This is a genomic window from Kitasatospora sp. NPDC056731 (genome assembly GCF_040687675.1).
Taxonomy (GTDB): Bacteria; Actinomycetota; Actinomycetes; order Streptomycetales; family Streptomycetaceae; genus Kitasatospora.
Genome location: NZ_JBFBNR010000024.1, coordinates 1 through 57,671, shown reverse-complemented (window position 1 = coordinate 57,671; position 57,671 = coordinate 1). Strand labels below are relative to the sequence as shown.

Below are 57,671 nucleotides of genomic sequence, written 5' to 3'. Positions count from 1 at the left end.
GCACTGGCCGGTCCACCCCCGGGACGTCCCGGACGGCGAGGCCGATCCGCTCTGGGGTCGGCTCGGGCGCTACTTCGCCCTGCGGACCAGGGCGTTGGACGACCAGCTGCTGTGGTCCGCCCACCTGGGCGTCCGCCAGGTGGTCCTGCTCGGCGCCGGCCTGGACACCCGGGCCTTCCGGCTCGACTGGCCCGCCGACCTCGCCGTCTTCGAGGTCGACCGGCCCGAGGTCCTCGCGTTCAAGCAGCGCGTCCTCGACCGGCTCGACGCCCGGCCGGCGGCGCGCCGCGTGCCGGTGGCCGCCGACCTGCGCGGCGACTGGGCCGACGCCCTCACCGCGGCCGGCTTCCAGTCCGCCGAGCCGACCGCCTGGCTCGCCGAGGGCCTGCTGCCCTACCTGCCCGCCGCCGCCGAACAGCGGCTCGCGGCCGCCGTCGACCGACTCGGCGCCGCCGGCAGCACCTTGGCGTACGAGGCCAGGCTCGGACCGGAGTCCGCGGCGGTCCGCGACAACCCCGTCTACACGACCGCCCGCGAGCGGCTCGGCGTCGACCTGCTCGCCCTGTTCGACGCCGGGCCGCGCCCCGACACCACCGCCGATCTCACCGCGCGCGGCTGGTCCACCACCGTCCACACCCCGTTCGACTTCACCCGCCACTACGGCCGCGGCCCCCGGCCCGAACCCCACGACGCCTTCGCCGCCAATCGCTGGGTCTTCGCCACCCGGTGACGCCCCCGCTCCGGGCCGCCCGGCCGGCGTGCGCGGTTCTGCGCACAGTCCGCCGCCCCACGGGCCCGGCGTGATCCAACGGACACGCCCTAGACTTCGGCCATGCTCAAAGCCGACCGTACCGCCCGGATCCTCGCCCACATCACCGAGGCGGGCAGCGCCGATGTGCACGAGCTGGCCGGTCTCCTCCAGGTGTCACCGGCCACCGTCCGCCGGGACCTCCAGGAACTGCACGAGCAGGGCCTGCTGCACCGCACCCGTGGCGGGGCGGTCACCGGTGCCGTCAACCTCGAACTGCCGCTGCGCCACAAGCACGGGACGCGGCAGGCCGAGAAGCGGCGGATAGCGCTGGCGGCCGACCGGCTGGTGCCGGACGGCGCCGTGGTGGGCCTGACGGGCGGCACGACGACGAGCGAGCTGGCCCGGGTGCTGGCCGAGCGCGGCGGGATCACCATCGTGACCAACGCGGTCAACATCGCGGCGGACCTCATCGTCCGGCCGGACGTCCGCCTGGTGGTGGTCGGCGGCCTGGCCCGGACCACGAGTTACGAGCTGGTGGGGCCGGCCGCCGACCGGATGCTCGCCCAGTACCACCTGGACCTCGCGTTCATCGGGGTGGACGGCCTGACGGCGCAGGAGGGCTGCACCACGCACGACGAGATGGAGGCCCAGACCGACCGGGCGTTCCTGCACGCCAGCGCGCGTTCGGTGGTCCTGGCGGACAGCACCAAGATCGGCCGGGTGACCTTCGCCAAGATCTGCCCGCTCGCCGAGGTGCACGACCTCGTCACCGACGACGAGGCGACCGCGGCGCAGGAGAAGGCGATCGCCGCCTGCGGGGTCCGGGTCGCGCGCGTCTGACCTGTTCACGCGGGGTGCCCGGCCGGGGAGAACCGGCCGGGCTCTCTGCTGCACCGTCAGTTGTCATGCAACGGTCCGATAACGACATCCGGGCGACACCTCGACCCCGCCGGTCCGCCTCGTGAATACTGCCCGACGCCACGCTCTTTCGAATCTGCTCAGAACCAGCGCTCTTCAAGCAACTAGGATCAAGCGGCGTACGAAGGCGGTAACTGCGGTGAACACACGTGTACGTGCCCTCTGGGCGGTCTGTGCCGTCGGCGCGCTCGCCCTCACGGCGTGCGGCGGCAGCAGTGGCGGGTCCTCCCCGAACGGCCCCGTGACGCTCAAACTCGTCGCCGCCGACTACGGCGAGAAGGAGTCCAACAGCTCCAAGGCCTACTGGAACGGCGTCGCCACCGCGTTCACCGCGGCCAACCCCGGCATCAAGGTCGACGTCCAGGTGATGAACTGGAACGACATCGACAAGCAGGTCAAGACGATGATCCAGAGCGGCAACGTCCCCGACGTCCTGCAGACCGGGGGCTACGCCGACAAGGTCGCCGACGACCTCCTCTACAAGGCCGAGGACGTCCTGTCCGCCGGCACCCGGGCCGACCTCATCCCGAGCTTCGCCGACGCCGGCCGGGTCGACGGCGTGCAGTACGGCATCCCGTTCGTCTCCTCCGCCCGCGCCCTCTTCTACAACAAGGCCGTCTTCCAGCAGGCCGGCATCACCCAGCCGCCCACCACCTGGGACGAGGTGCGCAAGGACGCCGAACTGATCAAGGCCAAGGCGCCCGGGGTCACCCCCTACGCGCTGCCGCTCGGCCCGGAGGAGGCCCAGGGCGAGAGCATGATCTGGGAGCTCGGCAACGGCGGCGGCCCCACCGCCAAGGACGGCACGTACGCCATCGACAGCCAGGCCAACATCGACACCTTCCGCTGGCTCAAGGCCAACCTCGTCGACACCGGCCTGACCTACGCCAACCCGGCCACCACCGACCGCAAGACCGCCTTCGCCGACTTCGCCGCGGGCAAGGCCGCCATGGCCAACGGCCACCCCTCGCTGATCCAGATGTCCAAGGACGGCAAGGTCGACTACGGCGTCGCGCCCGTCCCCGGCAGGACGGGCCCGCTCGCCTCCACCCTCGGCGTCGCGGACTGGACGATGGCCTTCAAGAAGAACGGCCACCGCGACCAGATCAGGAAGTTCCTCGACTTCGCGTACTCCAAGGACAACACGCTCGCCTTCGACGAGACCTACAACCTGCTGCCGGTCACCCAGGGCACCCTGCGCGAGATGACCGCCAGCGGCAAGCACAAGGACCTCGAACCGTTCTTCGCCCTCCTGCCGAACGCCGCCTTCTACCCGCTCGGCAACACCACCTGGGACGCGGTCTCGGCCGAGCTCAAGAAGAGCATCGGCACCGCCGTCGCCGGCGACCCGGCCAAGGTGCTCGGCGACCTGCAGAAGAAGGCCCGGGACGCCGTCGCGAACAAGTAGGGCACGCCCTGGCCCGCGCCCCGTCCGAAAGGCACCGCCGTGTCCCTCGACTCCCCCACCCCCCAGGCCTCCGGGCCCGGCCGGCCCGCCCGGACGGGCTCCGGCCCCGGCCGGCTCGGACCGCTGCCGTGGATCGCCCCGGCCGTCCTGCTGATCCTGGCCGTCGTCCTGTGGCCCGTCTACGAGATGGTCCGCACCTCGTTCCTGCGCATCAGCACCAGCGGATTCGTCCGCGGCTCCGCCGGGCTGGACAAGTACCGCAAGCTCTTCGGCGAGGCCGACCTCGGCCGGGTGCTGCTCTCGACGGTGGTCTGGACGGTGGCCGTCGTCGGCCTGACGATGGCGCTCTCGCTCGGCCTGGCCCAGCTGTTCAACCAGCGCTTCCCCGGGCGCAGGTTCGCCCGTTGGGCCCTGATCGCCCCCTGGGCCGCGTCCGTCCTGATGACCGCCATCGGCTTCCGGTGGATGCTCGACCGGACGGCCGGCGTGCTCAACACCGCGCTGACCGACCTCGGCCTGGTCGACGGCCCCCGGGACTGGCTCGGCGACCCGTCGACCGCCTGGCCCTGGATGGTCCTCGTCGCCGTCTTCGTCTCGCTGCCGTTCACCACCTACACCCTGCTCGCCGGCCTGCAGACCGTCCCCGGCGAGCTGTACGAGGCGGCCCGGGTGGACGGCGCCTCCCCGTGGCAGGCCTACCGGAGGATCACCCTGCCGCTGCTGCGCCCGGCCTTCCTGGTCGGCCTCGTGATCAACCTGATCAACGTCTTCAACTCCTTCCCCGTCATCTGGGGCATGACCCAGGGCGGCCCGGGCAGCGCCACGGCCACCAGCACGGTGTTCATGTACCAGCTGAAGAACACCGACATCGGCGAGTCCGCGGCCATGTCGGTGGTCAACTTCGCCCTGGTGGTGCTGATGGTGCTGGTCTTCCTCAAGGTCGGCCGCTGGAACGGGGAGGAGCGTTGACGGTTCGCCCACTCGCGCGCCGGCCACGCCCGCCCGCGCGCCGGATCCGGCCGCAGACCGAGCCGCGGATCCGGGCTCGGATACGGCCGCGCACCCTGGTCATGGCGGCGGCCGCCTGGCTGCTGGCGGCGGTCTTCCTGCTCCCGTACCTGGAGATGGCCGTCACCGCGCTGCGCCCCGCCGACGAGCTGCGCGACGCGGGCTACCTGCCGCGCCACCCCGCCTGGTCCAACTTCGTCGACGTCTGGCGCGAGTCGACGCTCGGCGCCAACCTCAAGGTCACCCTGCTGGTCGCCGGCGGCTCCACCGTGCTGGCGCTGCTGGTCGCGCTGCCCGCCGCGTACTGCACCGCGCGGTTCAGGTACCGGGGCCGCAGGCTCTTCCTGCTGCTCGTCCTGGTCACCCAGATGTTCCAGCCGACCTCGCTGCTGGTGGGCCTCTACCGCGAGTTCTACCAGCTGGACATGCTCAACTCGGTCTGGACGCTGATCCTCTGCAACGCCGCCTTCAACCTGGCCTTCGCCGTCTGGATCCTCACCGCCTACATCGGCTCGATCCCGGTCGAGTTGGAGGAGGCCGCGCTGCTCGACGGCCTCGGCCGGCTCGGGGCGCTGCGCCGGGTGGTGCTGCCGCTGGCCATGCCCGGCGTGGTCACCGCGGTGATCTTCACCTTCATCTCGGCCTGGAACGAGTTCGTGATGGGCCTGACCCTGTCGACGGCCCCGGAGAGCCAGCCGCTGACCGTCGGCATCAACGGCTTCATCGGCAACTACACCGTGGAGTGGAACTACCTGTTCGCCGGATCGGTGGTCGCGATCGTGCCGGTCGTGGTGCTGTTCGCCGTCATCGAGCGCCACGTCGTCTCCGGGCTGACCGCCGGATCGGTGAAGTAGCCCCGGCCGCCCGGAGTGTCGAGAACGGCCACCCTGCCATTGACATGGACCGGACACAACTGTGAATGTTGCTTGTATTCCCCCATGTTCAAGCAGCTTCGCGCAGTAAGTGAACATCTCTTGCTCATCCGACGGGAGAACACACCGTGCGCTTGGTACGACCTCGCCTCCGCCGGGCCGCCCTCACCGTGGCCCTCACCAGCATCGCCGCCGTGGCCGGGCCCGCCCTGCCGGCCCGCGCCGCCACCCCCGGCTCCGCCGTCCTCGACGGCAGCCACCAGAGCACCACCTGGCAGAGCCCCACGTACGCCAAGGGCACCCTCGGCGGCGCCGCCTCCTGCCCGTCCGCCGCCCAGGACCCGGACGGCACGGTCTGCGGCCGCTTCGACCTGACCGTCGACGCACCCGCCGGCTACTGGGACGACAACCCCGAGGGCGGCGTCCCGCTCTCGATCCAGTGGCAGAACCCCACCGACGACTTCGACCTCTACATCTACGACGCCAACGGCAAGGAGGTCGCCGAGAGCGCGGGCACCGCCAACCCCGAGGCGACCGTCATCCCGAAGGCCTCGGGCACCTACCACGTCCTGGTCGTCCCCTACGACGTGCACGGCGGCTCCTTCACCGGCCGCGCCTACCTGCCGCAGAGCGCCGACGCGGGAAACCTCACCTCCTTCTCCGGCGGCCAGGGCAGCTACGACATCGCCGCCGGCACCCTCAAGGCCAAGGTCGACTTCCTCGCCGACGACCAGCTGCGGCTGCGCGCCGCCCCGGACGGCGTGCTCACCGACCCGGCCGGCAGCACCATCATCCGCAAGCAGCCCGAACTCCAGCGCGGCACCTCGTCGTTCGACGCCGGCGACTACTACGGCATCCGCTCCAAGGACCAGGTGCTGCGGGTCTACAAGCACCCCCTGAGGTTCGGCCTGTACAAGGCCGACAACCGCACCGCCGTCTGGCAGGAGGACGCCCCGCTGCGCTGGTCCACCAGCGGGCTGCGGCAGAGCCTGGTCCGCGGCGCCGACGAGCAGTTCTTCGGCGGCGGCGAGCAGAACGGCTCCTTCTCCCACCGGGACAAGACCGTCCACGTCGCCAACAGCACCAACTGGAACGAGGGCGGCTACAACAACTCGCAGCCGTTCTACATCTCCACCGCCGGCTACGGCGTCTTCCGCAACACCTTCGCCCCGGGCAGCTACGACTTCGGCTCGCCCGTGCGCACCGGACAGCAGGAACGGCGCCTGGACGCCTACTACTTCACCGGCGACGTCAAGTCGGTGATCGGCAAGTACACCGCCCTGGTCGGCAAGCCCTTCATGCCGCCCGTCTACGGCCTGGAGCCCGGCGACTCCGACTGCTACCTGCACAACGCCAACCGAGGCGAACGCCACACCACCGACGCGCTCAAGGTCGCCGACGGCTACGTGCAGAACCAGATGCCGCTCGGCTGGATGCTCGTCAACGACGGCTACGGCTGCGGCTACGAGAACCTCGCCCAGACCGGCGAGGGCCTGCGCAAGAACCACGCCCAGCTCGGACTCTGGACCCAGAACGGCCTGCCCGACCAGGCCGCCGAGGTCAAGGCCGGCGCCCTGGTGCGCAAGCTCGACGTCGCCTGGGTCGGCAACGGCTACGACTTCGCGCTGAACGCCTGCGACCAGGCCAAGGCCGGCATCGAGGACGGCAGCGACGCCCGCGGCTTCGTCTGGCTGCCCGTCTCCTGGGCCGGCGCCCAGCGCTGCGGCGTCCTGTGGAGCGGCGACCAGAGCCTGTCCTGGGACTACATCCGCTGGCAGATCCCCACCTACGCCGGCGCCACCATGTCCGGCATCGCCTACAACACCGGCGACGTCGGCTCCATCTACCGGCGCGACCCGAAGATGTACACCCGCGACCTCCAGTGGAAGTCCTTCCTCCCGGCCATCATGACCATGGACGGCTGGGCCAAGGACATGGCCGGCAAGGAGCAGCGCGACCAGCAGCCCTGGCTGGACGGCGAGCCGTACACCTCGATCAACCGCAAGTACCTCCAACTGAAGGAGCGGCTGCTGCCGTACATGTACACGCTGTCGGCGGAGGCCACCAGGACGGGCATCGGCGCGGTGCGCCCGCTCGCCCTGGAGTACCCGGACGACCCGGCGGCCCTCGGCCCGAACGCCAAGTACGAGTTCCTGGCCGGGCCGGACTTCCTCGTCGCACCGGTCTACTCCGACACCTCGGTGCGCGACGGCATCTACCTGCCCAAGGGCACCTGGACCGACTACTGGACCGGGCGCACCTACCAGGGCCCCACCACGATCAACGGCTACTCCGCGCCGCTCGACACCCTGCCGCTGTTCGTCAAGGGCGGCTCGATCGTGCCGATGTGGCCCGAGGGCACGCTGTCCTGGGAGAACCGGGACCGCACCCGGCTCGACTACGACCTCTACCCGCAGGGCGACTCCTCCTACACCCTGTACGAGGACGACGGCGTCACCCGCGGCTTCGCCGCCGGCGCCTCGGCCACCCAGCGGGTGGACGTCCGCGCCCACGGGCCGGTCACCGTCGTCAAGGTCGGTGCCAGCGTGGGGAGTTACACCGGCAAGCCGGCCGAGCGGGGGTACCGCTTCACCGTGCACGGCAAGCCCGCCCCGCGCCTGGTCGTCACGCAGGGCGGACCGCTGCCCCGGCTGGACTCGGCGGCGGCGCTCGACTCGGCCGCCTCGGGCTGGTACTACGACGCCGCGACCGGGGTCACCCAGATCAGGACGCCCGCCGTCTCCACCGACCACGGCTTCTCCGTCGAACTGATCCACGGCGGCCGCTGACCGGCCGGACGCCGCAGGGCCCCCTCGCGAACCGCTGCGAGGGGGCCCTGCGGCGCTCCGGGGCCGCCGTGTCCGGGGCATTCCCCGGCCCGCCCCCGTCCCGTAGCGTGGCGGGGGTGAACGCGAACCCGTCCACCCCCGCCCGGTACGACGCCGTGATCGTCGGCGGCGGCCACAACGGGCTGGTGGCCGCCGCCTACCTCGCCCGGGCCGGACGCCGGGTCCTGCTGCTCGAACGGCTGCCCCTGGTCGGCGGGGCCGCCGTCTCCGCCCGGGCGTTCCCGGGCGTGGACGCCCGGCTGTCGCGCTACTCCTACCTGGTCAGCCTGCTGCCGCGGAAGATCGTCCAGGACCTGGGCCTGCGGCTCGACCTGCGGCGCCGCCGGATCGCCTCGTACACCCCCACCGTCCGGGACGGGAAGCCCACCGGCCTGCTGGTGGACGCCGCCGACCCCGGCCGGACCGGGGAGGCGTTCCGGGCCCTCACCGGAACCGACCGGGAGTGGGAGGCCTGGCAGCGCTTCTACGGCATGACCGGGCAGGTCGCCCGACGGGTCTTCCCGACCCTCACCGAACCGCTGCCCGCACGCGCCGAACTGCGCCGGCGGATCGCCGACGACGCCGCCTGGACCACCCTGTTCGAACGGCCGCTGGGCGAGACGATCGAACGGACCTTCAGCGACGACCTGGTCCGCGGGATCGCCCTGACGGACGCGCTGATCGGCACCTTCACCCACGCCCACGACCCCTCGCTCCGGCAGAACCGCTGCTTCCTCTACCACGTGATCGGCAACGGGACGGGCGACTGGGATGTCCCGGTCGGCGGCATGGGCGCGGTGACGGACGCGCTGGCCGAGGCGGCCCTGGCCGCCGGCGCGGAGCTCCGCACCGGGTGCGAGGTCACCGCCATCGCCACCGACGGCCACGGCGACGCCGAGGTGACGTACCGCCACCAAGGCGGCGAGGCCACCGCGGCGGGCCGCCGGGTGCTGGTCAACGCCGCCCCGGCCACCCTGGCCCGCCTCCTCGGCGAGGAGCCCGGGCCCGCGCCCGAGGGCGCCCAGCTGAAGGTCAACCTGGTGCTGCGCCGGCTGCCGCGGCTCCGGGACACCGGCGCGGACCCCCGGGAGGCCTTCGCGGGCACCTTCCACATCGCCGAGGGCTACCGGCAGTTGGAGACCGCCTATGCCGAGGCGGCGGCCGGCCGGATGCCCTCCGCGCCCCCGTCGGAGATCTACTGCCACACCCTCACCGACCCCACCATCCTGGGCCCCGAAGCCGTCCGCCAGGGCCTCCAGACGCTGACCCTGTTCGGCCTGCACATGCCCGCCCGGCTGTTCACCGACCCGGCCGCCAAGGAGCGCGCCCTGGCGGCCAGCCTGGCCCAACTGGACGAGGTGCTGGCCGAACCGATCGCCGACTGCCTCGCGCCGGACGCCACCGGCCGGCCCTGCGTGGAAGCCAAGACCCCGCTCGACCTGGAACGGGAGATCGGCCTGCCCGGCGGCCACATCTTCCACCGGGACCTCTCCTTCCCGTTCGCGACCGGGCCGGTGGACGGACCCGCCGCCCGCTGGGGCGTGGCGACGGCCCACCCGAACGTCCTGCTGTGCGGCGCGGGCGCCGTCCGCGGCGGCGGAGTCAGCGGCATCCCCGGCCACAACGCCGCCCGGGCCGCCCTCGAATCCCTGTCCGACTAGCGCCGGTCAGCGCCGGTCGGCTTCGGCCTCGGCGGTGGTCTTCAGGTCGTGCAGCCACCCGTCGAGGCCCTGGCGCAGGATCGCGGTCGCGGTGGGGACGTCCGCGTCGACCTGGGGCCCGGTGTGGGTCTCCTCGGTGCTCACCCGGACGCCGCCCTTGACCCGGGTGAAGTTCCACACGTGGACGCCGTCGATGTGCAGCCCTTCGGCGTCGGCGGGGCCGGTCCAGCGGAGGCAGGACTCCCGCTTGAGCTGCTGGACAGTCGAGGTGATGTCCAGGCTGGTGGCGGTGGTCGCGGGGTTGGGCGGGAGCGGGGTCGTCCACCGGAACGCCGAACCCGGGCGCAGACGGCCGTGGTCGAGGCGCTCCGCGCTCGCGACGGGGCCCTGCCAGGACGGCCAGCGCTCCACGTCGGTCTGCAGCTTCCAGATGGTGTGCAGCGGCGCGTGGATCACCGTCTCGGCCCGGTAGCGGACTTGGGCCCGGGGGTCGACGCCCTCGCCGCGGCAGGTCAGGGAGGTACCGGGGCGCGAGGTGGCGGCCCCGGCGGGCGCGGCCGCGGCGCCGAGGAGGCTGACGACGAGCGGGACGGCGAACAGGGCGGCGCGGACGCCGGTGCTGCGGGTGCCGGACATGGAATTCCCCTTGGTCGAGTGTCAGTTGGTGGGCTGGCGTTGCCTGTCGAGCTGCGAACGCGGCTGCGGCGACCCCGCATGCGGTAGATGCTTGCGCGTTCGTTAGAAGTTATAACGCGAATCCGCGTGAGAGGTCAACAGCTTTCGTGACACCCTCTAACCAGAGGCTCGAACGGCGAGCGGCGGAGCGCCCCCAAACTCTCCTTATGGGACGGAACGTGTCGGACCCGGGACCCTACGTGACCTTCGCCCCCACCCCGGTCGGCGCGACACCGGGCCACCGGGCCATAAGTCCTGCTTGGCGAGGGGCCTATGAACCGTCGTTGGACGCGGCGGCGCGATCGGCTCGATGTTGGCCGCATGACGTCTCCCGCCGCGTCCGACGCGGCCGCCGTGAACCAGAGCAGCACCCCGCAAGAGATCGCCGTGGTGGGCGCAGGCGCCGCCGGCACCCTCACGGCGCTGCGCCTGCTCCACCACGCGGCCGCCGGGAGACCCGCACCGGCCCGGATCTGGCTCATCGACCCCGGGCCCGCGGGCCCGGGGCTGGCGTTCGGCACCGACGCGCCGCACCACCTGCTGAACGTCCGGGCCGGCCAGATGAGCGCCCACCGGGACGACCCCGGCCACTTCGTGCGCTGGCTCGGCGACCGCGGCGGCGAGCACGACTTCGTCCCCCGGCGCCTCTTCGGCCGCTACCTCGCCGAGAGCCTGGCGGCGGCGGCCGACCACCCCGCCGCCCCCGACCTGGTCCGGGTGCCCGACCGCGTCGTCGCCCTCACCCACCGGCCGCAGACGACCACCCCGCCGCTGCGCCTGTGGCTGCACGACGGGCCGCCGCTCGACGTCGACGCGGCGGTGCTGGCCCTGGGCAACTTCGCACCCGGCCAGGCCTGGGCACCGCCGGCGCTGCGCGACTCCGGGCGGTTCCTGGCCGACCCCTGGGCGCCCGGCGCCCTGGCCGCCGTCCCCGAGGACCGCGACGTCCTGCTCGTCGGCACCGGCCTGACCATGGTCGACATGGCACTCAGCCTGCAACGCCCCGGACGCGTCGTCCACGCCCTGTCCCGGCATGGCCTGGTCCCCCGACCGCACGCCGCCGCCCCGCTCACCGCGCCCGCCGCCCCGGTCGCCCCGGCCACCCCGGTCGCCCCGGTCGCCCCGCAGCTCGACGCCCGTGCGGGGCTGCCCGCGCTGCGCCGGGCGGTGCTGTGCCAGATCGCCCGCTGCCGCCGCGTCCACGGCGACTGGCGGGCCGGGGTCGACAGCCTCCGCCCCCTCACCAGCGCCCTGTGGCAGCAGCTCCCACCCGCCGACCAGGCCCGGCTGCTGGCCCGGGACCTCCGGCTCTGGGAGACCCACCGCCACCGGATCCCGCCGGTCAGCGCCAAGGCCCTGCGCGCCGCCGTCGACGCGGGTCTTGTCAGCATCGGCCGGGGCACCGTGGCCGACGCCAAGACCACCTCGGACGGCCCCGACGGGGGCGGCGAGGTCGGGGAGGTCGGGGAGGTCATCGACGTACGGCTGGACGACGGCCGCGCGCTGCGGGTGGGGGCGGTGCTGAACTGCACCGGCTCCGAGGCCGAACTCACCCGGGTCGACGACCCGCTGATCACCGACCTGCTCACCACCGGCCTCGGCTCCCCCGCCCCCGTCGGCGGCGGCTTCGACACCGCCGCCGACGGCCGGCTCCTCCCCACCGGCGGCCGGGCGCCGGCACCGCTGTGGACGCTGGGGTCGCTGCGGCGCGGCAACCTGCTGGAGACGACCGCCATCCCGGAGATCCGCTGCCAGGCCGACGACCTCGCCCTGCTGCTGGGCCGCAGCGCGGTGGGGACGCCGAGCGGGCCGGGAGCACCGAACGGAGCGGTACCGGCCCGCTGAGCGGGCACACACGTCAGCGACCCGCGGCGCGACCGGACGCGCCGCGGGCCGCGGTCATACCCGGCCGGGCCCGGTCAGGCCTGGCCGGTCGTCGAGAGCGCCACCACCTTCGTCACCGAGCCGTCGTCCCCGACGACGTCGCGCAGGTGCCGGAAGCCCAGCCGTCGGGACATCGCCAGGCTCGGGGCGTTCTCCGCGCCCACCATGCCGTAGACCTCCTTGAGCCCCAACTCGTCGGCGGCGTACCGGATCAGGCCGCGGACCACCTCGGTGCCCAGGCCCCGGCCCCAGAACTCCGGGGCGAGGGCGGTGACCAGCTCGTGGCCGTCGACGTTCCCGGTCTTCTTCACCTCGGCGTGGCCCGCGTACCTCCCGTCCAGCCACAGGCCCCACACGTCGAAGAGCTGCTGCGGGTACACGTCGGTCAGGATCGCGCGGAACAGCGTGCGGATCTGCGGCTCGGGCACCAGGTCCTGGCCCATCCAGCTGCACACGTCAGCGTTGCGGAGGAGGGAGACGAAGGCGTCCTCGTCCTCGGCCCGGTAGGGGATGAACTCCAGGTGTTCGGTGCGCAGCGAAGGGGTCACGGTCAGCTCCTCGGGGTTGTCGTGGGACGGAAGTACTGCGGCCGGTCAGGATCCGGCGTTCTCCATGCGCTCGCGCAGGCTCCGCGGCCGCATGTCGGTCCACACCTCGTCGACGTAGGCGGTGCACTCCGCCTCGGTGCCCTCCTGGCCGACGGGCTGCCAGCCGGCGGGCACGTCGAGGTCGACCGGCCAGAGGGAGTACTGCTCCTCGTCGTTGCGCAGCACCTGGTAGCGGGTGTTCTCGTCCATGTCGTGCTCCTTCGTCGTTGTCGGGTTTCCGGCGGTGGTCATGCAGCGGTGGTCATGCAGCGGTGGTCTTTTCAGCGGCGGGTGGGCGGCCGTCACCGTCCTCCCCGGGCGTGCCGGGCGATGTGCCGCAGCGCCACGGCGAACTCCTCGGCCACCCGGCGCACGGTCGCCGTGTCGTGGAGGGCGGGGCGGTGGTGCCAGGTGAAGGCGAGGCGCCCGTGCTGCGCCGCGCCCACCACCTCCACCGGGTGCGAGCCGCCGTCGCGGGGGTCGTGGTCCTGCCCGAAGGAGCCGTGCTCGGCGCGGACCAGGCCGTCGCCGGCGGCCTCGGGCCGCGCGTCCCACTGGCCGAGGTAGTTGAAGACCACCTGGCCGTGCGCGCCGGCGGCGAGGCGCTCGCGGACCTCGGGCGGGCCGAAGGTGCGCAGGGCGCCGAAGCCCAGCCCGTTGCCCGGCACGGCGCGCAGCTGGCGGCGGATCGCCTTCACCAGGGCGCGCCAGTCGCGGTCCGGGCCGAGGTCCTCGGGGTCGGGGACGTGGAAGGTGACCGGGTGCATGGTGGTGAACCAACCGACCGTGCGGGACAGGTCCACGCCCTCCACGACGTCCTCCCGGCCGTGCCCCTCCAGGTCCAGCCGGATCCGCTCGTGGCCGGTCCAGCGGGCCAGTGCCAGGGCGAGGGCGGTCAGCAGCACGTCGTTGACGCGGGTGCGGTAGGCCGCCGGGGCCGCGCGCAGCAGTGCCTCGGTGTCCTCCTCGTCCAGTTCGACGGTGACCGTCGCGGTCTCGGCCGCATCGGGCTCGACGGCACCGGTCTCGGCCGGGCAGGGCTCGGCGGGTCGGCCGGGCAGCGCCTCGGCGGCGCTCACCGCCTCGTCCCAGTAGGGCAGTTCGTGATCCAGGCCGCCGTCGGCGACATGGGCCGCGAGCCGGAGCGCCCAGTCCCGGTAGGAGGTGCCGCGCTCCCCCAGCGTGATCGGCGTGCCCAGGGCGGCCTGCCGGTAGGCGCTCTCCAGGTCGTCGCGCAGCAGGCGCCAGGAGACGGCGTCGACGACCAGGTGGTGGGCGACCAGCAGCAGGAGCGCCGGGCGGTCCGGGGCGCCGGTGAACAGGGCCGCCCGCAGCAGCGGGCCCCGGGCCAGGTCGAAGCCGCCGTGCAGTTCGTCGGCCGCCTTGGCCATGGCCGCGTCGGCGGCCTCGGCGCTCTGCCCGGCCAGGTCGTACCGGACGAGGACGTCCTCGGCGGGGGCGGGCGGCGGGTTGAACTGGTGCCAGCCCGTCTCGTCGTGGGTGAAGCGCAGGCGCAGGGCGTCGTGGTGTTCGAGCAGGGCGTCCAGCGCGGCCCGCAGTGCCTGCGGGTCGGGGTCGGCGCCGAGTTCGAGCAGGGTCGACTGGTTGAAGTGGTGGTGGGCGGCGCGCGGGGTGGTCAGGAACCACTCCTGGATGGGGGTGAGCGGCACGTCCCCGGTGACCGGGCCGTCGTCCTCGCGGTCGGGGGCGGTGCGCACCACGGTGGCCAGTTCGGCCACCGTCTGGTGGGTGAACAGCTCCCGGGTGGCGAGGTAGAGGCCGTCCCGGCGCAGCCTGGACACCACCTGCATGCTGAGGATGGAGTCGCCGCCGAGCAGGAAGAAGTTGTCGTCGGCGCCGACCTCCTCGATGCCCAGGACGTCGGCCCAGATCCGGGCGATCCGGCGTTCGGTGTCGGTGCCCGGCTCCCGGCGCGGACCGGCCGCGGCCTGCGCGGGCCCGGGTTCGGGCAGGGCCCGGCGGTCGAGCTTGCCGTTCGGGGTGAGCGGCAGCCGTTCCAGCGGTACGAACACCGACGGGACGAGGTGCGGCGGCAGCAACCCGGCCAGGTGGGCGCGCAGTTCGGCGGCGGGCAGGCCCGCAGTGGCCCCGCCCTCGCCGTCGTCCTCCGGTGCGGCACCGCCCGGTGCGGCCCCGACCGCCGGGACGACGTAGGCGACCAGCCGGCCGGCCCCGGAGCCCGCGCCGCTCCCGGGGGCGTCGGCGCGTACGGTGACGACGGCGTCGCGCACCAGGGGGCTGCGGCGCAGCGCGCTCTCGATCTCGCCCGGTTCGATCCGGAAGCCGCGCAGCTTGATCTGGTCGTCGACGCGGCCGGCGAAGCGCAGTTCGCCGTCGGCGTCCCGGTGGGCGAGGTCGCCGGTGCGGTACATCCGCTCGCCCGGCGCGCCGAACGGGTCGGCGAGGAACCGCCCGGCCGTCAGTCCCGGGCGGCCGAGGTAGCCGCGGGCGAGGCCGGGGCCGGCCAGCCAGAGCTCTCCGGTCACGCCGGGCGGCACCGGCCGCAGGGCGGCGTCCAGGACGTAGCTGCGGGCGGCGCCGCCGGGGCGGCCGATCGCGGGTGCGCCGGTGCCGGGCGACAGCGGGCCCGTCCAGGTGGCGACCACGGTGGCCTCGGTGGGGCCGTAGGCGTTGATCATCCGGCGGCCGGGGGCCCAGGTGTCGACCAGGTCGGCCGGGCAGGCCTCCGCCCCGACGACCAGGGTGCGCAGGGCGGGCAGCGCCGCGGCCGTCTCCGGGTCCACGGTGGCCAGGGCCGCCGGGGGGATCAGGGCGTGGGTGATGCGCCGTTCGGCCAGGACCTCGGCCAGCCGCTCGCCGACGAGCGGCCCCTCCTCCCCCGTGACCAGGGTGGCCCCGCTGAGCAGGGAGACGCACAGCTCCAGGACGGAGGCGTCGAAGCTGGGCGAGGCGAACTGGAGCACCCTGGCCCCGGGGCCGGCGGTGTACTGCTCGGCGGCGGCCGCCGCGAAGGCGGCGAGTCCGGCGTGGGTCACCAGGACGCCCTTGGGCGTGCCGGTCGATCCGGAGGTGTAGATGACGTAGGCCGGGTGTCCGGGGGTGAGCGGGGTGGCGCGGTCGGCGTCGGTCGGCGCGGTGTCGCGGTCGGTGTCGGTGTCGCGGTCGGTGGCGCGGTCCGCGTCCGTGGGCGGGGTCTGCGGCCCGTCGGCGGACCACACCTCGGCCGGGTCGTCGAGCACCAGGTGGGCGCCCGCGTCGCGCACCATGAACTCCCGCCTGGGCGCCGGGTAGTCCGGGTCCACCGGGAGGAAGGCGCCGCCGGCCTTGGCCACGGCCAGCTGGGCCACCACCGCCGCCGCCGAGCGGGGCAGGGCGAGGGCGACCAGCCGCTCCGGCCCCACGCCGCGCCGGATGAGCCGGTGGGCCAGCCGGTTGGCCGCCCGCTCCACCTCGGCGTAGCTCAGCTCGCGGCCGCCGTCGAGCAGCGCCACCGCGTCGGGGTTGCGGGCGGCCTGGCGCTCGAAGAGTTCGGCCAGGGTCGCCTCGGGGACGGGGCGGAAGGTGCCGCGCGCCCGGTCGAGTTCGGCGGCCAGCTGGTCGCCACCGGCCAGCGGCAGCGCGCCGATGGCGCGATCCGGGTCCTCGGCGACGGCGGTCAGCAGGGTGGCGAGCTGGCCGGCCATCCGCTCGGCCGTGGCCGGGTCGAACAGGTCGGTGTTGTAGGTGATCAGGCCGTGCAGCGCGCCGGAGTCGGCCTCCGCGAACTCCAGCGCGAGGTCGAAGGCCGCCTGCGTGGTGTCGGTCTCGACGTCGGTCACGTGCAGGCCCGGGAGGTCGAGGTCGGCGGCCGGGGTGTTCTGGAGGACGACCAGGGCCTGGAAGAGCGGGCTGCGGCTGGTGTCGCGCACCGGCTGCACCTCGTCGACCACGCGCTCGAACGGCACGTCCTGGTGGGCGAAGGCGTCCCGGACGGTCTGCCGGACCTCTCCGAGGAAGTCGCCGAAGCGCTGCCCGGGCTCCACCCGCGAGCGCAGCACCAGGGTGTTGACGAAGAATCCGACGAGGCGCTGGGTCTCCGCCTGCTCGCGGCCGGAGGTGACGGTGCCGACGGCGATGTCCTGGTCGCCGCCGAGCCGGGCGAGGTAGGCCTGCGCGGCGGCGACCAGGGTGGTGAACAGGGTGGCGCCGCGCTCCCGGCCGACCCGGGCCAGTCGGCGGGCCGTGTCGGCGGGCAGTTCCAGGCGGGCGGTGGCCCCGCTGGTGGTGCGCACGGCGGGCCGGGGCCGGTCGGTGGGCAGGCGCAGCGTCGGGACGTCGGCCAACTGCTCCTTCCAGTAGGAGAGTTGGTCGGCACCGGCGGCGCCGACCGTGCGCTGCCAGTGCGCGTAGTCGGCGTACTGCACCGGCAGCGGCGCCAACCGGCTCTCCCCGGAGCCGAGTTCGGCGCGGTAGAGGTGGGCCAGATCGGTGAGCAGGACGGCGGTCGACCAGCCGTCGGTGACGATGTGGTGCAGGGTCAGGGCCAGCACGTGGTCGCCCTCTCCCAGCCGCACCAGGGCGGTGCGCAGCAGCGGTCCGCGGCGCAGGTCGAAGGGGCGGGCCCGCTCGGCGGCGAGCAGGCCGCGCAGGGCCGCCGCCCGCGGCTGCGCCGGCAGGCCGGACAGGTCGTGCAGCGGCAGCGGCACGTCCTGCGGCGGGTGGACGAGCTGGACGCCGTGGCCGTCGACGCTGTCGAAGGTGGTGCGCAGCGACTCGTGCCGGGCCGCGAGGGCGCACAGGGCCGCGCCGAGGGCGTCGGTGTCCAGGGCGCCGCGCAGGCGCAGCGCGAGCGCGGTGACGTACTCGGCGCCGCCGGGTGCGAACTCCTCCAGGAACCAAAGGCGTTGCTGGGCGTACGACATCGGCGCGGCGCCGTCGCGGGCGACCGGGAGGACGGGCGGGCGCCCCTCACCGCCCGGGCGGCCCTGCTCCTCGGTGAGCAGGCGGGCCAGGCCGGCCGGGGTGGGGTGGTCGAAGACGGCGCGGGGGGTGAGGTCGGCGCCGAAGGCCTCGGCCAGGCGGGCGGCGAGCCGGATGCTGAGGATGGAGTCGCCGCCCAGCTCGAAGAAGCCGTCCTCCACGCCGGGCGGCCGGATGCCCAGGACGTCGCCGAAGACCTCGGCGGTGCGGCGTTCGGCCTCGGTGCGCGGCTCGACCCGCGCGCGGCGTCCGCTCCCGTGCTCCTCGTCCGGCGCCGGGAGGGCCGCCCGGTCGACCTTGCCGTTGCGGCTCAGCGGGAGGGCGGCGAGCGGAACGAAGGCGGCGGGGACGAGGTAGTCGGGCAGTGCGCGGGCGGCGAAGGCCCGCAGGTCCCCGGGTTCGACGCCCGCCGGGCCGACCACGTAGGCCACCAGGCGCCGGGCGCCGGGCCGGTCCTCGCGGGTGACCACGGCGACGTCGGTGACCTGGGGGTGGCGGGCGAGTGCGGCCTCCACCTCGCCGGGTTCGACCCGGAAGCCGCGGATCTTCACCTGGTCGTCCGCGCGGCCCAGGAATTCGACGGTGCCGTCCGGGCGCCGCCTGGCCAGGTCGCCGGTGCGGTACATCCGGGCGCCGGGCGGGCCGGAGGGGTCGGCGAGGAAGCGGGCCGCGGTGTCGCCGGGCCGGCCCAGATAGCCGCGGGCCACGCCCTCGCCGGCCACGTACAGTTCGCCCGCGCAGCCCGGCGGGACGGGCCGCAGGCGCCGGTCGAGGACGTGGACGCGGCGGTCGTCCAGGGGGTGGCCGATCGGCAGGGTGTCGGGCACCGCCGCCGCCTCCGCGACGGCGTGGGCGGTGGCGAAGGTCGTGGTCTCGGTGGGCCCGTAGCCGTCCACCACGGTCAGCCCGGGGCAGGCCGCCAGGACGCGGCGCACCGCGGCGGCGGGCACCACGTCCCCGCCGGTCCACAGCGTGCGCAGGCCCGCGAAGCAGTCCGGCGCGTCCTGGGCGAGCAGCCGGAAGAGCCCGGCGGTGAGCCACAGCGCCGTCGGCCCGTCCGGTCCGGCGAGCCGCCGCAGCAGGGCGGCGTCCACCGGCCCGTCGGGGACGACGAGTACGCAGCCGCCGCCCAGCAGCGGCGCCCAGACCTCGAAGGTGGCGGCGTCGAAGGCGACCGGCGAGTGCAGCAGCACCCGGGCGCAGCGGCCGTCGGCGAAGCGGCTGTCGGTGGCGAGCGAGGCCACGTCGCGGTGCCGTACCGCCACCGCCTTGGGCACCCCGGTGGAGCCCGAGGTGAACATCACGTACGCCAGCCGGTCGGGGTCGGCGGGCAGCAGGGTCACTGCCACCGGCCCGGCCGCGCCGGTGCGCACGGCGGCTACCTGCTCGGCGGTGAGCCGCAGGGCGGCGCCGACCTGGTCGAGCAGGGCGCGGCGGCGCTCCTCGGGGGCCCGGAGGTCGACGGGCAGGTAGGCGCCGCCCGCCTTGAGGACGGCCAGCTGGGCGGCGACGAGTTCGGCGGAGCGGTCCATCAGCAGCGCCACCCGGCCTTCGGGGGCCAGGCCGTCGGCCAGCAGCCGGGCCGCCAGGCGGTCGGACCAGTCGTCGAGCTGGCGGTAGGTCAGTTCGCGGTCGCCGTCGCGCACGGCGGGCGCGCCGGGGGTGCGCCGGACCTGCTCGGCGAAGACCTGGAGCGGGCTGCGCGGCGCCGCCGGGCGGGCGGTGCCGTGCCAGGAGGCCAGCTGCTCCCGGTCGGCGGGGGTGAGCTGGTCCAGCTCGGCGAGGTCGCCGTCGAGGCCGTCGGCGAGGGCGGTGAGCAGCAGGACCAGCCGGTCGGCCGCGCCGTGGGCCGTCCGGTGGTCGAAGAGCGCGGGGTCGTAGGCCAGGTCGAAGCCGAGCCGCTCGGCCAGGTGGGCGCGCAGGCACCAGGGGAAGGTGGTGGCGTCGTCGGCGCGCACCTCGACCACCCGCACCCCGGTCCGGTCGGCGGCCGACTCGTCGACGGGGTAGTTCTCGAAGACCGCCATGCTGTCGAACAGCGGCTCCCCGGCGGGCAGGTCGCTCAGGGCCTGGACGCGCGGCAGGGCCAGGTGGTCGAAGCGGCGGCCGTCGCTCTGGCGTTCCTGGAGCTCCCGCAGCCAGGGCAGCACGCCGCCCGAGGGGATCGGGACCCTGGTCGGCACGGTGTTGATGAACAGGCCGATCATCGACTCGACGCCGGGCAGTTCGGCCGGGCGCCCGGACACGGTGGTGCCGAAGACCACGTCGTCGCCGCCGCTGTAGCGGGCCAGCAGCAGCGCCCAGGCGCCCTCCACCACGGTGTTGACGGTCAGTCCGGCAGCGGCGGCGTTCTCGCGCAGCCGGCGGGAGAGCGGCTCGTCCAGTTCGCGGTGGGCGGCGGCGCTGGAGCGGGCGCGGTGGGCCCGGGTCGGCGGGCGGTCGTACGGCAGCGGGGTCCGGCCGGTGAACCCGGCCAGCAGGCCGCGCCAGTGGGCCTCGGCCGCCTCCTCGTCCTGGTCGTGCAGCCAGCCCAGGAAGTCCGCGAACGGCCGTCGGACCGGCCGGGGCGCCTGCGGGCCGCCGGTCAGCGCGGCGTACTCCTCGCACACCTCGGTGAGCAGCTGCCCGGTGCTCCAGCCGTCCAGGATCAGGTGGTGGGTGGACCACAGCAGCAGGACCTCGTCGCCGGGCAGCGCGGCCAGGGTCAGCCGGGTGAGCGGCGCGGTGGCGAGGTCCATCCCGGCGGCGCGCTCCTCGGCGAGCAGCCGCTCCGTCCGGTCGGCGCGCTGCCCGGGCGTCAGGTCGCGCCAGTCGAGGTGGCGGACGGGCAGTGCGGCGTGCCGGGCGACCACCTGGACGGGGTGCGGCAGGCCGCGCCAGTGAACGCTGGAACGCAGGGCCGGGGTGCGGTCGGCGACCTGCTGCCAGGCCTCGGCGAAGGCCCGCGGGTCGGCGACGCCGGCCAGGCGCACCGCGATCCGGTCGACATAGGCGCCGTCGGCGTCGACGAGCCCGTGGAAGAGCATGCCGGACTGCAGCGGCGTCAGCGGCAGCACGTCGTCGGTCTCGCGCCCGTCGCCGACGAGCCGGTCCAGCCGGTCCTGGTCGAGGCCGGCGAGCGGGAAGTCCGACGGGGTGCGGCCGCCGGCGTCCGGGCGGGCGCAGTGCGCGGCCAGCCCGTGCAGCGCGGCGCCCATCTCCTCGGCGAGCCCGCGGACGGTCGCCTCGTCGTAGACGGCGGCGGGGTAGGTCCACGCCAGTTCGAGGCGGCCGTCCTGGACCGCGCCGGTGATGTCCAGCAGGTAGGGGCGGGGCTCGTCGGGGTCGGTGTCGCGACCGGCCGGGGGCAGCGCGCCGCGGACCAGGCCGTCGGCGCCGCCGCGGGTGTCCCACCGGCCGTGGTAGTTGAAGCCGATCTGCGGCGCCGCCGCGCCGGTCAGCGGGCCGCCGGGCCGCAGGTGGCACAGCGCGCCGTGGCTGAGTCCGCGCAGCGGGACGGCGCGCAGCTGCTCCTTGACCGAGCGCAGGGTGTCGTGCCACCCGGCGTCGGGGTCGACGCGCAGGGCGAGCGGGAACTCGGCGGTGAACCAGCCCACCGTCCGGGAGAGGTCCAGGTCCTCGAAGAGGTCCTCGCGGCCGTGCCCCTCCACTCCGACCAGCACGGTGTCCCGGCCGCACCAGCGGGCCAGGGTGCGGCCCAGGGCGCTGAGCAGGACGTCGTTGACCTGGGTGCGGTAGACCTCGGGGACGCGGCGCAGCAGCGCCTCGGTGGTCCGCTCGTCCAGCGTCACCTGGACGGTGGCGGCGGTGGCGTGGGTGTTGGGGGCGGGCGTGTTGGAGACGGGGGTGTTGGGGGCGGGGCGGCCGGCGGGCAGGTCGGCCGGGGCCGCGCCGGTGCGCGTCCAGTGGCCGAGGTCGCCGTCCAGGGCGCCGGCGCGGGTGTGCCGCTCCAGCCGGGTGGCCCAGCGGCCGTAGGACGTGCCGGTCGGCGGCAGGGCGACGGGGGCTCCGGCGCGGGCCGTGCGGTACGCCGCTTCGAGGTCGGCCAGCAGGATGCGCCAGGAGACGCCGTCCACGGCCAGGTGGTGGACGGTGAGGACGAGTTGGCCCGGCTGCCGGGGGCCGGGGTCGAAGAACAGGGCGCGCAGCACGCGGCCCTCGACGGGGTCGAGGGAGCGCTGGGCCTCGTCGGTGGCGCGCTGGACCTGCGCCTCCACGTCATGGCCGGTGAGGTCCGGGTGGCTGACGTCGTGCCGGGTGAAGACGCCGTCCACCCCCTGGGGAAGCACCTCCTGGCGCCAGCCGGCCTCGGTGCGGTGGAAGCGGGTGCGCAGGGCCGCGTGGTGCTCCACCAGGGCCAGCACCGCCCGGCGCAGGGCCGCCGGATCGGTGCCGGGGGCCAGTTCCAGGCGCTGGGTCATGGTGAAGCGCAGGGCGTCGCCGGGGCGGCGGCCGTCGAGGTACCAGTGCTGGATCGGGGTGAGCGGCGCCTCATCGGGCTCGGCTTCACCGCTTTCCTGGTGATCCGTCAGATCTCGTGCACACAGGGCGAGTTCGGCGATGTTCTGGTGACGGAAGACGTCCTTGGTGGTGAGGGCGAGCCCGGCGGCGCGGGCGCGGGAGACGATCTGGATGCTGAGGATGGAGTCGCCGCCGAGTGCGAAGAAGTTGTCCCGGGTGCCGACGCGCTCCGCGCCCAGCACCTCGGCCCAGATCGCGGCGAGCCGTTCCTCGGCACCGGGCCGCGGCGCGACGTACGGGGTGGTGCGGTCGGGCTGGGCGGGCGGCGCGGGCAGCGCGCGCCGGTCGGTCTTGCCGCCGGCCGTCCGGGGTATTCGGGCCAGCGGGACGAACGCGGCGGGCACCAGGTGGTCGGGCAGCGTCCGCCGCAGCCAGGTCCGCAGTTCCTCGGCGGTCGGCACGCGGCGGCCGGCGGGCACCGGGTAGCCGACGAGCACCGTACGGCCGGCGTGCTCGCGTGCGGCGACCGCGCAGTCGGCGACGTCCGGGTGGGCGAGCAGGGCGGCCTCCACCTCCCCGGGCTCGATCCGGAACCCGCGGACCTTGACCTGTTCGTCGGCCCGGCCCCGGAACTCCAGTTGCCCGTTCGCGTCCCAGCGGGCCAGGTCGCCGGTGCGGTACATCCGGGCCCCGGGCGGGCCGTAGGGGTCGGCGAGGAAGCGGGCGGCCGTCAGTCCGGGCCGGTTCAGGTAGCCACGGGCGACCTGGTCCCCCGCCAGGTACAGCTCCCCCGGCATGCCGGGCGGCACCGGCCGCAGGGCGCCGTCGAGCAGGTAGGCGCCCAGGTTGCGGCCGGGGCGGCCGATGACGGGGCGCTCGGGGTGGTCCGCGCACCGGGCGTAGGCGGCGTCGACGGTGCACTCGGTGGGCCCGTACATGTTGTAGGCGGTGACGCCGAGGTCCGCGTGCGCCGCGCACAGCTCCCGCCAGGTGGCGGCGGGGACGGCCTCGCCGCCGACCAGCAGCAGGCGCGGGTGGTGCGGGCCGGGGGCGAGCAGTCCGGCGGCGGTGAGTTCGCGCAGGAAGGAGGGGGTGACGTTGACCAGGTCCAGGCGGCGGTCGACGACCTGGGCGCAGAACGCCTGCGGGTCCAGCCGGACGTCCTCGTCGATGAGGTGGAGCTCCTGGCCCAGTGCGAGCAGCAGCGGGCCCTCCCAGCTGGTGTCGAAGGAGAAGGAGGCGCTGAGCGCGGCCCGCAGCCGCGTCCCGTCGGCGGTGTGCGGGGCGACCAGGCCTTCCTGGTGGTCGCGGCAGAGGTTGACCAGCTGGCGGTGTTCGACGACGACGCCCTTGGGGCGGCCGGTCGAGCCGGAGGTGTGGACGAGGTAGGCGGCGTGCTGCGGCAGCAGGGGGGCGGTCCGCTCGGCGTCGGTCAGGTCGTGGGCGGGCAGCGCCGCCCACGGCACCTCGCGCAGGGTCTGCCCGGTCAGCACCACCCGGGGCCGGGTGTCGTCGAGGAGGAGGGCGGCCCGCTCCTCGGGCAGGTCAGGGTCGACGAAGAGCAGGGCGGCGCCCGCCTTGAGCACCGCGAACAGCGCGACCAGCAGGTCCGAGGTGCGCGGCAGCCGGACCGCGACCACCTGTTCCGGGCCGGCGCCGAGGGCGGCGAGGTGGCGGGCGAGCCGGTTGGCCCGCGCGTTGAGGGCGGCGAAGTCGAGCGTGGCGTCCCGGGCGACCAGGGCGGTGGCGTCCGGGGTGCGGGCGGCCTGCGCCTCGAACAGGGCGGGGAAGGTGGTGTCCGGCGCGGGCAGCGGCGCGCCCCGCCCCTGCCGCAGCACCCGGCGGCGTTCGTCGGCCGTCATCAGCGGCAGCGCCCCGACGGCCGTCTCCGGCGCCTCGGCCACGGCCTCCAGCAGGGTGCCCAGCCGGCCGGCCAGGTGCTCGGCGGTCCGCGCGTCGAACAGCCCGGTGTTGTACTCCAGGTAGCCGGTCAGGCCGCCGTCGCGCTCGACGAAGTCGAAGGAGAGGTCGAAGGTGGCGCCGTGGACGGGCGGGGTGACCGGCTCCACCGTCAGGCCCGGCAGGTTCGGCACCTCGGCGCCGAGGTTGTGCAGGGCCACCATGACCTGGAAGAGCGGCGTGCGGCTGGTGTCGCGCTCCGGCTGGAGGGCGTCCACCAGCCGTTCGAAGGGCACCTCCTGGTGGGCGAGTGCCTCCAGGACGGTGCCGTGGGCGGCGGCCAGCAGTTCACGGAACGACAGCTCCGGCCGGACGGCGCCGCGCAGCACCAGGGTGTTGACGAACATGCCGACCACGTCGTGGAGTTCGCCCTGCTCGCGGCCCGAGGTGACGGTGCCGACCGCGATGTCCTGCTGCCCGGACCAGCGGGCGAGCAGGACCTGGCAGGCCGCCAGGAGGGTGGTGTAGAGGGTGCCGTCGACCTCCCGGCCCCGTTCGCGCAGCCGCGCGGTCAGCCCGGCGGGCAGGGTGAAGGCGACCAGCGCGCCGTCCCGGGTGCGCACGGCCGGGCGCGGCCGGTCGGTGGGCAGCTCCAGCGGGGTCAGGCCGTCCAGGGCCCGGCGCCAGTGGGCGAGGTCCGCCTCGGCGAGGTCGGTGCGCGCGCGCTGCCAGGACGCGTAGTCGGTGTAGCGCACGGGCAGCGCGGGCAGCCGTGGCGGGCGCCCCTCGCGGGCCGCCGCGTACAGCTCGCCCAGGTCACGGCCCAGGACGCCCATCGACCAGCCGTCGGTGGCGATGTGGTGCACGGCCAGCGCGAGCACGTGCTCGTCCGCGGCCGTCCGGACCAGCCGGGCCCGCAGCAGGGGCCCGGTGGCCAGGTCGAACGGGGTGGCGGCGATCCGCTCCAGCAGCGCGTCCAGGGCCGCCGGGGGCGCCCCGGCGAGGTCCTCGCACGGCAGCTCGACCGGCTGCGGCGGGCGCACCACCTGCCGGGCGCGGCCGTCCCGCTCGGCGAAGGTGGTCCGCAGCGCCTCGTGCCGGGCGACCAGGGCGTCCAGGGCGGTGCCCAGCGCGGCCCGGTCGAGCTCGCCGCGCAGGCGCAGCACGGAGAGCGAGGTGTACTCGGTGCTGCCCGGCTCGAACCGGTCGAGGAACCAGAGCCGCTGCTGGGCGTACGACAGCGGCGGCTCGGCCGCCGGGTCCGCGGCCGGGATGACCAGGGTCGACGGGTCGTCCGCCGCGCCCGGCTCGCCGGGCGAGCCAAGGGCCTCGGCCAGGTCCGCCAGCACCGGGTGGGTGAACAGCAGCCGGGGCGAGAGGTCCGCCGCCCCGAAGGCCGCGCGCAGCCGGGCGGTGACCCGGACGGCGAGGATGGAGTCGCCGCCCAGGGCGAAGAAGTCGTCCTCGGCGCCGATCTCCCCGGTGTCCAGGACCTCCGTCCAGGCCGCGGCGACCAGCCGCTCGGCACGGGTGCGGGGCGCGGTGCGCTGCCGGCCGGCGGCGAAGCCCGCCGGGCCGGGCACGGGCAGCGCGCGCCGGTCGAGCTTGCCGTTGGGGGTGAGCGGCAGGGCCGCCAGCGGGACGTACGCGGCGGGCACCAGGTAGGCGGGCAGCAGCCGTTCGAGGTGGGCGCGCAGGTCGGCGGCGGCCGGGGGGTGGGCCGCGCCCGGGCCGGCGACGACGTGGGCGACCAGCCGGCGGGTGCCGGAGGCGTCCTGGTACACGCCCACGGTGGCGGCGTCCACGCCCGGGTGGGTCTGGAGGGCGGCCTCGATCTCGCCGGGTTCGATCCGGTAGCCGCGGATCTTGACCTGCTGGTCGGCGCGGCCCAGGTAGCGCAGGGTGCCGTCGGGCTGGCGGCGCGCCCGGTCGCCGGTGCGGTACATCCGGGTGCCGGGGGCGCCGAAGGGGTCGGCGAGGAAGCGGGTGGCGGTCAGGCCGGGCCGGTTGAGGTAGCCGCGGGCCAGGCCCTCCCCCGCCACGTACAGCTCGCCCACGGCGCCCGGGGGCACCGGGGCCAGGTCGGCGTCGAGGACGTACAGCCGCAGGTCCGGGAGGCCGGTGCCGATCGGTGCGGGGCCGCCGGCGGCGGCGGTCGCGCGCTCCAGCGGGGCGTGGGTGACGTGCACGGTCGTCTCGGTGATGCCGTACATGTTCACCAGGCGCGGCGCGTCCTGCGGGTGGCGGTCGTACCAGTCGGCGAGGCGGCCGGCGTCCAGCGCCTCGCCGCCGAAGACCACCGTGCGCAGCGCCAGCCGGCGGGAGAGCTCGGGGTGTTCGGCGTCGGCGCGGGCCAGCGGGTGGAAGGCGGACGGGGTCTGGTTGAGGACGGTGACGCCTTCGTCCACGAGCAGCCGCAGGAAGTCCTCCGGGGAGCGGGCGGTGTCCTCGGGCACGACGACGAGCCGGCCGCCGTGCAGCAGCGGGCCCCACAGCTCCCAGACCGAGAAGTCGAAGGTGTAGGAGTGGAACAGCGTCCAGACGTCCTCGGCGCCGAAGCCGAACACGCCCCTGGTCTGCTCGAACAGCCGCACCACGTTGGCGTGCGGCACCACGACGCCCTTGGGGCGGCCGGTGGAGCCGGAGGTGAAGATGGCGTAGGCGGGGCTGTCGGGCAGCGGGCGGTGCCGGGCGGCGAGCGGGGCGGCCGGGCCCCGGGCCAGGTCGGCGCGCAGTTGCGGGTCGGCGAGGGAGAGGACGGGCACCCCGTGCTCGAAGCTCTCGGACGGCCCGCCGGGCACGTGGGTCACCAGGGCCACCGGGGCGGCGTCGCCCAGCAGTTGGGCCCGGCGTTCGGCGGGCAGGCCCGGGTCGAGCGGCAGGTAGGCCGCGCCCGTCTTGAGGACGGCGAGGACGGCCACGACCAGGTCGGCCGCGCGGGGCAGCGCGAGGGCCACGAACCGCTCGGGCCCGGCGCCGAGTTCGGCCAGCCGGTGGGCGAGCCGGCCGGCCCGCGCGTCCAGGGCGGCGTAGTCGAGGTGCTCGTCGCCGCAGGTGACGGCCTCGGCGTGCGGGGTGCGGGCGGCCTGCGCCTCGAAGAGGTCGACCAGGGTCCGGTCGGGGCGGCCGTGCGCGGTGCCGTTCCACTCGGTCAGTTGCCGCCGCTCCTGCGCGGTCGTCCACTCCAGGGCGCGCAGCGGCCGGTCCAGTCCGGCGGCCAGGTCGGTGAGCAGCAGGCAGAGCCGCTCGGCGAGGGTGCGGACCGTCGCGGCGTCGAACAGCTCCGGGTCGTAGGCGAGGTCGAAGCCGAAGTGCCCGCCCTGGTAGGCGCGCAGGACGAGCGGGTAGTTGGTGGCGTCCCGGGAGGTGACCTCCACCAGGCGCACCCCGCTGCCGGCCGTGCGGGCGTCGTCGAAGGGGTAGTTCTCGAAGGCGACGATGCTGTCGAACAGCGTGCCGCCGGACGGCACGCCGCTGAAGGCGGTGAGTTCGGCGAGGGAGACCGCGGCGTGGCGCCGGGCCTCGGCCTGGGCCTCCTGGAGCTCGCGCAGCCAGTCGGCGGCGGTGCGGCCGCCGTCGACCAGGACCCTGGTGGGCAGGGTGTTGATGAACATGCCGATCATCGACTCGACGCCGGGCAGTTCGTCGGGGCGTCCGGAGACGGTCGTCCCGAACAGCACGTCCGGCTCGCCGCTGTACCGGGAGAGCAGCAGGGCCCAGGCGCCCTGCACCACGGTGCCGAGGGTGAGCCCGGCCTGCCGGGCGGTGCGGGCCAGCCGCTCGGAGGCCTCCGGCGACAGGCCGGCGGTGTGCGCGAGCGCCGAGCGGGCCCGGTGGGCCTCGCGCCGGGCGCGGTCGGCGGGCAGCGGGGTGGCGGTGGCGAAGCCGTCCAGGACGCCCCGCCAGTGCGCGCGGGCGGCCGCGGCGTCCTGACCGGCCAGCCAGTGCACGTAGTCGGCGAAGGGCCGGCGCACCGCCGGTGCCGGCACGCCTCCGGTGGTGAGGGCCGCGTACTCCTCGAACACGTCGGTGAGCACCTGGGCCAGGCTCCAGCCGTCCAGGATCAGGTGGTGGGAGGTCCACAGCAGGTGCAGGCGGGCCTCGGGCAGCCGGACCAGGGTGAGCCGGGTGAGCGGCGCCGTGGCGAGGTCCAGCCCGTGGGCGAGGTCGTCCGCGCGCAGCCGGGCCAGCCGGTCGGCGCGCTCGCCCGGGTCGACCGCCCGCAGGTCCAGGTGGGTCACCGGCAGCCGGACGCCGCGGCGCACGACCTGGAGGGGGGCGGGGACGCCCTCCCACACCACCGAGGTGCGCAGTGCGGGCGTGCGGTCGGCGACCCGCTGCCAGGCCAGGGCGAAGGCGTACGGGTCGCCCACGCCCTCCAGCAGCAGGCCGGCCTGGTCCACGTAGACGTCGTCGGGGCCGCCGACCAGGCGGTGGAAGAGCATGCCTTCCTGGAGCGGGGTGAGCGGCAGCAGGTCCTCGACGTCCCGCCCGGCGCCGGCGATCCGGTCCACCCCGGCCTGGTCCAGTCCGGCCAGCGGGTAGTCGGAGGGGGTGCGGCCGCCGGCGTCGGGGCGGGCGCAGTGCTCGACGATGCCGGTCAGTGCCGCGGCCGTGGCCTGCGCCAGTGCGCGGACGGTGGCCATCTCGTGCGCCTGGTCGCTGTAGTGCCAGGTGAGCTCCAGTTCGCCGTCGGCGACGACGGCGGAGACGTCGAGCAGGTGGTCCAGGGGTTCGTCGGGGGCGAGCTCCCGGCCCGGTGCCTGGCCGGCGGGCGCGAAGTCGCCGGTCCCGGGGGCGGTCCACTGGCCGTGGTAGGTGAAGCAGACCTGCGGCAGCGGACGGCCCTTCAGGGCGCCGGCGGCGGGCGGGCCGAGCCGGGCCAGGGCCTCGTAGCTCAGGCCCCGGCGGGGTACGGCGCGCAGCTGCTCCTTGACCTGCTTGAGGGTGGCGGCCCAGTCCGGGGCGCCGGCCGGGCCGGCCGGGGCGAGGGTGACGGGGTACTGGGTGGTGAACCAGCCGACCGTCCGGGAGAGGTCCACGCCGTCGACGAGCTCCTCGCGGCCGTGGCCCTCCAGGGCGATGGTCACCCGCTCGGTGCCCGTCCAGTCGGCGAGGGCCCGGCCCAGCGCGCTGAGCAGCACGTCGTTGACCTGGGTCCGGTAGGCCTCGGGGACGCTGCGCAGCAGGGCCTCGGTGGTGGCGCGGTCGAGCCGGGTGCGCAGGGTGCGCACGGAGCCGGCCGTGGGGGTGCCGGGGTGGTCGACGGGCAGCGGGGCGGCCGGGGCCCTGGTCTCGGCGCTCCAGTAGGGCAGGTCGTCGTCGAGGCCTCCGGCCCGGACCAGTTCGGCGAGGTGGTGGGCCCAGTCGGTGAACGGGGTGGGCTCGGGCTCCAGGTGCGGGGCGTCCCCGGCCGCCGCCTGCCGGTAGGCCTGTTCCAGGTCGGCGAGCAGCACCCGCCAGGAGACGCCGTCGACGGCCAGGTGGTGGGCGGTCAGGACGAGTTGGGGCCGGGCGTCGCCGCGTGAACGGAACAGGACGGCGCGCAGCAGGGTGCCGGTGGCCGGGTCCAGGGCGGCGCGGGCGGCGTCGGCGGCCTCGGCCCGGGCGGCTTCAAAGCCAGTGCCGGCGCCCGGAGCGGGCGGGTCGAGTCTGGCCAGCAGCCCGGCGCCCGAGTCCGCGACCGGCTCCTGGCGCCAGGTGCCCCCGGCGCGGGTGAAGCGGGTGCGCAGCGCCGGGTGGGCGGCCAGGACCGCCCGCAGCGCCTGGTCCAGGGCCGGCTCGTCGAGGTCGCGCGGCAGGTCGAGCAGCATCGACATGGTGAAGTGGCGCAGCGGGCCGTGGGCGGCGAAGAACCACTCCTGGACCGGGGTGAGCGGGGCCGGCCCGTCCGCGCGGCTCGGCCGGGGGGCCGGGGCGGCGGCCGGGCGGGCGGCGGCGACCAGGTCGGCGACGGTCTGGTGGCGGAAGACGTCCTGGGAGCCGATCCGCAGGCCGGCGGCGCGGGCCCGGGAGACGGCCTGGATGCTCAGGATCGAGTCGCCGCCGAGCTCGAAGAAGTTGTCGGTGACGCCGACCCGCGCCACGCCCAGCACCTCGGCCCAGATCCCGGCGAGGGTCTCCTCCTCGGGGGTGCGCGGGGCGACGAACTCCCCTTCCCGCCCTTCGCCTTCGGGGTCGGGGGCGGGCAGTGCGCGGCGGTCCAGCTTCCCGCTGGTGGTGAGCGGCAGGGTGTCGAGCGCGGTGAACGAGGACGGCACCAGGTGGTCGGGCAGCACCCGCCGCAGGGCGGCGCGCAGGTCGGCGGACGGGCGGGCCGCGCCGTCGGCGTAGACCAGGTAGGCCGCCAGCCGGGTGTGGCCGCGCGCGTCGGGCACGGCGGCGACGGCGGCCGCGGCGACCTGCGGCAGGTCGAGCAGCGCCGCCTCGATCTCGCCGGGTTCGATCCGGTGGCCGCGCACCTTGACCTGGTCGTCGGCGCGCCCGAGGTACTCCAGGCTCCCGTCGGCCGTCCAGCGGGCCAGGTCGCCGGTGCGGTACATCCGGGCGCCGGGCGGCCCGTACGGGTCGGCGGTGAAGCGGGCGGCGGTCAGCCCCGGGCGGCCGGCGTAGCCGCGGGCGACCTGCTCGCCGGCGAGGTGGAGTTCGCCGCTCACCCCGGGCGGCACCGGCTGGAGCCGGTCGTCGAGGACGTAGGCGCGCAGGTTGGGCAGCGGGCGGCCCACCAGCGGCCGGTCACCGCCCGCGATGCGGCAGGCGAGCGCGTCGACGGTGCACTCGGTGGGGCCGTAGTAGTTGTAGGCGGCGACGTCCGGGTGCCCGGCGAGTTCGCGCCAGAGCCGGGGCCCGACGGCCTCGCCGCCGAGCATCAGCACCCGGGGGCGGTGGCGCGGGTCGTCGAGCAGCCCGGCGGGCAGCAGTTGGCGCAGGTAGGAGGGCGTCAGGTCGAGGAAGTCGACGCGGTGGCGCACGACGTACTCGACCAGGGCCGCCGGGTCCATCCGGGTGGTCTCGTCGACCAGGTGCAGCGGGTGGCCGTCGGCCATCAGCAGCACGCCCTCCAGGGAGGTGTCGAAGGAGAACGAGGCGGTCAGCGCCACGCGCAGCGGCCCGCCGCCCGCGTCGGCGACGAAGCCGGCCCGGTGGGCGGCGAGCAGGTTCACCACCGCGCGGTGCGGGACGGCGACGCCCTTGGGGCGGCCGGTGGAGCCGGAGGTGTAGAGCACGTACGCGGTGTTGGCGGGGTGCAGCGGGGCCGTCCGGTCGGCGTCGCCGGGGTCGGTGTCCGGGCCGGTGTCGGGCATTGCCCGGAGCGCCTGCTCGTCCAGGACCAGGGCCGGGCGGGCGTCGTCGAGCAGGTAGCGCAGGCGCTCGGCCGGCAGGGCCGGGTCCAGGGGCAGGTAGCCGGCGCCGGCCTTCCAGACGGCGAGGATCGCCACGATCATGTCGGCGGTGCGCGGCAGCCGCAGTGCGACCAGCCGTTCGGGGCCGGCGCCGCGGGCGATGAGCTGGTGGGCGAGCCGGTTGGCGCGGGTGTTGAGCGTCGCGTAGTCGAGCCGCTCGGCTCCGGCGACCAGGGCCGGGGCGTGCGGGGTCAGGGCGGCCCTGCGCTCGAACAGCTCGGGGTAGCCGGTGTCCTCGACGGGCAGCGCGGTGGCGTTCCAGTCCCGGGTGACCTGCCGGGTCTCCCGGGGCGAGAGCAGCGGCAGGCTGCCGAGCGGGCGGTCGGGTTCGGCGGCGGCGCCGGCCAGCAGCAGCAGGAGCTGGTCGGCCATCCGGCGGGCGGTGGGCGCGTCGAAGAGGTCGGCGCGGTACTCCAGCAGGCCGGTGAGCGCCTCGCCGTCCGGGACGAACTCGACGCTGAGGTCGAAGGTGGCGGCCTGCCGGGGCACGGCGACCGGGGCGGCTGCCGGCCCGTACGGGGTGGTGGCCTCGGGCGGCGCGGGGTGCAGCAGGACCAGCACGTCGAACAGCGGGTTGCGGCCCGCCTGGCGGGGTGCGCCGACCGCCTCGACGAGCCGTTCGAAGGGCGTGTCGCCGTGCGCGAGCGCGTCGTTGCCGGTCTCGGTGGCGGCCGCGAGGAGGTCGCGGAAGGATCCGGCGGGCTCCACCCGGGTGCGCAGGACGACGGTGTTGACGAAGCAGCCGACGGCCCGTTCCAGCTCGGTGCGGGAGCGCCCGGGCGTCAGGGAGCCGACGGTGACGTCCTGCTGGCCGGACCAGCGGGCCAGCAGCGCCTGGGTGGCGGCGACCAGGGCGGTGTGCAGGGTGCCGTGCCGCTCGGCCGCGAGCTCGCGCAGCCGGGCGGTGAGCGGCGCGGGGACGGTGAAGGCGTGGACGGCGCCGGGGCCGGCCTCCTCGCCGCGCCGCGGGTGGTCCAGCGGCAGCTCCGGCGGCACCGCACCGGCCAGTTTCGCCTTCCAGTGGGCCAGTTGGCCTTCCAGCCGGGCGCCGGAGAGCTGCTCGCGCTGCCACACCGCGAAGTCCGGGTACTGGACGGCCACCGGGGGCAGGTCCGGGGCGGCGCCGCGGGCCAGGGCCTCGTAGCCGGTGCACAGCTCGTCCAGGACGACGCCCATCGACCAGCCGTCGGTGACGATGTGGTGCGCCGTCACTTGCAGGACGTGCGAGCGGTCCGACTCGCGCACCAGCAGGGCGCGCAGCAGCGGCCCCTGCCGGAGGTCGAAGGGGCGGGAGTACTCCTGGAGCAGGATCGCGTCGAGGGTTTCCCCGTCGGCCGGCTCCCGGACGGGCAGCGGCACCGGACCGGCCGGCCGCACGGTCTGCACCGGGCGGCCGTCGGCCTCGTCGAAGGTGGTCCGCAGCCCCTCGTGGCGGGCCACGACGGCGGCCAGCGCCCCGGCGAGCGCCGCGCGGTCCAGCGGGCCGGTGAACCGTACGGCGACCGCGCTGTTGTAGCGGGGGTCGCCGGGGCGCAGCCGGTCCAGGAACCACAGGCGCTGCTGGACGAAGGAGGGCGGCAGCGGTCGGCTGCGGTCGGCGGGCGGGATGGACCGGTCGGCGGCGGCCCGGGCGCCGCCGGAGCGCCCGGCCAGCCGCAGGCGCAGCGCTTCGCGCAGGTCGGCGGGCAGGGCCTCGGCGCGGTCTCGCTTCGAAGGCGTCATGGTCGTCGGATCCTCACCGTTCGTCATCGTTCGTCATCGTCGGGGCCGCCGGACGCGGCGTCTTCGAGTTCGCTCAGCACCTGGTCCTCCACCAGTTCCGCCAGGGCGGCCACGGTGCGGGAGACCAGGACGTCGCGGGGGGTGAGCGTGACGCCGAAGGCATCGTTGGCGCGGGAGGCGATCAGCAGGGCCCGCATGGAGTCGCCGCCCAGTTGGAAGAAGTCGTCCGTCACGCCCACGGCCGTCCGCAGGGTCTCGGCCCAGATCTCGGCCACGGCCTCCTCGGTGGGCGTGCGGGGCGCCAGCCGGCCGGGCCGCTGCTCCTCCTCGGGTGCGGGGGCGGGCAGCGCGGTGCGGTCGGTCTTGCCGCTCGCGGTGAGCGGGAAGCGGTCGAGGACGGCGAAGGCCGAGGGGACGAGGTGGCCGGGCAGGGAGCGGGCGGCCAGGGCGCGCAGTTCGGCGCCGGTCGGCGGTTCGGCGCCGGGGGCCGCGAGCAGGTGGGCGACCAGGCGGGGCAGCCCAGGCGTGTCCTCCCGCACCGTCACCACGGCGTCCAGCACGGCCGGGTGGCGCGTCAGGACGGCCTCGACCTCGCCCGCCTCGATGCGGTGGCCGCGCAGCTTGAGCTGGTGGTCGGTGCGGCCCAGGTAGTGCAGTTCGCCCCGGTGGTCGCGGCGCACCAGGTCGCCGGTGCGGTACATCCGGGTGCCGGGCGGCCCGTACGGGTCGGCGGTGAAGCGGGCGGCGGTCAGGCCCGGCCGGCCGAGGTAGCCGCGGGCCAGGGCCGGTCCGCTCAGCCACAGTTCGCCGGTGACGCCGTCGGGCACCGGCCGCAGGCGGGCGTCCAGGACGTAGGCGCCGGTGCCGGGCAGCGGGCGGCCGATCGGCGGCGCGGCGCCGTCCGGGGCCAGCGGCGCGGACCAGGCGGCGACCACGGTGGCCTCGGTGGGGCCGTAGGAGTTGACCATGCGGTGGTGCGGGGCCCAGCGGGCCACCAGGTCGGCGCCGCACGCGTCGGCGCCGACCACCAGGGTCCTGAGCGCGGGCAGCGTGCCGGGGGTGTCGGCGGGCAGGGTGGCGAGGGCGGCCGGCGGCAGCAGGGTGTGGGTGATCGCCTCCGCCCGGAGCACCTCGGCCAGTTGGGCGCCGAGCAGCGGCCCGGGTGCGGGTACCACCAGCCGGGCGCCGTGCGGCAGGGACATGCACAGTTCGAGCACGGAGGCGTCGAAGCTGGGGGTGGCGAAGGCCAGCACCCGGTCCCCCGGGGCGACTTGGTAGTGCTCGGCCTCGGCGGCGGCGAAGGCGGCCAGCCCGCGGTGGGTGAGGACGACGCCCTTCGGGGTGCCGGTGGAGCCGGAGGTGTAGATGACGTAGGCGGGGTCGTCCAGGTCGAGCGGGCGGAGCCGGTCGGGGTCGGCGGGGCGGTGGCCGGGGGCGCCGTCCGGCGGGGCGGCCAGCAGCGCCGCGACCTCCTTGGCGTCCAGGGTGAGCGCGGGCGCCGCGTCGCGCAGCATGAACTCGACGCGCTCGTCGGGGTAGTGGGGGTCGACCGGCAGGAACGCGGCGCCGGTCTTCGCCACCGCCAGCTGGGCGAGCACCATGTCCGCCGAGCGCGGCAGGAGGAGGGCGACCACCTCGCCGGGGCCGGCGCCGCGCGCGATGAGCCGGTGCGCCAGGCGGTTGGCGTGTGCCTCGGCCTCGGCGAAGGTCAGCTCCAGCCCGGGGGCGCTCAGCGCCGGGGCGTGCGGCCGGCGGTCCACGGCGGCCTCGACCAGGGCGGGCAGGGCCGCCGGGGGCACCGGGGCGCCCGCCGGGCGGGCCGGGCCGCGCAGCAGCCGCTCGCGTTCCCCGGGCGGCAGCAGGTCGAGGTCGTCCAGGCGGGCGGCGCCGTCCGAGCCGGCCAGCGCGGCGAGGGTGTGCAGCAGTTGGGCGGCCAGTTTCTCCGCGGTGTCCCGGTCGATGTACCGGGGGTCGTGGCCGAGTTCGACGGCGAGCCGGTCGCCGGGCGAGACGACCACGGTGAGCGGGTAGTTGGTGGCCTCCCTGGCGTCCAGTTCACGGATCAGCAGGCCGTGGGCGCCGGCCGTCGCGTCGCCGACCGGGTAGTTCTCGAAGACCACCAGGCTGTCGAACAGCGCCGTCCCGGGCGCCAGCCCGCTCAGGCCGTGCATCGCGGCCAGCGGCAGGTGGTCGAAGCGGCGGTCCTCGGCCTGCTCCTCCTGGAGCGCGCGCAGCCAGGCGGCACAGGGCTGGGCGCCGTCGACGGTGACGCGGGCGGGCAGGGTGGTGATGAACAGGCCGACGATGGCGTCGGAGCCGGCCAGGTCGGCCGGGCGCCCGGAGACGGTGGTGCCGAAGCACACCCGTTGCTCCCCGCTCCACCGCGACAGCAGCAGCGCCCAGGCGCCCTGCACCAGGGTGTTGAGGGTGAGGCGGTGCCGGCGGGCGAATTCCTGGAGCCGTTCCGTCTCGGCTTCGGCCAGGCGGTGCGAGAGCCAGGTGCCGGAGCGGGCCGTGTCGCCCTGGGCGGGCTTGCGGTCGTAGGGCAGCGCGGTGGTGGTGAGGTCCGCCAGGACGCCGCGCCAGTGCTCCGCGGCGGCGGCGGTGTCGCGGGCGGCGAGCCAGCCGACGTAGTCCACGAAGGGCCGGCGCTCGGGCAGGCCCGGCCGGTCGCCGCGGGCGAGTGCGGCGTGGGCGGCCAGGACGTCGGACAGGACGTGGAAGACGCTCCACCCGTCGAGCAGCACGTGGTGGAAGGTCCACACCACGCGCGCCGCGTCCGGACCGAGCCGGATCAGGTCGAGCCGCAGCAGCGGGGCCCGGTCCAGGGCCAGCGGGCGGGCCCGCTGGTCGGCGAGCAGCCGCTCCAGGCGGGCTTCGCGCTCGGCTTCCGGCAGTGCGCTCCAGTCGTGTTCGGTGACCGGCAGCGTCGCCTCCCGGTGGACCACCTGGAGGGGTACGGGCACGTCGCGCAGGACGACGGCGGTGCGCAGCACGGGGGTGCGGTCGACGACGTGCTGCCAGGCGGCGGCCAGCGGCCGCAGGTCGCGGGCGCCGTCCAGGACGAAGGTGATCTGCTCGACGTACAGGCCGTGTTCGGCCTCGTCCAGGCCGTGCAGCACCATGCCGGTCTGGGTGGGGGTGAGCGGCTGGATCTCCGTCACGTCCCGTCCGGTGCCGGCCAGTCGGTCGACGGCGGCCTGGTCCAGGGCGGCCAGCGGGTAGTCGGCGGGGGTGCGGCCGCCCGCGCCGGGTTGGGCGCAGTGGCGGACGATCTCCCGCAGCTCGTCCAGCAGTTCGGCGGCGAGCCGGGCGACGGTGGCGCGGTGGTGCACCGCGCGGGAGTACGACCAGGTGAACGCCAGTTTCCCGTCGCTCACCCGGCCGAGCACGTCCACCAGGTGCGGCCGGTCCGCGGCCCGGTCCATGCCGCCGGTGAGCGGGCCGGCCGGGGCGTGCAGCAGGCCGCCGGGGGCGGGGGTCCGATCCTGCCGGCCCAGGTAGTTGAAGCCGATCTGCGGCAGGTCGGGCAGCCGCTGCGGCGGGTCGGGCAGCCGGGGGTCGGCGGCGGGCCGCAGGTGGCGCAGGGCGCCGTAGCCGAGCCCGCCGCGCGGTACGGCGCGCAGGTTCTCCTTGACGGTCTTCAGGGCGGTGCCGGTGTCGGCGTCCCGGGGCACGTCCAGGGCCACGGGGTACAGCGTGGTGAACCAGCCGACGGTCCGGGAGAGGTCGACCCCGTCGAACAGTTCCTCGCGGCCGTGGCCCTCCAGAGCGACCGTCACCCGGTCCCGGCCGGTCCAGCGGGCCAGCACCCGGCCCAGGGCGCAGAGCAGGACGTCGTTGACCCGGGTGCGGTAGACCTCCGGGACGTCCTGGAGCAGCCGGCGGGTGTCCTCGGCGTCCAGGGCGAGGTCCAGCGACTCCTCGGTGGCGGCGGTGTTGGCGCCGTCCAGGTCGGTCGGCAGGGCGGTCGCGGCGCCGTGCTCCAGGCCGTACCAGTGGGCGTGCTCGTCGTCGAAGCCGCCGGCTGCGGTGTGCTCGGCGAGCCGTTCGGCCCAGGCCCGGAAGGAGGTGGTCTTGGGGCCGAGGTCGGGCCGCCCGCCCGCCCGCAGCGCGCGGTGGGCGGTGTCCAGGTCCTCCAGGAGGACGCGCCAGGACACCGCGTCGACCACCAGGTGGTGCGCGGCCAGCAGCAGGACGGGGTGCCGCTCGCCGTCGAAACGGCACAGCGCGGCCCGCAGCAGCGGCCCTTCGGCCAGGTCGAAGCCTGCGGCCAGGCGCTCGCCCAGCTCGCGCAGCGTCGCCTCGCGCTCCAGCGCCGGGGCGGCGGGCAGTTGATGCGTGCGCAGCTCCGGCAGGTCGCCGGGCGCGGTGCCGTGCTGGCGCCACCGCCCGTCGCCGAGCGGCTGGAACCGCAGGCGCAGCGCGTCGTGGTGGTCCAGGACGGCGGCGAGCGCGGCCCGCAGCAGGGGCTCCTCGGTGTCGGGGGCGAGGGTGAAGGAGACCGACTGGGTGAACTGGGCGGTGTCCCCGCCGAGGGTGTCCAGCAGCCAGTGCTGGACGGGGGTGAGCGGGGCGTCGCCGACCACGGCGCCCTGTTCGGCGGCGACCGCCGGGCTCGGCGACTCCTCGGCGGCGAGGGCGAGTTCGGCCAGGGTCTGGTGGGCGAACAGGTGCCGGGGGGTGAGCGCGAGGCCGGCCCGGCGGGCCGCCGAGACGATCTGGATGCCCAGGATCGAGTCGCCGCCGAGCGCGAAGTAGTTGTCGTCCGCGCCCACCTCGGGCACGCCGAGCACCTCGCGCCAGATCGCGGCGAGGGTGCGTTCGGTCGCGGTGCGCGGCGGTCGCTCGCCGCGTGCGGCCGGGGCGGCCCACACCGGGGCGGGCAGCGCGCGGCGGTCGAGTTTGCCGGTGGCGCCGAGCGGCAGCCGCTCCAGCGGCACCACCAGCGCGGGCACCAGGTGGTCGGGGAGGGTGCTCCCGAGGAAGGCGCGCCACTCGACGGGGTCGGGCAGTGCGCCGTCGCGGGCCACCGCGTAGCCCACCAGGCGCCGGTGGCCGTCGTGGTCGACGACCCGAGCGGCGGCGGCCGACACCTGCGGGTGGCGGGCCAGGGCGGCCTCGACCTCGCCGAGTTCGATCCGGAAGCCGCGCACCTTGACCTGGTCGTCCGCGCGGCCGAGGTAGCCGAGGTCGCCGTCGGCCGTCCAGCGCACCAGGTCCCCGGTGCGGTACATCCGGCGCCCGGGCGGGCCGAAGGGGTCGGGCAGGAACCGGGCGGCGGTCAGGCCCGGGCGGCGCAGGTAGCCGCGGGCGACGCCGGTGCCGGCCAGGTACAGCTCCCCCGGCGCGCCGACGGGCACCGGGCGCAGCCGGTCGTCCAGGACGTAGGCCCGGGCGCCGCCGACCGGGCGGCCGATCGGCGGGTCGCGGTCGGGGTCGGCGGGGTCGCAGGCGAAGGCGGTGGCGTAGACGGTGGCCTCAGTGGGGCCGTAGATGTTCAGCACCCGGCAGCCGGGGACGGCCTCGCGCAGCCGGCGCACGGTCCGGGCGGGCAGGGCCTCGCCGGCCAGGACGACGGTGTCCGCGCCGAGGTTCACGGCGTCCTCCGCGAGGAGGCCGCCCAGGGCGGAGGGCACCGCGCTGAGCAGGCCGGCCCGCCACGGCCCGGGGCGCTCGGCCAGGGCCAGCAGGTCCCGGACGAGCTCCACGCAGCCGCCGGCGAGCAGGGGCGAGAAGATCTCGAACACCGACACGTCGAAGTTGAGCGAGGTGGCGGCCACCACGTGGGCCAGGCCGTGGTCGGCGAACTCGGCGGCGGCCCAGTCGGTCAGGGCCAGGACCGAGGCGTGGGCGACCACGACGCCCTTGGGGCGGCCGGTCGAACCGGAGGTGTGGATGACGTACGCGGGGTGCTGCGGCAGCAGGGCGCCGAGCCGTTCGTCGTCGCGCACGGCGTCGGGGCGGGCGGCGGCGAGCCGTTCGGCGCACCCGGGGTCGTCGAGCACGATCCGGGTGAACGGGCCCGCCGGCAGCCGCCCTCCGGTCTGCGTGTCGGTGACCACGGCGTCGGGGCGGACGTCCTCGAAGAGGAACGCGATCCGCTCGGCCGGGTACCCGGGGTCGACCGGCAGGTAGGCGGCGCCGCTCTCGAGCACCGCCAGCAGCGCCACGGCCAGGTCGGCGGTGCGGGGCAGCGCGAGCGCGACGAACCGCTCGGGCCCGGCGCCGGCCGCGATCAGCAGCCGGGCCAGCCGGTTGGCCCGTTCGTCGAGCTCCCGGTAGGTCAGCAGCACGTCGCCGTAGCGGACGGCCGGGGCGTCGGGCGTGCGGGCGGCCTGCCGGGCGAAGGCCTCGGGCACGGTGTCCTGCGGTGCCTCGACCACCGCCCCGCCGAAGCGGTCGACGAGTTCGCGCCCCCGCGACGGGTCGAGCAGCGGCAGCTGCGCCGCCGGCCGGTCGAGGCCGGCCGCCATCGCCGTCAGCAGGGTGTGCAGGCCCGCCCCGAGCGCCTCGACGGTGGCGGTGTCGAAGACGGCCGGGTCGTGGTCGAGGCTGACCGCGATGGCGTCGCCGGGGGCGACCACCACGCCGAGCGGGTAGTTGGTCGGCTCCAGGACGTGCTCGGTCTCGACGCCCAGGCCGTGCCGGGTCAGCGTCTGCGCGTCGAACGGGTAGTTCTCGAAGACCACGATGCTGTCGAACAGGGCTGTGCCGCCCGGCAGTTCGCTCCAGTTCTGGAGCTGCGCCAGGGAGACGGCGTCGTACCGGCGGGCCTCCGACTGGGCGTCCTGGAGCTCCCGCAGCCACTCCAGCAGCGAGCGGCCGGCGTCGATCCGCACCCGGGTGGGCAGGGCGTTGATGAACAGCCCCACCATCGAGGTGACGCCCGGGAGTTCGGCGGGCCGGCCGGAGACGATCGTGCCGAAGACCACGTCGTCCCCGCCGCCGTAGCGGGAGAGCAGCAGCGCCCAGGCGCCCTGGAGCACGGTGTTGACGGTCAGCCCGGCCTGCCGGGCGGTGGTCCGCAGCCGTTCCGACAGGTCGTTGTCGAGGGTCACCCGCACCGATGCCGAGGAGGAGGCGCGGTGCGCCTCGGCCGGGCGCCGGTCGCGGGGCAGTTCGGTGGGGGCGGGGAACCCGGCCAGCGTGTCGCGCCAGTACCGCTCGACCCGCGCCGGGTCCTGCCCGGACAGCCAGCGCAGGTAGTCGGCGAAGGGGGCGCGCACGACCGGGTTCGGCCGGCGCCCGGCGGCCAGGGCGGCGTAGCGCTCGCACACCTCGTCGAAGACCTGGGCCGCGCTCCACCCGTCGAGCAGGACGTGGTGGAAGGTCCACACCACCCGCACCCGGGTCGGCGACAGCCGGACCAGGGTCAGCCGCATCAGCGGCGCGGCGGCCAGGTCGAGGCCGGCCGCCCGGTCCTCGGCGAGCAGCCGGGCGGTGTCCCGCTCGACCCGGTCGGCCGGGCGGCCCGTCCAGTCGTGGTGGGTCACCGGGACGGCGGCCCGGTGCTGCACGACCTGGAGCGGCTCGGCGGTGTCCTGCCAGGCGAGCCGGGTGCGCAGCACCGCGTTGGCGTCCACGGTCTGCTGCCAGGCGGCGGCCAGGGCGTGCGGGTCGGTGACGCCGGAGAGGACCAGTTGGACCTGGTTGACGTAGGTGTGGGCGTCCGGGTCCAGCAGGCTGTGGAAGAGCATGCCCGCCTGCATCGCCGTCAGCGGGTACACGTCCGCGACGGAGCGGCCGTCCCCGGCGATCCGGTCCACCGCCGCCTGGTCCAGCCGGGCCAGCGGGAAGTCGGCGGGGGTGCGGCCGCCGGCGCCGGGCTCGGCGCAGTGGGCGACGAGGTCCTCCAGGGCGCGCAGCATGGCGTCCGCGAGCGCGGTGACGGTCCGTTCGTGGTGCCGGCCGGCGCTGTAGTACCAGCCGATCTCCAGCCGGTCGCCCTCGACCCGGGCGACGACGTCCAGCAGGTGCGGGCGCTCGGTGCCGGGCGCCTCCGCGCCGCCGAGGCCGCCGGGGACGGCGCGCACCAGGGCGGCGCCGTCGGCGGACCAGTCGAAGCGGCCCAGGTAGTTGAAGCTGATCCCGGGGGCCGGGGCGTCGGCGAGCTGCTCGTCCCGGGCGAGGTGGCGCAGCGCGCCGTAGCCGAGGCCGCGCTCCGGCACCGCCCGCAGCTGCTCCTTGACGGCCTTCAGCGCGGTGCCCCAGTCCCCGTCCGGGACGTCGAGGGCGACGGGGAAGAGCGAGGTGAACCAGCCGACCGTGCGGGACAGGTCGACGTCCTCGAACAGCTGGTCCTCGCGGCCGTGCCCCTCCAGGCCGATCGCGACGGTGCGCCGCCCGGTCCACTCGGCGAGCACCCGGCCCAGGGCGGTGAGCAGGACGTCGTCGATCCGGGTGCGGTAGACCCCGGGGACCTTGCGCAGCAGGTCCCCGGTGCGCTCGCGGTCCAGCCGGACGGTGACGGCGCGCAGGTCGGCGGCGGTGTTGCCGCCGTCGCCGTCCACCGGCAGCGCGGCCGCGCAGTGCCGGGCCGCCGCCGCCCAGTGGGCGCGCCGGCCCGCGAAGCCGCCGGCCGCGGTGTGCTCGCGCAGGCGGCGGGTCCACTCCCGGACGGAGGTGGTGCGGGCGGGCAGGCGCAGCGGCCGGCCCTCCACGGCCTGCCGGTAGGCGGTCTCCAGGTCCTCCAGCAGGATCCGCCAGGAGACGCCGTCGACGACCAGGTGGTGGACGGCCAGCAGCAGCCGGGCGGGCCGGGTGCCGTCGGTGGTGAACAGGCGGGCGGTGAGCAGCGGGAGGGTGTCCAGCCGGAACGCGGCGTGCGCGGCCTCGGTGGCCCGGGCCTCGGCGGCCTCGGCCGCCGCCCGGTCCAGGGCGCCGAGGTCGACGACCTCCAGCAGCTCGGGCGCGGCGGCGTCCGCGGGGGCGCAGTGCTGCTGCCAGCCGCCGTCCGCCCCGGTGGTGAAGCGGGAGCGCAGGGCGTCGTGGTGGGCCCACAGGGCGGTCAGGGCGCGGCGCAGGGCCTGCGGGTCGACCTCACCGGGCGCCTCCACCACGACGGACTGGTCGAAGGACGCGGCGTACGGCGGGTGCGGGTCGAGGAACCAGTGCTGGATGGGCGTCAGGCCCACCTCGCCGCTGACCGGTTCGGTCCCGGCGACGGTGGCGGCGGTGCCGGCGGCGGCGGCCAGCGCGGCGACGGTGGGGTGCCGAAACAGGTCGCGGGGGGACAGCGCGAGACCGGCGGCGCGGGCGCGGGAGACGACCTGGATGCTCAGGATCGAGTCGCCGCCGAGCAGGAAGAAGTCGTCGTCGACCCCGACCCGCTCCACGCCGAGCAGTTCCGCCCAGATCGCGGTGAGGACGCGTTCGGTGTCGGTGGTCGGGGCGCGGTGGGCGCGGTCGGCCGCCGCCGACCAGTCGGGGGCGGGCAGCCGCCGGCGGTCCACCTTGCCGTTGGCCGTCAGCGGCAGTTCGGAGACCGTGACGAAGGCCGCGGGCAGCATGTAGTCGGGCAGGTCGGCCGCCAGGTGGGCGCGCAGCGCCGTGGCGGAGGGCGGCTCGGCGCCGCCGGCCGGCACCAGGTGAGCGGCCAGCCGCCTGCGCCCCGCGTCCTCGTGGAGCGAGACGACGGCCTCGGCGACGGCCGGGTGGGCGGTGAGCCGCGCCTCGATCTCGGCGGGTTCGATGCGGAAGCCGCGGATCTTGATCTGGTCGTCCGCGCGGCCCACGAAGTGCAGTTCGCCGTCCTCACTCCACCGGGCGGTGTCGCCGGTGCGGTACATCCGGCCGCCGGGCGGCCCGAAGGGATCGGCGAGGTAGCGGGCAGCGGTCTCGCCGGGCCGACCCGCGTAGCCGCGCGCGACGCCGGCGCCGGCGATGTACAACTCGCCGGTGATGCCGGGCGGTTGCGGCTGGAGGGCGCCGTCCAGCACGTACACCCGGGTGTCGTCCAGCGGGCGTCCGATCGGCAGCACGGCGGGCAGCCGGTCACCGGGGCGGAAGGCCCGGCGGGTGGCGAACGTGGTGGTCTCGGTCGGGCCGTAGCCGTCGACCACGGTGAGGTCGGGGCAGGCCTCCAGGACGCGGCGCACGACCGCGCCGGGCACCGCCTCGCCGCCGGTCCACACCTCCCGGGCGCCGCGCAGGCAGCCCGGGTCCTCCTGGGCGAGGAGCCGGAACAGGCCGGCGGTCAGCCACAGGCACTGCACGCCCTGCTCGGTGACGGCGCGGCGGACGGCGGCGGCGTCCAAGTCCTCCGGCGGGGCCAGCACGGCGGTGCCGCCGCGCAGCAGCGGCACCCACAGCTCGTAGGTGGCGGCGTCGAAGGCGTGCGGGGAGTGCACGAGCACCCGGTCGTGGCCGGCGAAGGCGCGGTCCAGGGCGAGCGCGGCGACGTCGCGCCGGCGCACCGCGACGCCCTTGGGGGTGCCGGTGGAGCCCGAGGTGAACATCAGGTACTGGACGTTGTCGGGGTGGAGCACCGGGGCCGGCCGGTCGACGGCGTGCGGCTCGTCCGGCCGGTCGACGCGCAGCACCCGGTCTGCGGGGAGCAGTTCTTCGGCGACGCGCGCCCGGTGCGCGTCGGTGAGCAGCAGGTCCGCGCCGGCCTCGGCCAGCATCAGGTGCAGCCGCTCGCGCGGCGCCCTGCCGTCCAGCGGCACGTAGACCCCGCCGGTCCGGACCAGCGCCAGCTGGGCGACGACCAGGTCGACGGAGCGGTCCATGAGCACGCCGACCGGGCGTTCGGCGCCGACGCCGAGCGCGGCCAGCCGGCCGGCCAGGGCGGCGGCGCGGGCGTCGAGGTCGCGGTAGCTGAGGCGCTCGTGGCCCGCCTCCACGGCGACGGCGTCCGGGCGGCGGCGCACCTGCTCGGCGAACAGGTCCGCGATGTCGCGCTCGGTCCGTTCGACGGCGGTGGCGTTCCAGTCGACGAGGATCCGTCGGCGCTCCCCGGCGGTCAGCAGCGGCACGCGCGCGGGCGGGCCCCCGGCGCTCCCGGGCAGTCCTGTCAGGACGACTGTGAGCTGCCCGGCCATCCGCCGGACGGTGGCCTCGTCGAACAGCCGCGGGTCGTAGCACAGCCGCAGGGCCAGCTCCGGCCCCGGGTAGGCCAGCAGGGCGAGCGGGTAGTTGGTGGTCTCGATGCCGTCCAGGTCGCGCAGGCGCAGGCCGTGCGCGGCGGCCGCGTCGTCCTCGACCGGGTAGTTCTCGAAGACGACGATGCTGTCGAACAGGGCGGTCTGCTCGGGGAGGACGGTGGCGGCCCGCAGGCGGGTGAGCGGGACGAAGCCGTGGCGCCGGTCCTCGCCCTGCTCCCGTTGCAGCGTGCGGAGCCAGTCGAGCAGGGTGCCGTCGGCGGGCACGGCCGTCCGGGTGGGCAGGGTGGTGATGAACAGGCCGGTCATCGTCTCGACGCCGGGCAGCTCGGGCGGCCGCCCGGACGAGGTGGTGCCGAACACCACCTCGTCCCGGTTGGCCTGACGGCCCAGCAGGATCGCCCAGGCGCCCTGGACCAGGGTGTTCAGGGTCAGGCCGGAGCTGCGCGCGAGACCTTCCAGCGCCCGGGTCGCGGCGGCGGGCAGGGTGAACGGCACGGCCCGGGTGGATTCCGCGCGGTGGCTCTGGCGCGGCTCGCGGTCGTACGGCAGCGGCGTCGGCTCGGCCAGCCCGGCCAGGCGCCCGTGCCAGTGCCGCTCGGCCTCCGCCGGGTCGCGCTCGCGCAGCCAGGCCACGAAGTCGCGGTAGGGCCGGCGCTCCGGCACCGTGCCGTACGGGACGGTGCCGAAGGACTCGGTGCCGGACGGCAGGGTGCCAGACGGGACGGTGCCGGACGGGACTTCTCCCGTCTCCGGCTCGGAGCGGGCCAGCGCGGCGTGCACGGCGAACACGTCGGACAGCACCTGGAAGAGGCTCCAGCCGTCCAGGACGAGGTGGTGGAAGGACCACAGCACGCGCACCCGGGTGTCGGAGAGGCGGATGAGCAGCAGCCGCTGGAGCGGGGCCCGGGCCAGGTCCAGCCCGCGGGCCCGGTCGCGGTCCAGGAGCTCGGCCAGCCGGCCCCGGCGCTTGGGCTCGGACAGCTCGCGCCAGTCCAGGTGGGTGACCGGCACGGCCGCCCGCCGCCGCACCACCAGCAGCGGCTCGGGCACCTCCTGCCAGCGGACGTGGGCGCGCAGCACCGGGGTCCGGTCGGTGACCCACTGCCAGGCGGCGGCGAGCCGCCCCGGGTCGGGCACGCCGTCCAGGACGAAGTCCAGCTGCTGGAAGTAGGCGCCGCTGTCCTCCTCGGCGAGGCCGTGGAAGAGCATCCCGGACTGGGTCGGCGTCAGCGGGAGGACGTCCTCCACCGCGCCCGGGTCGTCGCCGGTGATCAGGTCCACGGCCGCCTGGTCGAGCCGGGCCAGCGGGAAGTCGGACGGGGTGCGCCCGGCGGCGCCCGGGCGGGCCGCGTACCGCGCGAGGTCGGCCAGCTCGGCGGCGAAGCGCCGGGCCAGGGCCTCGACGGTGTCGCGCCGGTGCACGGCGCCGGAGTAGAACCAGCTGAACTCCAGCGCGTCGCCGTCGAGTCGGCCGACCACCTCCAGGGCGTGCGGGCGCTCGACGTGCGGGTCGGCGTCCAGTTCCAGGGGCCGGAAGGTGCCGCGGTAGAGCCCGGCCGCGTCCTGCGGGAAGGACATCCGGCCGAGGTAGTTGAAGCTGATCCGCGCGGCCGGGGCGTCGGGGGTCGTGCCGGGGCGCCCCAGATGGCGCAGGGCGTCGAAACCGAGACCCCGTCGGGGGACGGCGCGCAGCTGCTCCTTGACCCGCTTGAGGACGCCGTCCCAGTCGGCCCCGGCGGGCACGGCCAGCGCGACGGGGTGCCGGGTGGTGAACCAGCCGACCGTGCGGCTCAGGTCGAGGTCGGCGAACAGTTCCTCGCGCCCGTGCCCCTCGACGTCCACCACGACCCGCTCCAGCCCGCTCGCCCCGCACAGGGCCCGGCCGAGGGCGCTCAGCAGCACGTCGTTGGCCTGGGTGCGGTAGGTGTCGGGCAGGGTGCGCAGGAGGGCGGCGGTGTCGGCGGCGTCGAGGCGCACGGTGACGGAGCGGGCCGAGGCGTGGGTGTCGGCCCCCGCGAGGTCGGCCGGGAACGGGTCCGCCGGGGCGTCACCGTCCTGCGCGGGGACGGCCCGCGCCCAGTACTCCGTCTCGTCCTCGAAGCCGCCGGCCGCCGCGTACGCGCCGAGCCGCTGCCCCCACTGCCGCAGCGGCGAGGACTTCGCCGGCAGGGCCGCCGCCCCGTCCCGGCCGTCGCGGCGGGCGCGGTAGGCCGCGTCGAGGTCCTCCGCCAGCACCCGCCAGGAGACCCCGTCGACCACCAGGTGGTGGACGGCCAGGTGCAGGACCGGCGGCTGCCCCGCACCGCGCTCGTGCAGCACGGCGCGCAGCAGCGGGCCGTCGCCGCCGCCCAGGTCGAAGGGGCCGAAGTGCGGGGTGTCGCCGTCCGGGCCCGTGTGCCGGCCCAGGCGGATCCGGGGCGCCCGGTCGTCGATCCGCCAGCGCACGCCGCCGGGCTCTCCGTTACGGGGCTCCCCGTCGCGGGGCTCCGCGGGGTCGGGCTCGCCGGCCTCGGCCGTGAAGGCCGAGCGCAGCGCGTCGTGGTGGGCGACCACGTCGTTCAGGGCGTCCTCCAGCGCCGCCCGGTCCACGTCGGCGCCCAGCAGGAGGGAGAGCGCCTGGTTGAAGTGCCCGGCGCGCCCGGCGGCCCGGTCGAGCCACCAGCGCTGGATCGGGGTCAGGACGCCCGCCCCGGCGGCGGCCACCCGGGCGGTCACGGCCGGCCGTTCGGCGTCGTCCGCGCACCGGGCCAGCGCCGCGACCGTCTGGTGCCGGTAGAGGTCCCCGGAGGTCACCGCCAGCCCCACCTGCCGGGAACGGGCCACCACCTGGATGCCGAGGATGGAGTCGCCGCCGAGGTCGAAGAAGTTGTCGTCCGCGCCGACCCGCTCCAGCCGCAGCACCTCCGCCCAGATGGTGGCGAGCGCCTGTTCGGCGGGGGTGCGGGGGGCGACGTGGCGTACGGCGGGCACGGCCGGCCCCGGGTCGGGCAGCCGGCTCCGGTCGAGCTTGCCGTTGGGGTTGAGCGGCAGCGCGGGCAGCGGCACGACGACCGAGGGCACCAGGTAGTCGGGCAGGGCCAGGCCGAGCGCCCGGCGCACGGCCTCGGGCTCCACCCGGCCGCCCGGGACGGGGACCACGTAGCCGACCAGGCGCCGGTTGCCCTCGCCGTCGGCGACGGTGGCGGCCGCCTCCGCCACGCCCTCGCAGCGCCGCAGCGCCTCCTCCACCTCGCCCAGTTCGATCCGGAAGCCGCGCACCTTGACCTGCTGGTCGATCCGGCCGAGGTACTCCAGCTCGCCGTCGGCGTTCCACCGCACCCGGTCTCCGGTGCGGTACATCCGCTCCCCCGGCGCGCCGTACGGGTCGGCGACGAACCGGGCGGCGGTGAGCCCGGGGCGGCCCAGGTAGCCGCGCGCCAGGCCGCCGCCCCCGAGGTACAACTCGCCGACCACGCCCGGCGGTTGCGGGCGCAGCCCGGGATCGAGGACGTACGTCCGGGTCAGCGCGAGCGGCCTGCCGATCGGCGGCGCCTGCTCCGGCAGCCGGTCACCGGCGAACCAGGCGGTGGCGTAGACGGTGGCCTCGGTGGGGCCGTAGATGTTGGCGATCGCGCTGCCGGGCAGAGCGCGCCGCAGGTCGCCCACCGCCTGGGCGGAGAGGGCCTCGCCGGCCAGCACGACGGTGCCCGCGTCGACCGGGGCGGCGCCCCCGGCGAGCAGTCGGGAGATCACCGAGGGCACGCCGCTGACCAGGCCGACGCGGCGCGGGGCCGGCTCCTCGGCGAGGGCGGCGAGGTCGGCGACCACCTCGACGCTGCCGCCCGCCAGCAGCGGGCAGAGCAGCTCGAAGACCGACACGTCGAAGTTGAGCGAGGTCGCGGCGAGCACGTGGTCCAGCCCGCCGGGCCCGAACCGCTCGGCCGCCCAGCGGGCGAGGGCGACGACGCTGCGGTGGGTGATCACGACGCCCTTGGGCCGGCCGGTCGACCCCGAGGTGTAGATGACGTAGGCGGGGTGCTCCGGCAGCAGCGGCCGGAGGCGGTCGGCGTCCGTGAGGTCGGCGTCCGCCGAATCAGCGTCCTCCGGGTCGGCGTCGGCGACCAGGCCGGCGCCGTCCTCCAGCAGCAGGACGGGCCACCCCTCGGGCAGCGCGGCCGCCGTCTCCCGGGTGGCGAGGACCAGCGCGGGCCCGGCGTCCGCCAGCATGAAGCGGATCCGCTCGGCCGGGTAGCCCGGGTCCACCGGCAGGTACGCCGCACCCGACTTGAGCACCGCCCACAGCACCGACGGCAGGTCGGCGGAGCGCGGCAGGCACAGCGCGACCAGCCGCTCGGGGCCCGCGCCCCGGGCGACCAGCAGCCAGGCGAGGCGGTTGGCCCGCCGGTTGACCTCCGCGTAGTCCCGCCGCACCGGGCCGCAGCCGACGGCGGTCCGCCCGGGCGTGCGGGCCACCTGCGCCTCGAACAGCGCGGGCAGCACGGGCAGCACGGGCAGCACGGTGTCCGGGAGGTCGCGGGCGCCACGCGCGGGCGGGTTCCAGGAGTCGAGCAGCGTGCGCTGCTCCTCCTCGGAGAGCATGGGCAGTTCGGCGAGGATGCGCTGCGGACCGTCCGCCATGCCCGCCAGCAGGCGGTGCAGGTGGCGCGCCATCCGGGCCACCGTCCGGGCGTCGAACAGGTCCGTGTTGTACTCCACCGTCAGCGCGCAGCCGTCGGCGTCCTCCGGGGTGAACTCCAGCACCAGGTCGAACCGGGCGGCCGGGCGGGGCAGCGGGTGGTCCTCGAAGCGCAGGCCTCCGGCGGGCGGCGGGGTGGTGGGGCTCTGCTGGACGACCATGACCTGGACCAGCGGGGTGCGGCTCGGGTCCCGGGGCGGGGCCAGTTCCTCGACCACCCGGTCGAAGGGCACCGCCGCGTGGGCGAAGGCGTCCAGCAGGGTGGTGCGCACGCTCTCCACGAACCGGTCGACGGTGGCCCGCTCGTCCACGTCGCCGCGCAGCACCACGGTGTTGACGAAGAAGCCGGTCACCTCCTCCAGCTCCCGCCGGTCGCGCCCGGTGGTGACGGTGCCGAACGCCACGTCCCGCTGGCCGGAGTAGCGCGAGAACAGCAGCGCGGACGCCCCCGCGAACAGGGTGAACAGCGTCGTGCCGCGGCCCGCGGCGAGGTGCCGCAGCCGGGCCACCAGTTCGGCCGGGAGGCGGTGGCGGTGCGCCGCGCCGTTCGTCGTGCGCTGGGCGGGCCGGGGCCGGTCGGTGGGCAGTTGCAGGGGTTGCAGCTCCGCCAGGTTCCGCCTCCAGTAGGCGAGGTCCGGCGCGTCCTCCGCCCCGGCGCCCTCGGTCCGCCGGCGCTGCTCCCAGCGCGCGAAGTCGGGGTACTGGAGGGCGGGGGCGGCGAGCGCGTCCGGTTCGCCGGAGACCTCCGCCCGGTAGAGCGCGGCCAGTTCGCGGGTGAGGACGCCCACCGACCAGCCGTCGGTGATGATGTGGTGCTGCGCCAGCAGCAGCAGGTGCTCGTCGGCGGCGAGCCGGACCAGCAGTGCCCGGGCGAGCGGGCCGTCCGTCAGGTCGTAGGGCCGGTTCAGCTCCTCGGTCAGCAGCCGTTCGGCCGCTTCGGCGCGCTCCCCGGCCGGCCGGTCGCCGACGTCCGCGGTGCGCAGCGGCAGGGTGCCCGCCGCCGCGACGCGCTGCACGAGCTGCCCGTCGACGGTGGCGAAGGTGGTGCGCAGCGAGTCGTGGCGGGCGGCGAGCCGGCCGAGGGCCCGGCGCAGGGCCTCCGGGTCCGTCGTTCCGTGCAGCCGCAGGGCGACGCCGGTGTTGTACTCCGTCCCCCCGACGGTGAGGTCGTCGAGGAACCACAGGCGGCGCTGGGCGCTGGACAGCGGCAGCGGCTCCTCGCGCGGGGCGGGCGGGATCGGGTCCGGCGGAGCGGCGGTGTGCCGCTCGTCCACCAGCGGGGCCAGGGCGGCGACGGTCCGCGCGGTGAAGACGTCCCGGAGCGTGAGCCGGACGCCCAGCCGCTCGGCGACCCGGGCCAGGGTCCGGGCGGCGAGGATCGAGTCGCCGCCCAGGTCGAAGAAGTCGTCCGTCGCGCCCACCGCGTCGACGCCGAGGACCTCGGCCCAGATGGCGGCCAGGGCGCGTTCGTGCTCGGTGCGCGGGGCGACGGGTCCGGCCGCCCCGGGGCGGGCGGGGGCGGGCAGCGCCTGCTGGTCGATCTTGTGCTGCGGGGTGAGCGGCAGCGCGGCCAGGACGACGACGGCGGACGGCACCAGGTGGGCCGGCAGGGCGGCGGCCAGCGCCGCGCGCAGCTCCGCCGGATCCGGGGCGTGCTCCGGGTCGGCGGGCGTGGCGTAGCCGACCAGGCGTTCGCGGCCCGGTTCGTCCTCCCGGACCACGACGACGGCCTGGTCGACGGCGGGGTGCGCCCGCAGGGCGGCCTCGATCTCCCCCGGTTCGATCCGGAAGCCGCGGATCTTCACCTGCCGGTCGAGCCGGCCGAGGAACTCCAGCTCCCCGTCGGCCGTCCACCGGGCCCGGTCGCCGGTGCGGTAGAGCCGGGCGCCGGGCGGGCCGAAGGGGTCGGCGACGAAGCGCCCGGCGGTCAGGCCGGGGCGGCCCAGGTAGCCGCGGGCCACGCCCTCGCCGCCGACGTACAACTCGCCGTCGACGCCTGGCGGTTGGGGCCGCATGGCCGCGTCGAGCACGTACGCCCGGGCGTGCGGCAGCGCGCCGCCGATGGGGGGTGCGCCACTGCCGGCGGTCAGCGGGCCGGTCCAGGTGGCGACGATGGTCGCCTCGGTCGGACCGTAGGAGTTGATCATGCGCCGGCCGGGCGCCCAGCGGTCGACCAGGTCGGCGGGGCAGGCCTCGGCTCCGACGATCAGCGTGCGCAGGTGGCGGCCCGCGCCGCCGGGCACGGTGGCCAGGGCGGCCGGCGGGATGAGGGCGTGGGTGATGCGGTGCTCGTCGAGCACGGCGGCGAGTTCCTCGCCCAGCCAGGGGCCGTGCGGGGGGATCACCAACGTGGCGCCGGCCAGGACGGAGATGAACAGTTCGAGGACGGAGGCGTCGAAGCTGGGCGAGGAGAACTGCAGCACCCGGTCGCCGGGGCGCACGGCGTAGTGCGCGCGGGCCGCCTCCGCGAAGCCGCCGATCCCCCGGTGGGTGACGACCACCCCCTTGGGCGTCCCGGTGGAGCCCGAGGTGTAGATCACGTACGCCGCGTGGTCGATCCCGGTCGGGCCCGTACTGTCGGCCCGGTCCGTGCTGTCGGCCCGGTCCGTCTCCAGCAGCGCGCGGACCCGGGCCGGGTCGTCCAGGACGACGGCGGGGGCGGCGTCGGCGAGCATCAGCGCCCGTCTCCCGGCGGGGTAGGCCGGATCCACGGGCAGGAAGGCGGCGCCCGTCCGGGCGACGGCCAGCTCCGCCGCGACCAGTTCCATCGAGCGCGGCAGGACCAGCGCCACCGTCCGGTCCGTCCCGGCGCCGCGCCGTGCGAGGTCGCGGGCCAGGCGCTCGACCCGGTCGGCCAGTTCCCGGTACGTCCAGCTGCGCCGGCCGTCCGTCACCGCGGGCGCGTGCGGCGCGCGGGCCACCTGGGCGGCGAACAGCGCGTCGAGCGTCCGGTACGCCGGCGGCGGGGCGGCATCGGTCCCCGGGGCGGCACCGGTCCCCCGGGCGCCAGGGGTGTCGCCGGCCTGCGGCGGAGCGGACGAACGCACGGGCTGGGCAGGCCGGTCGGTCATGGCGGAAGGTCCTTCCGGACGGGGAGGAGGCGATGCGGGCGCCGGGGCAGGCGGGGGCCGGCCCTCGGGCCCGGGAACGGGGGCCGGGGGAACGGAACGAGCGGGGGGTGAGCCCGGTGGAGTGGCACCGGCGCGGCGGCGTCGGCGGGAGGACCGCAGGCGGCCAGGACGAGGCCGGGCGCCTCAGGCGGGGTCGGCGCGACGCGCCGTGCGCCCGGACACCTGCACCCGGTCGATCACGCCGGTGGCGGGATCACGGTGGAAGCGCCCGCCCGGCTCGGGGCTGCCGGTGTCGGGGGCGAGCAGATCGTAGGAGAGGTCGGCGAAACAGCGCAGGGGCAGCGGCAGGTCACCGTCCACGGAGAGCGTGGACGACCCGTCGCCCGCGCGCTCGACGAGGTACCGGATCGAACCGTTGCGGTAGGTGCCCGCACACTCGGGCAGGGGGGCGGGCTCGCCCGCGCCCACGGGCGCGATCGCGGCGGGCACCCGGACACCCGCCAGCTCGGCCAGATCGGCCGCGAGCTCGCGCCAGAGCGCGGTGGCGGCGCCGGAGTTGCCCGCGAAGGCGACCACCACGCCGCTGTCCGGGTCGGCCCGCAGGTGGCAGGAGGTCCCCATGGCGTTGCCGTCGTGGCCGCACCACAGCCGGCCGTCCTGCTGGTAGAGGGCGAGCCCCGGGCCCCAGCCGTCCGCGAGCGCACCCGGCCGGGCGCCGGGCTGCGGGCGGCGCATCTCCTCGGCGACGGCGGAGGGCAGGGCCTTGGCCCGGCCGACCAGGGCGCCGCCGAGCGCGGCGAGGTCCGCGGCGCTCGCCAGCAGGGCGCCGGCCGGGGCCTCCAGCGGGGCCAGGTTCTGCCGGACCGGCCGGGCCCGGCCGGTCGCGGCGTTGAGCGCGTGCCCGGCGGCGACCGGGCGTGCGGGTGCGTTGGCGTCGACGAACACGGGCACGGTGCCGAGCGGTTCGAGCAGCAGGGCGGCCACGGCCTCGTGCCAGGGCATCCCGGTCACCGTCTCCACCAGGCGCCCGGCGGCGACGTAGCCGGCGTTGGAGTAGGAGAAGTCCGTCCCGGGCGGGAAGAGCGCGTCCCCGGCCGTGCACACGGACGACAGGTAGTGCGCCGCGGTGGTCCGGGCGGCGGCGTCGGAGTCCGGCCCGGTGGGCAGTCCGCCGGTGTGGCTGAGGAGTTGGCGAATCGTTACTGCTGGCATCCGGCGGAACTCAGGCAGGTGATCGGCGACCCGATCGTCGAGGTCGAGGTCGCCGTCGTCGGCCAGGAGCATCACCAGGGCGGCCGTGTAGGGCTTGGTGAGCGACCCCACCGGCACGACGGTGTCCCCGGTGAAGGGCGCACCGGTGGCGGCGTCGGCCACACCGGTGTGCAGGGCGAGGACCTCCGAGCCGGTGTCCAGCACCACCTGGGCGCCGGGCACCCGGTGGGTACGCGCGAGCGTGTCGAGCCGGTGCTGCAGTTCGCGGTGTAAGCGGCGTAAGAGGAACGGCGCGCGCTCGCGGACGGGCGCGGAGCTGGGGTACGGCATGGGCGGACGCTCCCGTTGACTGGTTCTCAGATGCGGGCGCGGCAAGCGTCCGCGGATGAATTCCGGATTACTGTGGAGCACACCGTGAAATTTCCTGCCACCTGCGCTCCTCGACTCAAGACTCGCGGGAACAACGGGAATCGACGGAAGTCTGCCGATGACGGCCGGCTGGGTGTGAACGGGAATCCCCGACCGCTCCCGGCAGGGCGCCGCACCCGCCCGACGGGAACCGTTCCCGGCCGCTTCGGCGCTCCCCGACCGGACGGTGCGAATGCGACCCGAATTCCACGCCGCCCCGGAACGGCGAACAGGGGAACGGTGAGCGGGAACGGTGGGCGGCGAACGGCCGACCGCCGAATGACCTCACCCCGCAGGCGGGGCCGGACAGGAATCCCGAACGCTCCAGTCGGCCGCTCCGACGGCCCTGACCTGCGCGATCGTTGCGCCCGGCATGCCTATCCCCCCTGCGATCCCTCCCCGCAGCCACCGTGCGGAACCTGCCACAACCGTCGCGAGGACCGGGCAATACCTTGACGGCCCGAACGCTCGGAACGACGAACGCGGAACAGTCTTCACGGCGGGTCACCCGCTCGCAACCCCTGGCGATTGAACGGAAAGCAACTCTCCCCGGAATCGGAACCGCAAAATCGCTGGTGTGACTCCCGGCCACGCCCGGAACGCCTGATGACGGGTGTGAATTCTTTGGCCGAAACTGTGACACCCCGATCCCCCCGGCCACCCGGCCGGGTTTCCGCGGGGAATAGCCGAGTGATTCCCCTGACGCCTGGGGCGGTTGTGCAGGAATGCGACGGAATAGATCAGGTGCGTCGCGAGTGAATCAATGAGGGCTCTGATGCGCGTGTGCCCTGATGCGCTTGTGCCGTGGTGCGCGTGTGCCCTCGTTCACGCGTGCTCTGGTTCACGCGTGCCCTGGTTCGCGTCTGCCGCCCCCCGGGTCGCGGAAGGACTGCCGCGCTCGGCCGCCCCGGGGGCGGGGCGGCCGAGCGGATCCGCCGCGCGCCGGAACGCGGGCGGGCTCCGGGCTCAGAACACCCGTCAGCCCCGCCAGGAGCTGCCGGTAGAGGGCCTGGTCGCCGTGCCACCGGTGGACGTCACCGCGCGCGACGGAGCGGACGGGCCCGGCCCGGCCGACCCGGCCCCCGAACCGCTGGTCCGTACGGTCGGCGCCGACGAGGTGGTCGACGTCCCGCCCACCGGCGCGGCCGAAGTCCGCGGGGCCGACGCCCCGGACGCCGCCACCGGCCGGCCCGTCGAGGTGCGCGGCGCGGTCGCGCGGCCCTGCGCGGCCACGTCCACGGGCGCGCCGTCGCCCGGTTCGACGCGCTCGATCCGCAGCACCAGGTTCCGGTCGCTGCGGTCACCGCCCCCGTCCCGGTTGCGGCTGTGCACCAGCTGCGTCAGCACGCCCCGGACCTCCTGCCAGCGCCCCTGCACCGCGCGGATGTTGGGGCACCACTCGCCCTCGCGCCGGTGCTCCAGGTCGAGCTCCCAGCGCTCGGCGTCCACGAGGTGGCTCGCCCCGACCGTCCCGGGGATCTCGACCGGACGGCCACCGCGCACCGTCACCACCGCCCGCTGCGGCCACTGCCCCTCCACCGCCGTCACCGTGATCCGACTCCGCCCCTGGTACCAGGCCATCGCTGTCCTCCCACATCCGTCCTCGCGCCGACCACCGACCACCGACCGGCCTCGGCCGGTATCACGGCCGGCGCCCCCTCCCGGGTTCGAACAGCGGGTGCGACGGCGCACGTCAGGGGGTGCATGCACCCCGGGCAGGCGCGTCCTCGGCCCAGCCGTCGAACGAATTGTCGACAGGTTCAGGTCAAAGGGATGGCTAGATCACCCCCCTTGTCCGTAGTCATGCACACACCTAGCGTGACTGGCCTGCCGCTGTGCGGCGGTTCCCTCACCTGACCATGGAGGTGGTTTCGCCATGTCCGGAACGCCCGAGTACACCGAGCCCATCGAGCCCACGCCCGCCGTCGCCGAAGCGAACCGGAAGGCCGCCGAGGCGGCCAGGATCGCCGACGAGAAGGACGGCCGGGACTTCGCCGACGCCAACCGGTTCCTGATCGCCCCGCCGGACGTGCCCGTCATCATGTCCCACAAGGACCCGTCGAAGGTGGTCTGGGACTTCACCGCGTACGAGTTCCTCGACCCGGACCTGCGCACCGAGATGCCCACGGTCAACGGCAGTCTGCACCGGCAGGGCGAACTCACCGCCATCGCCGGGCTGTTCCAGGTCACCAGCTGTCGCGAGTACCGGATCTACCAGGTTCGCGGCTACGACCTGTCGAACATGACGATCGTCGAGAGCGACTCGGGCCTGGTCGTCATCGACCCGCTGGCCTGCTACGAGACCGCGCAGGCCGCGCTCAAGCTGTTCCGGGACAAGACCGAGCTCACCAAGGAGCAGCGGCCCGTCCGGGGCATCGTCTACACCCACTGCCACGTCGACCACTTCGGCGGCTCCCGGGGCCTGTTCGCCGAGCAGGGCGACCCGCTGGAGCCGGGCGTCCCCGTGGTCGCGCCGGAGGGCTTCCTGGAGCACGCGATCAGCGAGAACGTCTACGCGGGCCCCGCGATGGCGCGGCGCGCGCAGTACATGTACGCGGCGCAGTTGGACAAGGGCCCGGCGGGGCAGGTCGGTTCGGGCCTGGGCACGACCATCTCCACCGGCGAGGTGACGCTCGTCCCGCCGACCGACTACATCGGCGGGCCCGCCCACCCCGCGGTTTCCAAGGACCAGTGGAGCGACGCCTACGTCATCCCCTGGCGGCCGGGGCTGTACCAGTTCGACCTGGCCGGCGTGCAGATGCTGTTCCAGCTCACCCCCGGCACCGAGGCCCCGGCGGAGATGAACATCTACTTCCCGGCCGCCCGCACCCTGTGCATCGCGGAGAACGCCACGCACACCATGCACAACATCCTGAGCCTGCGGGGCGCCCAGGTCCGGGACGCGCACGCGTGGTCGAAGTACCTGACCGAGGCGATCCAGACCTTCGGCAAGGAGACCGACGTCCTGTTCGCCTCGCATCACTGGCCGATGTGGAGCGAGGAGAGCGAGGGCAGCGCGCCGGGCAACGCCCGCATCCTCGAATTCCTCAACACCCAGCGCGACATGTACGGCTACCTCAACGACCAGGCGCTGCGGCTGATCAACGCCGGCCGCACCGGCATAGAGATCGCCGAGGAGCTGGAGACCCTCCCGCCGGGCCTGGACGACCACTGGTACAACCAGGGCTACTACGGCTCGCTGAGCCACAACTTCAAGGCGGTCTACCAGCGGTACATGGGCTGGTACGACGGCAACCCGGCCCACCTGTGGCAGCTCCCGCCCGTCAAGGCCGGCGCGGCGTACGTCGAGGCGATGGGCGGCGCCGAGGCCGTCGTCACCGCGGCCCGGCGGGCCTACGACACCGACACCCCGGACGGCTTCCGCTGGGCCGCCGAACTCCTCGACCACGTCATCTTCGGCGCCGCCGCCGACTCGGCAGACCCGCTCCCCGAGCCGCAGGTCACCCAGGCCAAGGAGCTCCAGGCCAAGGTCCTCACCCAGCTCGGCTACGGCAGCGCCAACGGGACCTGGCGCAACGCCTACCTCACCGGCGCCCGGGAGGTCGTCGACGGCCCGCAGCCGCTGATCACCAGCCAGACCTCCGCCGACCTGATCCGCAGCACCACCCTGGACCAGTTCTTCTCCGCCCTCGCCCGCAGCGTGGACGGACCGACGGCCGCCGACCGCAACCGCCTCCCGATCGCCCTGAACTGGGTCTTCACCGACACCGGCGACACCTGCACCACGACCCTGCGCAACGGCGTCCTGGTCTACGTGGCCGGCGGCGACCGCCTCGTCGACGTGCCGGACGCCACCATCACCCTCAGCCGCCAAACCCTCGACGACCTCGCCCAGACCCCCGGCTTCCGGCACAACTTCGACCAGGCCGTCCAGGACCAGCGCATCACCCTCACGGGCGCGAACGCCCAACAGGCGGCCGACGCCGTCTTCGAAACCCTGACCCTCCCCGACCCGAAGTTCCCCATAGTCACCCCACCCACCCGGTAAACGGGGAGGGGGCGCCTACGATCTTCCGACTCGATCCGATCTGAGGCCTTGAAGTCCAAAGCCCCGGAAATGCAGAGAACCCCCATCCGGTTTCCCGGATGGGGGTTCTCTGTGAATGATTGTTCGGCGGCGTCCTACTCTCCCACAGGGTCCCCCCTGCAGTACCATCG

Annotated in this window: 16 protein-coding genes (1 of these 16 running past the window's edge); 9 read left to right on the top strand and 7 right to left on the bottom strand. The window is 75.7% G+C overall.

Translation table 11 applies throughout. The annotated features are described in order from the left end of the window. The 7 genes from AB0R04_RS24020 to AB0R04_RS23990 all read left to right on the top strand — a co-directional run. Positions 1-730: the 3' portion of an SAM-dependent methyltransferase gene (locus AB0R04_RS24020; protein WP_363374468.1), read on the top strand. It extends 158 nt beyond the left edge of the window; only the last 730 of its 888 coding nucleotides appear in the window; its start codon lies off the left edge, out of view; the stop codon is at positions 728-730. Positions 731-832: 102 nt separating this feature from the next. Next, positions 833-1,591 carry a DeoR/GlpR family DNA-binding transcription regulator gene (locus tag AB0R04_RS24015; RefSeq protein WP_363374465.1) on the top strand — a complete coding sequence of 253 codons (759 nt, stop codon included), beginning with the start codon at positions 833-835 and terminating at the stop codon, positions 1,589-1,591. A 217-nt stretch (positions 1,592-1,808) separates the two neighbouring features. After that, entirely contained in the window at positions 1,809-3,077 is a 1,269-nt protein-coding gene (locus tag AB0R04_RS24010; protein ID WP_363374463.1) for an extracellular solute-binding protein, read from the top strand. A gap of 39 nt (positions 3,078-3,116) precedes the next feature. Continuing rightward, positions 3,117-4,046 carry a sugar ABC transporter permease gene (locus tag AB0R04_RS24005; RefSeq protein WP_363374460.1) on the top strand — a complete coding sequence of 310 codons (930 nt, stop codon included), beginning with the start codon at positions 3,117-3,119 and terminating at the stop codon, positions 4,044-4,046. Positions 4,047-4,090: 44 nt separating this feature from the next. Next, positions 4,091-4,939 (top strand): carbohydrate ABC transporter permease, encoded by an 849-nt coding sequence (locus AB0R04_RS24000; protein WP_363374591.1) that lies wholly within the window; start codon positions 4,091-4,093, stop codon positions 4,937-4,939. Between the two features lie 152 nt (positions 4,940-5,091). Then, entirely contained in the window at positions 5,092-7,746 is a 2,655-nt protein-coding gene (locus tag AB0R04_RS23995; protein ID WP_363374459.1) for a TIM-barrel domain-containing protein, read from the top strand. 116 nt (positions 7,747-7,862) lie between these two features. Further along, positions 7,863-9,446, top strand: a complete 1,584-nt coding sequence (locus AB0R04_RS23990) for an NAD(P)/FAD-dependent oxidoreductase (protein WP_363374456.1) — start codon at positions 7,863-7,865, stop codon at positions 9,444-9,446. A 6-nt stretch (positions 9,447-9,452) separates the two neighbouring features. On the opposite strand, the gene AB0R04_RS23985 is transcribed toward AB0R04_RS23990, so the two are convergent. After that, positions 9,453-10,082, bottom strand: coding sequence for an SRPBCC family protein (locus AB0R04_RS23985; protein WP_363374454.1), 630 nt, complete (start codon positions 10,080-10,082; stop codon positions 9,453-9,455). A gap of 360 nt (positions 10,083-10,442) precedes the next feature. Here AB0R04_RS23985 and AB0R04_RS23980 point away from each other — a divergent pair, with 360 nt between their 5' ends. Next, positions 10,443-11,966, top strand: coding sequence for an FAD/NAD(P)-binding protein (locus AB0R04_RS23980; RefSeq protein ID WP_363374451.1), 1,524 nt, complete (start codon positions 10,443-10,445; stop codon positions 11,964-11,966). A 74-nt stretch (positions 11,967-12,040) separates the two neighbouring features. On the opposite strand, the gene AB0R04_RS23975 is transcribed toward AB0R04_RS23980, so the two are convergent. The 6 genes from AB0R04_RS23975 to AB0R04_RS23950 form a co-directional block, all read right to left on the bottom strand. Beyond that, positions 12,041-12,553: a GNAT family N-acetyltransferase gene (locus tag AB0R04_RS23975; protein ID WP_363374450.1), complete on the bottom strand. Its 513-nt coding sequence runs from the start codon at positions 12,551-12,553 to the stop codon at positions 12,041-12,043. 45 nt (positions 12,554-12,598) lie between these two features. Next, the gene (locus tag AB0R04_RS23970) at positions 12,599-12,802 is read right to left on the bottom strand and encodes an MbtH family NRPS accessory protein (protein ID WP_063350451.1); all 204 of its coding nucleotides are present in this window, start codon (positions 12,800-12,802) and stop codon (positions 12,599-12,601) included. A 92-nt stretch (positions 12,803-12,894) separates the two neighbouring features. Further along, positions 12,895-33,018, bottom strand: a complete 20,124-nt coding sequence (locus AB0R04_RS23965) for a non-ribosomal peptide synthase/polyketide synthase (protein ID WP_363374447.1) — start codon at positions 33,016-33,018, stop codon at positions 12,895-12,897. Between the two features lie 23 nt (positions 33,019-33,041). Then, positions 33,042-51,872, bottom strand: a complete 18,831-nt coding sequence (locus tag AB0R04_RS23960; protein ID WP_363374444.1) for a non-ribosomal peptide synthase/polyketide synthase — start codon at positions 51,870-51,872, stop codon at positions 33,042-33,044. 183 nt (positions 51,873-52,055) lie between these two features. Further along, positions 52,056-53,414 (bottom strand): serine hydrolase domain-containing protein, encoded by a 1,359-nt coding sequence (locus tag AB0R04_RS23955; protein WP_363374441.1) that lies wholly within the window; start codon positions 53,412-53,414, stop codon positions 52,056-52,058. A gap of 1,056 nt (positions 53,415-54,470) precedes the next feature. Beyond that, complete coding sequence (locus AB0R04_RS23950; protein ID WP_363374439.1) at positions 54,471-55,073, bottom strand: hypothetical protein; 603 nt, start codon at positions 55,071-55,073, stop codon at positions 54,471-54,473. Positions 55,074-55,368: 295 nt separating this feature from the next. Between AB0R04_RS23950 and AB0R04_RS23945 the strand changes: the two genes are divergently transcribed. Next, a complete protein-coding gene (locus AB0R04_RS23945) occupies positions 55,369-57,501 on the top strand; it encodes an alkyl sulfatase dimerization domain-containing protein (RefSeq protein WP_363374436.1) in 2,133 nt (710 codons plus the stop codon). The last annotated feature ends 170 nt before the right edge of the window (positions 57,502-57,671 follow it).

Excerpts from the sequence above, each read along its gene's own strand:
- AB0R04_RS23970 (WP_063350451.1), bottom strand. The coding sequence starts at position 12,802 with ATGGACGAGAACACCCGCTACCAGGTGCTGCGCAACGACGAGGAGCAG.
- AB0R04_RS23965 (WP_363374447.1), bottom strand. The coding sequence starts at position 33,018 with ATGACGCCTTCGAAGCGAGACCGCGCCGAGGCCCTGCCCGCCGACCTG.
- AB0R04_RS23980 (WP_363374451.1), top strand. The coding sequence starts at position 10,443 with ATGACGTCTCCCGCCGCGTCCGACGCGGCCGCCGTGAACCAGAGCAGC.
- AB0R04_RS23960 (WP_363374444.1), bottom strand. The coding sequence starts at position 51,872 with ATGACCGACCGGCCTGCCCAGCCCGTGCGTTCGTCCGCTCCGCCGCAG.
- AB0R04_RS23955 (WP_363374441.1), bottom strand. The coding sequence starts at position 53,414 with ATGCCGTACCCCAGCTCCGCGCCCGTCCGCGAGCGCGCGCCGTTCCTC.
- AB0R04_RS23950 (WP_363374439.1), bottom strand. The coding sequence starts at position 55,073 with ATGGCCTGGTACCAGGGGCGGAGTCGGATCACGGTGACGGCGGTGGAG.
- AB0R04_RS23945 (WP_363374436.1), top strand. The coding sequence starts at position 55,369 with ATGTCCGGAACGCCCGAGTACACCGAGCCCATCGAGCCCACGCCCGCC.
- AB0R04_RS24015 (WP_363374465.1), top strand. The coding sequence starts at position 833 with ATGCTCAAAGCCGACCGTACCGCCCGGATCCTCGCCCACATCACCGAG.
- AB0R04_RS23985 (WP_363374454.1), bottom strand. The coding sequence starts at position 10,082 with ATGTCCGGCACCCGCAGCACCGGCGTCCGCGCCGCCCTGTTCGCCGTC.